Source organism: Nonomuraea sp. 10N515B (genome assembly GCF_052245915.1).
In the GTDB taxonomy this organism is placed as follows: domain Bacteria; phylum Actinomycetota; class Actinomycetes; order Streptosporangiales; family Streptosporangiaceae; genus Nonomuraea.
The window spans coordinates 53,975-99,903 of the sequence record NZ_JBQQBQ010000038.1; the positions used below are offsets into that span (position 1 = coordinate 53,975).

Consider the following 45,929-nt stretch of genomic DNA (forward strand, 5'->3'; position numbering starts at 1 on the left):
CCGCTCTGGGGCGAGAGTTCGGCGCCACCGACGTCGTCGCCGAGCGGGGCGAGGAGGGCGTCGACCGGGTACGTGAGCTGACCGGAGGCGACGGCACCCACGCGGTGCTGGAGTGTGTCGGCACCAAAGAGGCGATCGTGACGGCTTTCGCCGTGGCCCGCGACGGCGGAGCGGTGAGCCGGGTCGGTGTGCCGCAGTATGAGCAGGTGCCGATGGGATTTGCCGAGTTCCTGCGCAACCTCACCCTGACCGGCGGGGTGGCGCCGGCTCGCGCGTACATCGAGGAGTTGCTTCCCGAGGTGCTCGACGGGACGATCGAGCCCGGCCGTGTCTTCGACCGCACGGTCGGCCTGGAGGACGTGCCGGACGGTTATCGGGCGATGGCCGCCCGCGAGGCGCTGAAGGTCCTCATCCGTCCCTGAGGACCTTGGGGGTGGCGAACGGTGAGACGCCACCCCCGGCGTCCTCGACCAGGGGCCGAGGGGAGGGTGTCAGACGGCGGGGCGGCCCAGGTCACGCAGCTCCTCGGGGGTCAGCGCGGAGACGTTCTCGTCGACCGGGACGTCGGTGTACTGGTGGATGGTCCACGACTTCCAGTCGGCGGGCGGGGTGAGCGCGCCCTTGGGCTTGCTGTAGTGGGCGACCCACAGCGGATACTCGGCCAGGCCCTTGCCGTAGGTGTCGGCGAAGTTCCAGCCGCTGTAGAACATCGGGGTGACCCCGGTCTTGGCCTTGACGTGCGACAACCACGCCTTCGCCCAGGCGTTGACCTCGCCGGCGGACTCGCCGTCGGTGGTCTCCAGGTCCAGGACCAGCAGGTCGCCCTGCTTGGCGGGCTGAGAGTTCACCACGGACAGGAAGTGCTCCGCCTCGGCGATGGGGTCGTTGCCGGGGTGGCCGTAGTGGTAGGCCCCGCGCACGATCTGCTTCTTGTCGAGCTCGCGCCAGTGCCTGGCGAACGAGGCGTCACGGAAGCTCGTGCCCTCGGTGGCCTTGATGATGCCGAACTGGGCCGAGCTCGCGCTCCAGTCGTACAGCGGCTCGTGGTTGGAGATGTCCAGGCCGAAGGCCAGGGATCGGGACGCGGGCTGAGCCTCGTGCACCGGACTGTGCTCAGGGGATGAGGCGATGGCTGTGCCGACCACACCGGTGAGGGCGGCGGTTGCGGCCAGGATCGCGCCACCGACGGCGAGGCTGAGCGTCTTGGTGGGAAGGTCGAGACGGTTCTTGAGGGACTTGAGGGAATGGACGACTGCGGCAAGCCGGGGCTTGGGCATGGGGTATTGACTCCTTGCTTCCATACCGCCTACCGGGCTAGCTGACGGGTTCGGGCGTGGAAGTGCCCTACGCGCGCAGAAAGATAGGGATCCCCGGCTCCGCGAGGCGCGGATTCGGCGGCCGAACGCCATCCCAGGGATCCCCTCGGGACGCGCGGTCCGGTCAACAAAACGGCAACGACGGTGACGACAGCTCGCCACAACGTATACCGCGATTACGCAAAAGGTATATATCTATCCACAGATAGCGCAAGCGGGGCCCAACGCATTCCCGTGAGGCCATGACCAGGCACGAAGCGCTCGCTATGACGGTTCATGGCCGGGCAGAGGTCGCCGTTGCCGGGCGCCTTCGGCAAACCCCGTCAACGGCCCGGAGTAGGTAAAGAATTTCGCCCCGATCGCCTATCTCGTAGGGCATTCTGTTGCCTGCTCCCTATCCTGGTTTGCATCTCTCTATGCCGTTCGCTTACCTTTAGGAATCAGGGCGTACGCCTGGCAGTGCCGCGTAACGTCCTCCGTATTGCCGAGACCGCGTCTCATCGGCATGGGCATTCGAGTCCGTGACCATGACGCGGCCGCCGAATTCGCGATCTGCGGAACCGGGGACCCACTTTGTCTGGGGTGAATCGGCGCGCTCGACACGAGCGCCCCGTAGGGCACTTCCACGCCCGAACCCGTCAGCTAACCCGGTAGGCGGCATGGAAGCTAGGAGCATTTTTCACCCATGGCCAAGAACGTCTTCGCTCGTGCCCTGACGTCCGCAAGCCTCTCCCTGGTCGCCGCCGGGATGACCGCGACGGTCGTCGCCGGATCCCCGGCCTTCGCCGCCGACCAGCAGTCCACGCAACCCGCGCGGTCCAACCTTCCCGCCTCCCAGGCCATCCCGCAGAAGGGTGCCGGCCAGGTGAGCGCGGACACCGTACTGAAGATCGCCGAGTCGCAGATCGGCGTGACGGAGAACGCCGCCGGCGGCGGCACCCCGTTCCACAGCTGGTACATGTCCTCCCCGCGGGCAGCCGAGACCGTCGCCCGCGACGGCGGCAGCCTGCAGGCCTACGCCAACGCCCCCTGGTGCGCCATGTTCATCTCCTGGGTCGGCGAGCAGGCCGGCGCCCGCCCCACGATGGGCTGGGACGCCTACACCGTCAGCTACGCCAAGTGGTTCCAGGCCAACAAGCACTGGGGCACCGAGGCCAAGCCCGGCGCCGTGGTCTTCTACGACTGGAACGGCCAGGGCACCGACGGCATCGACCACGTCGGCATGGTGAAGAAGGACAACGGCGACGGCACGATCACCGCGATCGAGGGCAACACCGGCAACGGCAAGGTCGAGCAGCGCATCCGGCCCAAGGCCCACGTCGTGGGCTACGGCTACCCCGAGTACAAGGCCTGACCCCAAGGCAGGTCGCCAGAAAGTAACGGGTGGTGCAGGAAAGACTCCTGCACCACCCGTTTTTTGCGCCCTTAACCACTCACCAGCCCAGTTCGTCGCATCCTTGATGATCGGTCGGCTCGACCTGCAGGGTGGCGTGGGCGATGTGATGGCGGCGCAGCAGCACGTCGCGGGCCCGGTCCAGGACGGCATGGTTGTCGTTCGGGTCGCTGGTGACCAGGTGGGCGGTGGCGACGTTCATGCCGGAGGTGAGCGTCCACAGGTGGAGGTCGTGGACGTCGCATACGCCGTCGATGGCGGACAGGTCGGTCGCGACCGCGGTGGCGTCGACGCCCTCCGGCACGTGCTGACCCAGCACGGCGAAGACCTGGCGGCCGAGGGAGACGGCGCGGACGGCGACGAACGCGCCGATGGCCAGGGCGACGAGGGTGTCCCAGACAGGCTGGCCGGTGGTGGCGACGAGCCAGCCGGCGACGATGACGCCGACCGAGCCGGCGGTGTCGGCCACGACCTCCAGGTAGGCGCCCTTCACGTTGAGGCTCTCGGCGGCGCCCGACCGCAGGAGGAGCAGGGCCACGACGTTGACGATCAGGCCGATCGCGCCGACGACGAGCATCGGCCCGGAGGACACCTCGGCCGTGCGGCCGATGCGGCTGATGGCCTCGATGACGACGTAGACGGCGACGCCGAGCATCATGGCCACGGCCAGCAACGAGGCGAACACCTCCGCCCGGTAGGAGCCGTAGCTGCGCCGGCCGGTGGTGTCGGGCCGGGTGGCGATGCGGGTGGCGACCAACGCGGCGCCGAGGGTGACCACGTCGGCCGCCATGTGCCCGGCGTCCGACAGCAGGGACAGCGATCCCGACAGCAGCCCGAAGGCGAGCTCGACGATGAAGAACAGGCCGATGAGCACGAAGGAGACGGCGAGCCGCCAGCGGTGGCGGCCGCCGGCGTGGCCATGTCCATGTCCGTGTCCGTGCCCGGCGCTCATCCGGTGACCTCGCCGTCTCGAGAGCCTGGATGCATGCGAACGCTGCCGGACAGGTCGAGCCGCACGTCGTCGGGCCGGTGGCGGGCGGGCCGGCCTGCGCTCTCAACTCCTGAATGGCTGTTCACATATGAACGATAGCGACATCTGTCACGGGCCTGTCAACACGACGGGCTGTCGGCCGCCGCCGAGCCGCATGCGAGCTCAGCCCTGCTTGCGCCCGTCGCGTTCAGGATGGATGGCCTGCGTGTGCTCGGTGTGCGCCACCGCCAGATCCAGCAGCATCCGGACATGCGCGTCGTCGAGCCGGTAGTAGGCCATCCGGCCGGCCCTCCGCACCGACACCACGCGATGTGCCCGAAGCAGTCGCAGCGCGTGTGAGGTGGCCGATTCGCTCAGCCCGCTCACCACGGCGAGATCGCAGACGCACAGCTCGCCCTCCAGCAGCGCCAGCAAGAGCCGCAACCGGCCGGGATCGGACAGCAGGCCGAACACATCCGCGGTGTCCGCCAGATCACCGTCCCCGGGCATGCGCGAGCGCACCACCGCGACCCGCTCGGCGTCCACCACCCGGGTGCTGCAGCTCTCAAGATCTGACACCTGGTTATTTGAAGAAGCCTTCATACGTCAACCTTAGGCCACGCCGGAGAAGATGCCGAGGCCCCGGATGCCGGCCTTCCCTCGGTGCTACGGCTGATGCAAGGTGGGGAGGAACCTCAAAGTTGTCCTTGTCCAGCTGAGAGGAGCCATCATGCAGGCGAACGTCGGTGACATTCTGCTCGTGCACGGCCACGTCGTCGGTCAGAAAGACAGGAAGGGCCAGATCATCGAGGTCCGCGGCGCCGGCGGCTCGCCGCCTTTCGTCGTCCGCTACGACGACGGGCACGAGCAGCTCGTCTTTCCGGGCCCGGACGCGGTGGTGATGCCGCCAGGCGACGCGTCCTGACGCCGCGGCAAGCCGCTCCCGCTCGGCGCTCACGTGCCTGGGTGATGGCCGCGGCTGCGTCCGTACCACTCCTGAGGGGCCTGCGGTTCTCCCGGAGGTTGGAGTTCCATTTCCGTGACGGTTTGACTACCGGTGAGGAAATATGGTCGTCTCGTGACCATTGTTTCTGATGGGATGAATTAGACCGGTCCGGGGGAGAAAGCTTCATGCCGCACGCCCTTCTGCGCGTGCTCGCTTCGACGTCCATCGCCGCCGCCGTCCTGGTGGCCGTGCCGCCCGCCGCCCAGGCCGAGGTGCGCACATCAGCGGGGACGGCCGTCACGGTCCGGCCGGTGCCCGCCGTCGAGGAGCCGCCGGCCGCCACGGTGACCGTTCCCACGCGGCCGTCGCTCGCGGTCCGGCCGGCGGTGAACGCGCAGGTGGGCCCCGCCGAACCCGAGGTGACCACGGCCGCGGGACCCGGGCTGATCAACCAGGTCACCGCCGCCGCCGCCGCCGTCCTGGAGGAGGAGGGCGTGGGCGGGCAGGTGCCGGACGTGCGGAAGATCCTTCCGGACACCGCGCAGGCCGAGACGCTGTCGCTGATCAAGCCGCTGGCCGCGGTGGTCAAGGTGTTCGACGGGCTCGGCAAGGCCGTGCCGGGGCTGACGTACCGGCTCTGCGTCCAGAGCGCCGAGGTGCCGGTGTCCTGCTCGATCCAGCAGCCCGTCGGCGTGCCCGCGGCCGCCGACGTCACCGGCGACGGCCTGCCCGACCTGGCCGCCGACCTGGTCCCGGCGGCCATGCCCGCAGAGGGCGCGGTCGGGCTGGGCTTCGCGGTCAAGCGGCTGACGCGGGAGAACCTCAAGGCGCAGGTCTGGGCGGAGTACGACGGCAAGGTTTCGGTCGGGTTCGACGGGCTGCGGCGCGGCTCGTCGCTGTCGGACTACGACTGGGGCACGTTCACCGTGGACCTGGCGGGTAAGCGGGTCAAGGCCTCGGTCCGGCGTAAGGATCCGGGCGCGTCCGCGGCCGTGATCGCGGGGCTGACCGGCCGCAGCGCGGTGAGCCTGCGTCAAACGCCGGCCACCGACAAGCTCACCGTGAGCGCCGCGCTCGACCCGCCCACACTCGACGTCACCGCCTCCGCGCCCGCCAAGCTGGAGGCGCTGGCCGTGACCGGACGCCAGTTCACCCAGGCCGTGCTCGACCGGATGCCCACCCGTGCCGAAGTGCGGCTGGCGGGCGGCGAGATCCGCTTCGCCGGCCCGTCGCCCGTCGCCCGCGCCCGGGTGCACCACTACACCTACCGCGACGGACGGCTGGCCAGGGCGGTGAGCGCCGAGCTCCGGAAGGTCCCGCCCACCCTCACCGCCAAGTACGCCGCCGGGAACGGCCGTCAGACCCTGTCGGTCGACTCGGGCCGCCCTCGCGCCGGCGCCGCGGAGTTGCTCTTCTTCGACAGGAACGCCGACAAGACCGTCCTGCGCGCCGAGCTGAGCGACCTGCCCGCCAAGGTGCGCCTGGTCAACAACCTGGCCGAGCATCGCGTCACGCACTCGACCAGCTCGCCCATCGGCAGGTTCGCGGTGGTGCTGCAGCGTAACGAGGGCGCGATCTCCAGCCCGCGTGGCGGCCATGTCACCATGATCAAGAACGGTGCCGCGGTCGGGGTGTCGGGGCTGCTGACGGGGCTGTCCGGATTCGAGGTCACGTACGGGGCCGCGCCGCACGTCCACCTGGAGGTGGACTCCAGCGGCCGGTCGTTCGTGGGCGCGGCCAGCATCGACGGCGCCCATCTGGCCCGGCTGGAGATCTCCAACACGCCCGCCACCGTGGATGTCACGCTCGACCCGGCGGGCAGGAAAGCCGAATACCAGGCCAGCGGTCTGATCGACAGCCTGCGGGCCGCGTACGCGAACGTCAAGTCGGGACCCACGATCGACGGCACCGTGCTCGGCGTGCGCGACGACGTGAAGGCGTCGTGGCAGCTGGGTGAACGCACGACGGTCAAGATCGACGCGTCCTCGAAGATCCGCCAAATCCAGATTTATGCCAATAAAGCGCACGTGACCTCCACCGGTGGCACCGGCGACGACCTGCGGACCACCGTCGAAGGCGTGCGCAAGCACGTCGAGCTGGTCGCCGACACCAAGGCGCAGACGCTCACCTGGAACGCGGACACGCCGGTCGCCAAGGTGTCGGCCCTTGCCAGAGCCAAGCTCGGCGACCGCTACGCCAGGGCCGCCGCCGAGGTGACCGGCGTGCCCGCCCGCTTCGACGCCTCGTGGAACGCCGCGTCGTACCGCTTCCGCGGCCTGTCGGGCCCGGTCGGCTCGGCGGCGCTGGCCTTCACCAACCACGACGACGCCACGTCGCCCACGGGACCTCACCTGGCGGCGCACTACGACCAGGCGTCCGGAGACCTGGACGCCAGCGTGCTGGTCAAGGGGCTGTCGCAGGTGGAGTTCAGCCCGGCCGCGCAGGGGTTCACCGCCGACTTCCGCTCGGCCAGGCAGACCCTCGCCGTGGACGCCGACGTCACGCAGGGCGACGTGCGTTTCGGCCTGGCCGGCAGTCTCGGGCCCGTGCCCGGCCGCCTGGCGGTCTCGGTCGCCGACGGCAAGCTCACGTACTCCGGCTCCCGCCTCGACGTGCGCGCCCGGGCCTGGCTCGGGAAGACGGGGGCGCTGCAGAAGATGCGCGCCGCACCGGCCCTGCCGGGCGGGGTGTCGCTGGTGGACGGCGGCTGCGCGCCCGGCTCGTCCGGCTGTGCCCCAGGGCCCTTCTGCACGCCCGACCGCGGCTGCTTCGGGCTGCAGGGCTACCTGGACGTCACCGGGCTGCCCGATCAGGTGTCGGTGGACCTGGCGAACAAGACGTTCGCGTTCTCGGGCTTCAGCCCCCGTCGCCGGAGCCTGGGGGTGTATCTGGCCAGCAGCGTCCTGACGCCCGTGCCGATCAAGGCCAAGGCCACGCTGACCGGTCTGCCTTCCAAGATCACCAGCATGTCGCTGGGGCCGTTCGGCGTCGGGCAGGGCAACACGGTCCAGGCCTCGTACCGCATCGAGCCCGCCGCCACGCTCGGCGCGCTCGCCGTGACGGCCGAGGCCGGGGACCTGCGCGGCCACGTGGCCATCGACCCGGTGCCCGCCGCCGTGTCCGTCCAGGGCACGTACGGCGCGCAGACCCGCATCCGCGTACGCAACTCCGCCGCCGTCAAGCGCCTCGTCGCCAAGGTGACGCTGGCCGGCAAGGGCACCGGCGAGCTGCGGCTCGGTGACGTGCCCGGCACGTTCGGAGTGGACGCCGACGCCTCGGCGGCCGCGCTCGGCGTGCCGGCCGTCACGTACAAGGCGGAGGGCGGCGTCAGCACCCTTGACGGGTACCTCGGCGTGGAGGGCGGCCTCGTCGATCCCTCAGGGCGGTACGGGGACGTGTCGCTCTCCGTGCAGGATCTGGCCGCCGACACCACGATCAGGCTCAATCCCGACCAGACCCTCGACCTCGTCTCCAGGCCGGTGCCCACGGGCCGCATCGCGGTGCGCGGCGGGCTCAAGCTGGACCCCGTCGCCCGGCAGAGCATCACGATGAGCCAGGAGATCCCGTACACGACCGGGTTCCTGACGTACCACCTCGGCGGGAGCTTCGGGCTGGGGGCCAGCTCGGTCGAGGACCTGAGGCTGTCGGCCCGGCGGGTGTCGTGGCTGCGCGTCCGGCCAGGGAAGATCCCCTTCGGGCTGAAGGCGCCACCGGCGCTCGGGTACCTCGCTCCCGGCTTCGAGGGGAACTACGAGCGGCTCGACATCTCCGCCAAGGGCGTGGACCTGCGGCCCGACGTCGCCATGGAGGTCAAGCTGAGCAGGGAGCTCGGCAACGACGTCTTCCGCGACTCCATGCGGCTCGGGCCTACGACGTCGCTCGCGCTGCGCCGCTACGACCAGCGGATGCGGCGGATCGGGGCCAAGCAGGAGATCGAGGCGGCCGGGATCAGCCTGGCCTGCGTGACCGTCGACGCCAAGCCGGGCTTCGCGGCCGGGGGCACCGGCAACTCGATCACGTTGCGCGGCGCCGACGGGCCCCAGATGGTGTCCCTGCTCGATCCCGGGGGTCAGGCGCCGGACTACGCGGTGGACCTGCTGACGCACTTCATGAGCCCGTTCCCGGGGGCGGAGTGGAAGGTCGCCTCCACCAAGGCCGGCTCCTGCACGGCCCGTCCGTCCCCCCACCCGCAGGCCCAATCCTGAACCGGCACGCGCCCCGTCCGGGGCCGCGCCCCGCGCAGGACCGCCTCACCGGCCCGGTCGCTCACACGGCCCGGCGTGGCCAGGCCTAGGCGAGGGAGCGGCCCAGGCGGAGCCGGATGTGGTCGCCGTGGCGGGCGGCCTCGCGTACGGTCCACACGCGTTCGTCGACGACCGTGCCCTGGGCCGTCATATAGCCGCCCATCCTGAGCACAGGCCGCCCCGTGTCGTCCCTCAGCAACTGCGCCCGCGACTCGGAGTCGTCGCCGAAGTGCACCAGGAAGTCGTGGGCGCCCGCGGGAGCGTCCAGGATCAGGCCGGGATGGAGGTGGGAGTAGGGGATCTGGACGACGTGTCTGCTCACGTGATCGCCTCTACCCGGGAGCGTCGCTTTCACCGGCAGCCGCGGGAGCTGGAAGGGTGGGATAGCGCTTTCCGCCATGATGGGATGAAATATCACCATCCTTCGATGGAATTGGAGAACCCGTGCCACTGTTCGACTTGCCGCTCGAGGAGCTTCGCGCCTACCTCCCCGACCGCGACGAGCCCGCCGACTTCGACGACTTCTGGTCCCGCACCCTGGCCGAGGCCGGGCAGTACGACCTGGCCGCCGAGTACGTCCCGTACGACCTGCCCTTCGCCGCCGTGGACGTGTACGAGGTGTCGTTCGCCGGCTGGGGCGGGCACCGGATCAACGGCTGGTTCCTGCTGCCGCGCGGCGCCGAGGGTCCGGTGCCGTGCGTGATGCACTACATCGGCTACAGCGGCGGGCGCGGGTTCCCCAAGGACCACCTGTTCTGGCCCGCCGCCGGGTACGCGGTGTTCGTGATGGAGACCCGCGGCCACGGCGGCGGCAACGTGGGCAGCCCGGGCACCACCGGCGACCCGCACGGCAGCGCCAACCCGCAGGCTCCGGGCATGATGACCCGCGGCATCCTCGACCCGGAGGACTACTACTACCGGCGGGTCTTCACCGACGCCGTCCGGGCCGTGGACGCGGCGCTCGCGCACCCGGCGGTCGACGCGAGCCGCATCGTGGTCTCCGGCGGCAGCCAGGGCGGCGGCATCGCCCAGGCCACGGCCGCGCTGCACCCGGCGGTCAAGGCGGCCCTCATCGACGTGCCGTTCCTGACCCACTTCCGGAGGGCGGTCGAGATCACCGGGCGTGACCCGTACCAGGAGCTGGTCAGGTTCCTGGCGACCCGCAGGGACAGCGCCGAGCAGGTGTTCCGCACGCTGTCATACTTCGACGGCCTGAATTTCGCCGCCCGCGGCCGGGTGCCCGCGCTGTACTCGGTCGCGCTGATGGACGACGTGTGCCCACCGTCGACGGTGTTCGCCGGATACAACCACTGGCAGGGCCCCAAGGAGATCACCGTCTGGCCCTGGAACAACCACGAGGGCGGCGGCGGCTTCCAGTCCGAGGAGCAACTGCGTTACCTGCACAAGCTGCTGTCCGGCGGCTGAGCGACCGCCCCCGCCGCGACCTGGCAGGCCGCGGCGGGGGCGCGCCCGGGTGGAGTCAGGCCGTCTGATCGGTGACCAGGAACGACACGCTTCCCTGGTCATCGGCTCCGGCGTCGAGAGACTTGTCCTCCAGTACGGTGGCGGCGACGGGATCCAGGTAGACGCGCGCCCCCTCGGCTTCCACGATCGCATCGGCCGGCTCCGGTGCGGTGGCCAGCGAAAGGGTGAGCGAGCTCGCGCCCTCACCCTGAGACGAGATGCGGATCCCGCTCTGGGCCGTTTCGGGCGCGGACGCGGTCAAATCGCGAATCGCCTGGGCTGCGTTGGCTGTCAGGGTGAGCACTACGGCTCCTCCTCACGGTCGACGGTCAGGAGTTGGCTGCCCTTCCCCCTCAATCGGCTCCCAACCCTTCCTGACTCGTTCTTTACCAACAATTCTCTGTGCTGCAGGCGCGACAATGGGGGCATGGACGTCGCGACGCAGAGGGAAGCCATGGTGGCGCTGCTGCGGGAGCGCCAGGACGTCAGCGAGCCCGTGGCCGCGGCCATGCGGGCCGTGCCGCGCCATCTCTTCGTGCCCGGCGTCGCCCCCGAGGACGCCTACCGCGACGAGCCCATCGTGACCAAACGCGACGACGAGGGCCGGCCGATCAGCTCCTCGTCGCAGCCGGCCATCATGGCCACCATGCTCGACCAGCTTGCCGTGGCCCTCGGGCACCGGGTGCTGGAGATCGGCGCGGGCACCGGCTACAACGCGGCGTTGCTCGCCCGCCTCGTCGGTCCCGAGGGGCGTGTCGTGAGCCTCGACCTCGACGAGGACGTGGTCGCCGGGGCCAGGGAGCACCTGGCGGCCGCGGGGGAGTCCCGGGTGGAGGTGGTGCACGGGGACGGCGCCGCGGGCCACCCCGAGCTGGCCCCGTACGACCGCCTGATCGCCACCGTCGGCGTGTGGGACCTGGCGCCCGCCTGGCTGGCGCAACTGCGCCCGGACGGGCGGCTGGTGGTGCCGCTGGACCTGCGCGGCGTGCAGGTGTCCGTGGCCATGGAGCGCGAGAATGGGCACTGGGTGAGCCGGTCGGTGGCGCCGTGCGGGTTCATGCGGATGCGGGGGCCGTTCGCCGGTCCCGAGGTGATCATCGTGTTGCGGCGGGATCCCGAGCTGATCATGGCGCTCCCCGGGCCGCGCAAGCTCGGTGACGTGGCCGCCGCGCTCGACGCGGTGCCCACCGAGATCACCACCAAGGTCGAGGAGCCCGCACCCATGCCCGTGATCGGCATGGGCATGTCGTTGTGGCTGGCCCTGCACGAGCCGCGCTGGTGCGCGCTCAGCGGTCAGACGGCCACGGGGCCGACGTTCAGCGCGGGCATCGTGGAGGGTGACAGCATCGCCGTGCTGGCGGCCGAGGGGTTCCTGGTCGCCCGCGGCCACGGCGGCGCCGGCGCCAGGCTGGCGGCCGAGCTGGCCGCGCACGTCGCGGCCTGGGACGAGGCGGGCCGCCCGCAGGCGGGAGACCTGCGGGTGACGGCCTACCCGGGGCAGGCGGCCGCCGAGGGGATCGTCATCCGCAAGCAGCACACCACCCTGGAGCTGAGCTTCCGCTGACCGTCCTGCCCCGTGCCGTCGGCCTCCCGCCACGCCTGCACGCTCTCCCGTGAACCCGGCCCATGGCCACCCAGGCGGCCACACGACATGGTCACGGTGCCGTTCGACGAGATCGCCTCCCTCATCGGGCGATCCCTGGCGGCGGGGAAGCGGCCGGCCGGGCGCAGGGCACGCCCGGGCCACAGGAATGCCGGGGTCGTCCACGAGTTGCGGTTACTGTGCGTAGTGGAAAAGTGTCGCCATGTCATAGGACCGCCCATGCGTACACGCCTGACCCTGTTGCTGGCCGCCGCCGCGTTGGCCGGATGCGCCGAGGCGCCGACCAACACCGCGGCCCTGGCGCCGAAGACCGACACGCCGCCGTCCGAACAGGACAGGGCCTGGATGCGGACCATCCACCAGGGCAATGTCGCAGAGATCCAGACGGGGCGGCTGGCGCAGGGCAAGGGCTCCACGAAGCGGATCAAGGCGATCGGCAAAACGCTCGTCCAGGACCACACCGCCTTCGACATCAAGGTCGCCCAGCTCGCCACGCGGCTGGGCGTCCAGCTGCCCAAGTCGATCTCCGCCCCTCAGCGGGAGGAGATCCTCCAGTTGCGGGCCGCCGTCGGTAAGGACTTCGACCAGGAGTTCCTCGCGACCATGACCAACGAGCACATGGCCGCGATCGCGGCCACCAAGATGGAGATCTCCCGCGGATCGTCCCCGGCGGTCGTCGCCCTGGCCAAGGAGGCGGCCCCGACGCTCGAGCGGCACCTGTCCGCGCTGCGCGGCGCCCATGGCGAGTGAGTGTGCAAAAATGTCGGCCAGGTCTACCTCAACGAGCGCACCGGCGAGCCCGAGTGGGTGACCGTGCGCACGGGGTTCCTCGGGAGGAGGCAGACCTTCGTGCCGCTGGCCGGCAGTCACCGCGCGGGCCACGAGATCCAGATTCCCTTCGACCGGGAAGCGGTTCACGCGGCGCCGCACATCGATGTCGACGGGCACTTGAGCGTGTAGCCCGGTCCGCGCCGGGCGATCGATTGCAACGAATCCGGTCTAGTGACGAATCACTATCGATCAGGTAAGAGCCCGGACTTGGGGGAGTGCCGCGGTAGCGGGCGGTAGCCGCCTCCTGCCAGCGCCTCGCCGGTCGCCGAGGGGCCCGTACGAAGGCCGGCGACCTGGTCGCGACCACTGTTCCAGGCACCGGCGCGGACCGCTCCCGGCCGGTCCCTCACGCGTGCCGGAACCGTCCGGACTCTGGATCGGCCACGGCCCGTAACGCCGGATTCACCTGCGGGAAGTCACCCGTTCACGCCGCCACCTGGCCTCGCGGCGAGGGATCCATACCGTATCTGTTAAGTGCCAGTTGACAGAAAACCGCCCGCTGCTCACGATCAGAGCGGCAACATTAAGTGTGAATTTACAGAGATCGAATATGGCCCTCGGGTCAGGAGGTGGCCTCAGATGAGCATCGAGCCAAGGGCGAAGGTGGCCCCCGAGCGAGTGCCGCCTGTCTTAGAAGGCCCGGCACCGGCGGCTCCGGAGCATACGAGCGTGGTCCGGCGCATCTGCGCCAGGGTCGCGCCCGACGGCATGGACATCGGCGTCGGCGAGCTGCCCCCGGGCGGCCTGCAGGTGTGGATCGACACCCCCGCGCCGCCCGCCCCGCCGGAGGCCTGGGTGCTCTACCACCGCATGGCCCGCGAGGTGTCCCTGGTCGGCTGGCACTGCGAGGCCGACCAGAACCGGCTGCTGGTGCTCGGCTGGAGCGCCGCCTGCCTGCACAACCGCGTACGCCTGCTGCAGAGCGGCCTGCGCCGCCTGTCCGACTTCGAGCACACCGCCCAGCGGGCCGTGCAGCTCGAGGGACACAACCCGGACGACCAGCCCGCCGCGCAGGTCGTGGCCGCCACGTGCGCCTCGATCCAGCGCCGGCTGCGCTGGCCCGAGCGGCTGGCCGAGCTCGCCGGGTTCGAGCGCAGCTCAGGACTGCCCCACCTGCAGCTGCTCCTGGCCCAGGTCATCGGCCTTGAGTCGAAACTGGCGACGGCCTGCGACGAGCACCTCGTCATGGCACGGGTGCTCGCGGGCGCCGTCTGCGAGCAGTACGCGCGGCACTCCGACCTGCGCCGCGCACAACGGGACGTGCTGGCCGAGTCACGCCGATGGGTGCACGCCAGCTCCATGATCCGTGGCTCGGCCGCCCGGCCGAGCTCCACCGGCGGCGGCCGCCCCCACATGGGGCTGGCGGAACGCCGGATCGCCGCGAGCGTCATCAACCACGGCGTGCCGGTCGCGCGGGCCACCCCCGCGGCGGTCATCCCACGGGCCGGACATCCCGGCCACGAGGAGGGCCGAGCTCCGGCGCGCTGACACTGACGCCGCTCAACGGAGAGCGGCCGCCCGGAAAACCCCATTCACATCCGGTAGGAGAGCTCCCGTCATGCGAACCCCCCCGCACCTGCCCGGCCGCGCCAGGCACGAGTCCCACGACACCGACACCGTCCGCCCGCGGCGTCACCCCTACGCGCTGCACGAGGTTCCCGCGCAGTCCCCGCCGCGCGCGAGCTCCGCGGGCTCCGGGCCGCTCGACATCCCCGACGCCCTCCCCGACGCCGACATCTTCGTCGAGCAGCGGCTGCTCGGCATCAGGGAGATGTCCAACCAGGCCATCGGCTCCATCGACGACCTGCTCCAGCACACCGCCTAGCCCGTAGAAAGCCTGAGGAGAGACATGCAGGAGCTCACGCGAGTGGAGCTGATGCCTCGTGACGTCGGGGGTCACCAGCCTCGCTCCATTGCGGGCACCGAGGCGCCGCGCACCCTCGACGAGGTCCGCGCCCTGGTACGGAGCGCCACGACGGCCAGGCGCCGCCTCTACCCGATCAGCACCGGCAGGAACTGGGGAATGGGCTCGTCCATGCCGGTCACCGATGACAACGTCGTCGTCGACCTCGGCGGCATGAACCGCATCCGCAGCCTCGACCTGGAGGCCGGGTTCGCCGTCATCGAGCCCGGGGTCACGCAGGCGCAGCTCGCCTCGGTGCTGCGCGACACCCCGTGGATGCTGAACGTCACCAACTCCTGTGCCGACACCTCCGTCGTCGGCAACGCCCTCGACCGCGGCGACGGCACCTTCCGCTCCCGCGTCCACGACGTGGCCGGGCTGGAGGCCGTGCTGGCCGACGGCAGCGTGGTCACCACCGGCGGCCTCGACCCGTCCGGCCGCTACCACGGCCGGGTCGCCGGACCCGACCTGACGTCCGCGTTCGTCCAGCACAACCTGGGCATCGTCACCGCCATGGCGGTCGCGCTGGTGCCGCGTCCCCAGACCGTCGGCCTCGTGCACGGCCGCATCCCGCGCGACCAGGCCGGCGTCGCGCTCGACGCGATGGCCGGCTTCCTGCGCCGCGGCAACCCCGCCGACGGGATGCTGCGCGTGCGCGAGCTGGCGCTCGTCCCGAGCCACGGCGACTGGCTGCTGCCCAAGGGCGCCGACCCCGGCCTGTTCACCATCATGGGGCCGCTGTTCGGCAGCGACGCCGCGGTCGAGCTGGCCGAGGAACTGCTGCGCAAGGCGCTGGTCGAGGTCGAGGGCGCCAAGGCCCTGCGCGTTCTCGACGCCGCCGAGGTGCGGCCCGGCGACCCGCTGTACGCCAGGTCGCTCATGGCGCAGGGCATCCCCACGTGCCTGGGCGTACGCAACGCGCTCGGCGTGAGCTCCTGCGACCAGATCGACGAAGGCCGGATGGGCTTCCTGGCGCTGATGCCGCTGATGCCGACGAACGCGCGCAAGACCGAGCAGATCGTGGCCGCCCTGCAGACGGCCGTGGACGCGCACACCACCGCCCTCATGGTCGAGTGGAATCTCGTCAGCACGCACCTGGCCAACGGCGTCATCCAGATCTTCTTCGAACGCGGCGCGCCGGAGGCTCCCTACCGGGCGCACCAGCTCCGCAACGACGGCAACTGCCTGCTGCGTGGCCACGGCTGCGCGATCTACCGCTCCGACATCGACCACGCCGCGGCCGACGTCTGGTCCGAGACCAGCACCGCCAGCCTCGGCATGCTCCACCGGCTCAAGACCGCGCTCGACCCGGACGGCCTGCTCTCACCTGGCCGGTACGGCGCCTGACTTATTTCGCCATCAACGACATGTCCATCCTCGCCGGTCGCACAGCCGGAGTGTGCCGGCCGGCGGAGACCACGCATAGCTTGGAGGTGACCACGTGCGTTCGTCACCGGCACGGGGGACGAGCACGGCCGGCGTCAGCCGCCGCCACGCGGTGATGCTGCGGCTGGTCGGTGCGGGTGTCATGTTCACGGTGATGGCCGACACCACGGCCACCACCCTGGCGGTCGGGGTGTTGCGTTACACGCCGGCAGGCGCCGGCATGCCCCTCGGCGACCTGGTCTGGCTGACCAGCTCGGCGTTCATCCCGATCGCGGCGCTGCTGGCCACGGCGGGCCGCTGGGCCGACCTGTTCGGCCGCCGCAGGGTGCTGGCGGTCGGGCTGGTGGTGTTCGTGCTGGGCGGCATCGCCACCGTCGCCGTGGAGTCCTGGTCGCTCGTGCTGGCCGCGCGGGCCGTCCAGGGCGCGGGCGCCGCGGCGATGATCCCGGCCAGCCTCGGGCTGCTGCTCGGGGAGCTGCCGGAGTCGCAGCGGCGCGGCGCGATCGCGCTATGGAGCTCCGCCTCGGGACTCGGCTGCCTGCTCATGCAGGCGGGAGGCGGCTGGCTGGCCGCTGCCGTCGGCTGGCGGTCCCTGTTCATCCCGGACGTCGTGATCGGCGTCGCGCTCCTGATCGCCTGCTTCGGGCTGCCCTCGGGCAGGCGCGCCGGCGCCAAGGGCCTGCCGGACGTGCTCGGCGCGTGGCTGCTCGCCGCCGGGATCGCGGTCGTCGTGCTGGCCATCTCCAAGGCCATGGCCTGGGGCATGGACGTGGTGTGGCTGGCGCTCGCCGCCCTCCTCCTGCTGGGCGGGGCGCTCGCGCAGGCCAAGCACCACCGCCTGCCGGCCATCGACCTGGCGCTGTGGCGGCGGCCCAAGTTCGTCTGGGGCTGGCTGGCCACCTGGGGGTTCGGCGCGCTGTCGTACGGGCTGCTGACCGTCCAGCCGCTGTACCTGCTCCACCTCGGCTACCCGATGCTCGAGGTGGCCATGTGGCTGACGCCCACGTCGGTGGCCGTCGTCGTGACGAGCTTCCTGGCCGGAAAGATCGTCAAACGGATCGGCGCGTACGGCCTGATCTACGCGGGCTCCCTGCTCTGCGGCGGCGCCTGCGTGCTCGTGCTCACCCAGGTCGGGCCCACCGTCTGGGGACTGGTCGCGAGCGTCGTGCTCGGGATGGGCGTCGGCGCGCTGGCGCCGGGCACTTCCGTGGCCACCACCCTGGCCGCCCGCCCGCAGCAGTACGCCTCCGCCGTCGGCGCGGCCACCATGGCCCGCATGGTCGGCGGGGCCGTCGGCATCGCCGTCGTATCAGTCGTCATCGACCACCCGTTCGTGGCCGGGCCCTTCGCGGGCCCCTTCGCCGGCCTGGCCGGCGCGCTGGCGATCTGCGTGGCGATCTCGGTCCTCATGGGCGCGCTGGCCCTCACGAAGATCACCCGGCTGCGGCCCGACCCCGGCGACGTCATGATCAAGGTGCCGCGCCGGATGTTGCTGGAGTTGCGGATGACCCTCGCCACCGTCGCGGCGGAGGCGGACGCGTTGCTGCCTGTCGAGACCCGCACACCCCCCATGGACCACATCCCGCGGCCGCGGGCGGCCGAGGCCGGACCGCTCGCCGGGACCCGCGGGAATACGCACTAGTTCGAACCACCGAAAGGGCTCTCGTCATGGCAACCACATCGTGCGACGTAGCCATCGTCGGCGCCGGGCTCGGCGGCTGCTTCCTGGCCTTACTCCTGGGCCGGCGCGGCCGGCGCGTCGTCGTCATCGAGCAGGGACCCTCCATCCCCAGCGCCGGCGCCGACTTCCTCAAACCCCCGGGCCTGCGGGTGCTCGCCCGCCACGGGCTGGCGAACCTCGTCGAACGCCATGGCCTGCGGCGCGACATCATCCGCTACTACCACGACGGCGACCCGATCAGGGAATGCCGCTTCCCCGACGGCGGCTTCCTCATCCGCCCCTACAAGGAGCTCGTCGAGCTCATCTACACGTGCTGCGCGATGGAAGGCGTCGACTTCTGGTTCGACGCCGACATCGCCGACATCGCGGTCGGCGACGACCGGGTCGAGGAGCTCATCCTCTCCGACGGGCGGCGGCTGCGGGCCGACGTCGTCATCGGCGCCGACGGCACCAAGTCCGCCGTACGCCAGGCGCTCGGCATCGAGCAGGTCACGATGCCGTACGAGCGGCTGCTGATGCGGGTGGCCACCGTGCCGCTGACGGCCAGCGTCGCCCGGCTCAACCGGCTGTACTTCAGCTCCGACGGCTGGCTGACCTACCTCTACCCGCTCAACAGGGACCAGGCCAGGGTGTTCGTCGGCCTGCCCCCCGACGACGACAAGGAGATCTTCCAGGACGGCATCCCCGCCCTGATCGACGAGCTCAAGAAGTTCGTCACCGACAGCTCCGACGCCTTCAACGCGCTCCAGCCCGCCAAGTGGCAGCTGATCAAGGTCTCGTCGCTGCGGGTGTCGGCGTACCACAAGGGCAACGCCGCCCTGCTCGGCTCGGCCGCGTTCGCCTGCCACCCGATGACGGGCATGGGCATGAGCTACACGCTGCACGACGCGGAGATCCTCGCCGACGTCATCAGCGCGGCAGGAGGCGACGCGGAACTGCTGGACCGGCTGCTGTACGCCCGGTACGAGCCGCGCAGGCACGCGCACCGGGAGCTGATCGACTACGGCGACTCCCTGGCCGCGACCTTCCGCGACCGGGACGCGTACCTGGCCGCCTTCCGCCCGGACCTGCACATCTACGGCGAAGCGGCCGCGCCGGCCGAGATGCCGGCCTTGCAGCTCACCTGAGCAGGCGCCCCCGCCGCCCGCCATCCCGAACCGGTGAGGTCGTCCAGTGCCCCGCTGAGTGCGGTTGGGCAGCCCGATCCCACAGGCGGCGGGGGCGCCCTTTCACGCCATCGGCTCGCCCAGACAGGTTCCGCCTGTAGCGTCTAGGCCGGCGGCATGTGCAGGAGGAACAGGGTGTACGCGGCCAGGGTGGAGTCGTCAGTGACGAGCCCGTCGCGGATCATGCCTTCGAGCTCGGCCCGCGAGAACCACCGGCGGCGCAGGTCCTGCTCCTCGACCTCCGGCTCGGCCGCACCGTGGGACAGCTCCGAGGCCACGAACACATCGAACCCCTGCGACGACATGCCCGTCGCACAGTTGAGCCGTCCCAGGCGGCGCATCACCCGTGCCGTGATGCCGGTCTCTTCCAGCAGCTCCTGCCGGGCCAGCGACTCGGGGTCGCCCACGGCCAGCCCGGGCAGCGACCCTTGCACGAACTCCCACGACCGCGAGCGCACCGGATATCGGTATTGCTCCACCAGATGGAAGCCGCCGTCCTCAACGGCGATGACCAGCGCGAAGTCGGGCTTGTCCACGTAGGTGTAGATGCCCTCGGAGCCGTCCAGGCGGACGATCCTGTCCTCGCGCAGCCGCATGTACGGCGACGTGTAGGCGACTCTCGTGGAGATCTGGCGGATGGCGTGCTCGAATTCCGGCCTCATGTTCACCTTTCCTCTGGACTGCCGGATTAGTATAGCTGTATAGACAGCTAGCGCTATAGTCGAGGGATGAACGCGACAGGCAAGCGGCCCGAGGACTTCGCACCCCGCTACTTCGTCATCGAACAGGCGCTGCGCGAGCGCGTGGCCGCCGCTCGGCCGGGCGACGCGCTGCCCTCGGAGAGCGAGCTGAGCGAGGAGTTCGCCGTCAGCAGGATGACCGCCCGCGCGGCCGTGCAACGCCTGGTCGCCGACGGCCTGGTGGTCCGTCGTCCCGGCCGGGGCACGTTCGTGGCCCTGCCGCCGAGCAGCCGCCGCGCCGAGAGCCTGGTGCGCTTCAGCGAGGAGATCCGCCGCCGGGGGCAGCGGCCCTCCTCCCGGCTGCTGTCGGCCACCACCCGCGCCGCCACCCCGCAGGAGGCCGACCGGTTGCGGCTGGGCAGACATGGACGGGTCATCGCGGTGGAGCGCGTCCGGCTCGCCGACGACCTGCCGGTCGCTCTCGAAAGGGCGGTGTTCCCGGGCAGCCTGCGCGCGCTGCTCGAGGCTGATCTCGAGCAGGGCTCCCTTCACGCTGCTCTGAACGCGCTCGGCCGCACCCCGGCCCGCGGCCATGCCCGCATCGGCGCCGCCATAGCGGGCGAGCGCGAGGCCGGCCTGCTCGCCCTCGACGCCGGCGCGCCGCTTCTGGTGGAGCACCGCCTGATCCTCGACCAGAACGACGAGCCGCTGGAGCTCACCGACTCCCTGTACGCCGCCGCCCGATACGGCCTCGACGTCGCCTTCACCGTCGAGTCCCCGGGCATGGACGCCGTCCACCCGTGACCCCCTTTCCCCTGCCGGGCCTCCCTTGCGAAGGAGCCATCCTCATGACCTCCATCACCGTCGCCGATGTCGCCAAGATGATCGACCACTCCCTGTTGCGCCCGGAATTGACCGACGACGACGTGCGCGCGGGATGCGCCCTGGCCGTCCGTTACGCCGTCGCCTCGGTCTGCGTGAAACCGTGTGACGTGGCGCTCGCCGCCACGCGACTCGACGGGACGGGCGTGTCGACCGGCACGGTGATCGGCTTCCCACACGGCTCTTCGTCCTCCCGCACCAAGGCCGCCGAGGCCCGTGCCGCCGTGTCCGAGGGCGCCCGCGAGCTGGACATGGTGCTCAACATCGGGCGCCTGCGCGGTGGTGACGACGTGGCCGTGCTCGCCGACATCCGGGCGGTCGTGGAAGCGGCTCCAGGCGCCGTGGTGAAGGTCATCTTCGAGAACGCCTACCTGACCGACGCCGAGAAGATCCGCGCGTGCCACCTGAGCGAGCAGGCCGGCGCCGCCTACGTCAAGACCTCCACCGGTTTCGCCCCCGGCGGCGCCACCCTGGCTGACATCCGCCTCATGCGCGCCAACGTCGCCAAGCGCGTCAAGGTCAAAGCCGCCGGCGGCGTACGCACTCTTGACGTACTGCTGGCGATGACCGCGGCGGGCGCCGTCCGGTTCGGCGCCACCGCTACTGCGGCGATCCTCGACGATCTGACCGGGCGACTCGCGCGCACGGGGACAACGATCCTGCGCGGCGACCTCAATACCGACCGGGAGGCCGACGTGCCGCGATCGCAGGAAGTGGACGAGTAGCCGGCCGTATCCGTGGAAAGACTGATACAGCTGCACGCGATCCCACCACCGGACCGGCTTCCACCGCGTCGCGGCCACCCCCGTCCTCCCTGGGAGACTACGCAAACGGTCCGCCACGGCCACGCCCGCCCGATTTGCCCAAAATACTCAGGTAAATACAGAGAACCGCAGACGCTGCCCGCGGCGTGCCGTCAGTGTGGTAGGGCCAGCACTACCACAGGGACGGGTGACCGCCGGGGTTCGCATAGACTCCAGCCCAGCGATGCTGATGGGTATTCGCATACGACTCACCAGCATCGGAGATCAATGTGACTGTAGTGGACACCTCCCGCGCCAGGCCATCGGGGGAGCGGGGGAGCGACTTCGCGAGGCTGGCGCGTCGCATCTCCGAGGCGAGGCTGCTGGACAAGCGTCCCGGCTACTACACGGCCAGGATCGGCCTCGTGGCGGGCCTGTTCGCCGGGGGCTGGGCGTTGTTCGCCGCAGTGGGGGACTCCTGGTGGCAGGTGCCGGTCGCGCTGCTGCTCGCCGTCGCGTTCGCCCAGGTGACGCTGCTGGCCCACGACCTGGCGCACGGGCAGATCTCCCGGTCGCGGCGCACGTCCAGGATGGCCGGGCTCCTGGTGGGCAATCTGGCCATCGGGCTCAGCTACGGCTGGTGGATGGACAAGCACACGCGGCACCACGCCAACCCCAACCACGAGGACCACGACCCTGACGTCTCGCCCGAAGTGCTGGTCTGGTCGGAGAACCAGGCTGCCGGCGCCAGCAGGCTTGCCAGGATCATCGGCCGCTGGCAGGCGTTCCTGTTCTTTCCCCTGATCACGCTGGAAGCGCTGAACCTGAAGGTCGCCAGCTTCCGCGCGCTGCGCCGCGAGTCGCTCAAGAACCGGAAGGTCGAAGGGCTGCTGCTGGTCGCGCACAACCTGGCCTACCTCGGCGCGGTCTTCCTGGTGCTCTCTCCCGGCAAGGCGCTGGTGTTCCTCGCCGTGCATATGGGGTGCTACGGCGTCTACCTGGGGTGCACATTCGCGCCCAACCACAAGGGGATGCCCGTGCTCACCGCCGAGGACGAGCTGGACTTCCTTCGCCGCCAGGTCCTGACCTCCAGGAACGTGCGCGGCGGCCGGCTGGTCACCACCGCGCTCGGCGGGCTGAACTACCAGATCGAGCACCACCTGTTCCCCAGCATGCCCACGGCGAACCTGCGCAAGGCCCGGCCGATCGTCCGCGACTACTGCCGGTCGATCGGCGTGGACTACGCCGAGTGCGGCCTGTTCGCGTCGTGGGGGCAGGCTATGCGCCACCTCCACGAGGTGGGCCGGCCGCTGCGCCGTGCGGAAAGTCGCTGATCGCTCTCTTGGTAGGGTTATCCGGAAACGGGCTGAAACGCGACACGGGTGGGTCAGGTGGAGGTTGAGCAGACAGCACTGCCGGGCATCGGGCTGCGTCATGACTTCACCACCCGGGCGGGCCGGCGCGTAGGCGTCGTGTCGCACCGCACCGGCCGCCGCGACCTGGTGATCTACGACGAGGACGATCCCGATCGCGCCTGTCAGACGGTCAAGCTGAACGACGAGGAAGCCGACGCCCTGGCCGAACTGCTCGGCGCGCCGCGCATCGTGCAGCGGCTCAACCAGCTGCACCAGCAGGTCGAGGGCCTGGTCAGCGTGCAGCTGCCGATCCCCGCAGGCTCCCCCTACGCCGGCCGCCCCATGGGAGAGGCCCGCGTGCGCACCCGCACCGGAGCCTCCATCGTCGCGGTCGTCCGCGGTGGCCGGGTGGTCGCCAGCCCGGGGCCCGATTTCATGTTCCAGGTCGGCGACGTCGTGGTCGTCGTGGGCAGCGAGGACAGCACCGCAGAGGTGGCCGGCATCCTGGCGCGAGGGTAGGGCCGCGGGTTGCACGAAACCGCGGTCATCTTCCTCGAGTTCGGTGCTGTCCTTCTCGGCCTGGGTGTGCTCGGCGCGCTGGCCCTGCGCATCGGCATCTCTCCCATCCCGCTCTATCTGATCGCCGGCCTGGCGTTCGGGACCGGCGGCGTGCTGCCGCTGGCGACCAGTGAGGAGTTCATCTCCGTCGGCGCCGAGCTCGGCGTGGTGTTGCTGCTGCTGACGCTGGGCCTGGAGTACAACGCCGACGAGCTGGTGACGAGCCTGACCGGCAACGCCCGCGCGGGCCTCGTCGACCTGGTACTCAATTCCGCGCCCGGCGCGATCTGCGCGCTGCTGCTGGGCTGGGGGCCGGTCGCGGCCGTGGCCATGGCGGGCGTCACCTACGCCACCTCCTCCGGCATCGCCGCCAAAGTGCTGTCCGATCTGGGATGGATCGGCAACAGGGAGACGCCGACGGTGCTGTCGCTGCTGGTGTTCGAGGACCTGACGATGGCGGTCTACCTGCCGGTGCTGACGACCATGCTGGCCGGGCTGAGCCTGGCGAGCGGGGCGATCTCGGTCGGCATCGCGCTGGCCACCGTGACCGTGGTGCTGGTCGTGGCGCTGCGGTTCGGGCGATTCATCGAGGCGTTCGTGTCCAGCCCGAACTCCGAGGTGCTGCTGCTCAAGGTGGTCGGGCTCGCCCTGCTGGTGGCCGGGCTGGCGCAACAGCTGCAGGTGTCGGCGGCGGTGGGCGCGTTCCTGGTGGGGATCGCGCTGTCCGGCGAGCTGGCCGAGGGCGCGCAGGCGCTGCTGGCGCCGCTGCGGGACCTGTTCGCGGCGGTGTTCTTCGTGTTCTTCGGCTTCCAGACCGATCCGGCGAAGATCCTGCCGGTGGCGGGCCTGGCCGCGCTGCTGGCGCTGGCGAGCATGGTGACGAAGCTCCTCACCGGCGTGTACGCGGCCCGCCGGGCCGGCATCGGCAAGGCCGGGCAGGCGCGGGCGGGCATCGCGCTCATCCCGCACGGCGAGTTCAACATCGTGATCGCCGGGCTGGCGGTCGGCGCGGGCGTGCACCCCGACCTGGGGGCGCTGGCGGCGGCGTACGTGCTCATCCTGGCGGCGTTCGGCCCGCTCGCCGCCAAGCTCGTGCAACCTTTCATCACGGCCATCGCCAAGCGGGCCTGATCCGTTAGTTTGTTCGCATGGCCAACAGGAGACCGGCGTTCCCCATCGAGAAGACGATCGGCGCCGCCGACTGGGACGATCCCCTGGAGCTCACCGGCGAGAGCTACCGGCGAATCCTGTTCCAGGACGTGGACCTGACCGAGCTGCTCGACCGAGGCTGTTCGTTCGAGGAGTGCACGTTCGGCAACGTGCGGTTCAACGTGTCGGAGCACGACGACGCGCAGTTCCTCAACTGCACGTTCATCGGCTGCTCCTTCTTCGACGCGACGTTCAGGGGGTGCAAGCTCACCGGGAGCGTGTTCGAGGGGTGCACGTACGGGCTGCTGAAGGTTGAGGGCGGCGACTGGTCGTACGTCGTCATGTCCGGCGCGGACCTGCGCGGCAGCTCTATCGACGGCGCCCGGCTGCGCGAGGCCGACCTGAGCGGGGTCCGGCTCGAGGGGGCCGAGCTGCGGCGGGCCGACCTGTCGGGTGCGTCGCTGCGCGGAGCCGACCTCACCAAGTGCGACCTGCGCGGCAGCGACCTCAGCACGCTGGACCTGGAGCAGGTCACGTTCAAGGACGCGATCATCGATCCGTTCCAGGCGACGGTCGTGGCCACGGCGCTGGGCCTCATCGTCCGCGAATAGCATCGCCCGAAGCCCGGGGCGCGCCGGTTGCGGCGGCGAGGCGGGCGGCGGGCGATCAGCGCGCTGAGGCAGCGCCGAGGCTGGGCCGAGGCTGGGCCGGTTACGCCGTGACGACGCGCAGGGCGCCCGGGTGGCGGCCGGTGAGGCGGTCGAGGGCGGCCGACGTGGCCGCGTCGGCCGGCAGGTAGACGAGCAGCCGCAGCTCGCCGCCGTCGAGGTCGAGCACCTCGCGGGCCAGGCGCAGCTGGCCGGCCTGCGGGTGCGCGAGCCGCTCCACGGCGGCTAGGCGCGGCGGCTCGGGCGGCCGCGACAGCCGCTCGGTGAAGGGCTCGCCCGCGGCGAACGACAGCTCGGAGACGAGCTCGGCGGCGTACTCGTCGCCCTGGCCGACCTCCAGGCGCAGGGCGGCGGCGTACTCGTCGGCCACCCGATCCCAGTCCGGGAAGGCGACCCTGGCGCGCACGTCGGCGAAAACGTACTTGATCATGTTGGGCGGGTCGCCGTCCAGCAGCCCGACAGGGCCGAAGAGCCGCTCGTGGCCGGTGGTGCGGGCCACCACCTCGCTCAGCCGGTTGACCACGGCGGCGGGCGCGGGCTCCAGCCGGTCGAGCACCGCGCGCACGGTGGCCCGCACCGTGCGGGCCGGCCCATGACCGGCCCCGGGGCACAGCCCGATGGCGCCGCTGGCGATCTTGTTGAGGGAGCGGAGGTGGATCCGCTCCTCCGGCGTCATGCGCAGGGCGTCGGCGAGCGCGGTGAGCACCTGCATGGACGGGTTGCGATCGCGGCCCTGCTCCAGCCTGGTCAGGTATTCGACGCTCAGCCCGGCCACCGTGGCCAGCTCCGACCTGCGCAGCCCAGGCGTGCGCCGCCGTGGCCCGTCCGGGAGCCCGACGTCGGCGGGCTTGAGTGCCTCACGGCGGGCCCGCAGGAACGCCCCCAGCTCGTTGTCACTCACGCCCCGAGTGTACGGCGGCCGCCCCGGCCCTATCGTGGCCCTGCCAGGGCCAGTCTCCGCCCGGCCTTCCTCGGCGGCGCGAACCGCAGCAGGTTGGACGCATGACGAACATGAAACTCGCGGTGATCACCGGCAGCGTTCGCGAAGGCCGTTTCGGCCCGACGATCACGAGGTGGTTCACCGAACACGCCCGACAGCACGGCCTGTTCGACATCGACGTCGTCGACCTGGCGGACACGCCGCTGCCGCTGGAACTGCCCGGCACAGCAGAGCGGCTCTACGACGTGGACGGCCGTCCCGAGGACCTCAGGCGGCTGGCCGCGCGGCTGGAACAGGCGGATGCGTACGTGGTGGTGACACCGGAGTACAACCACAGCTTCCCCGCCTCGCTCAAGCACCTCATCGACTGGCATCCCGTCCAGTGGCAGGCCAAGCCGGTCGCGCTGGTGTCCTACGGCGGCTACGGGGGCGGCGTGCGCGCGGCCGAGCACCTGCGGCAGGTCTTCTGCGAGATGCACGCCGTCACCATCCGCAACTGGATCAGTCTCGACCAGCACTGGACCCGGTTCGACGCCGAGGGGCGGCTGATGGATCCTGAGGGACCGGACGGCGCGGCCAAGGCCATGCTGGACCAGCTCGGCTGGTGGAGCAGGGTGCTGCGCGAGGCCCGCCTCGCCACGCCGTACCAGGCCTGACGTGCAGGGGAGGAGTTGACGTGATGCGTTACCGATTGCTCGGCCGTACCGGGCTGCGGGTCTCGGAGTTGTTCCTGGGCGCGATGACCTTCCGCTCGGCGTCGCCGGAGGTGCGGCGCATCGTCGACACGTACGCCGACGCGGGCGGCAACGTGATCGACACGGCGTCGATGTACGGCGACAGCGAGAGCGTCGTCGGCGAGCTGCTGCAGGGGCGGCGTGATCGTTTCGTGCTGGCCAGCAAGTACACCGGCACCCGTGACCGCACCGATCTCAACGCGGCAGGCAACCACCGCAAGAACCTGGTGCTGACGCTGGAGCAGAGCCTGCGGCGGCTGCGCACCGACTACATCGACCTCTACTGGGTGCACGTGTGGGACCGGCACACCCCGGTCGAAGAGACGATGCGGGCGCTGGACGACGTGGTGCGCTCCGGGAAAGTGCTCTATGTCGGCATATCGGATGCTCCGGCGTGGCTGGTCAGCCGGGCCAACACCGTCGCCGAGTTCCGGGGGTGGACGCCCTTCGCCGGGCTGCAGGTCCCGTACAGCCTGCTGCGGCGGGACGTGGAGCGGGAGCTGCTGCCGATGGCGGAGGCGTACGGGATGAGCGTGGCGGCGTGGGGGACGCTCGAGCGGGGCGTGCTGTCCGGCCGGTACAACGACCCCGGGGCGCCGGCCTCGCGGGTGTCGCCTGACTCGCTCGGTGACCGCGACCTGGCCGCGGCGCGGGCGGTGGTGGAGGTCGCCGGGGAACTGGGCGCCACGGCGTCGCAGGTGGCGCTGGCCTGGGTGCTGGGGCGGGGCGTGCATCCGATCGTGGGGGCCTCCAGCGCCGAGCAGCTCAAGGACAACCTGGGCGCGGCGGGGCTCGCGCTACCCGAGCAGGCGGTGCGGCGGCTGGAGTCGGCCGTGGAGTTCGAGCTGGGCTTCCCCCGTGACTTCATCGAGGCCTGCGACCGCAGCCCGGACCTGTACGGCGACGCCATCCACCGCCTCGACGGCCGCTGACCCTTCAGCAGAGGGAGGAGGCGGTTTCCCATAGGCCGGGGAGGGCGGACAGGACGCGGTCGCCCCGGCGGCGGCGGTCGGCGGCCGTCGCCGCGCCCAGGTCGCCCAGCAGTTCCATGAACCCGTCCTCATACCCCGGCTGTCCGGCCGCCGCCCGCTTGGCCAGGCACCGCGCGTACGTCGCCACCACCCAGAAGACGGCCTCCCGGTGCAGCCCGCGCCGGATGAGCTCCCGGCTCCCGTCGATGGCCGGCGGCCGGCCCGCCTCGCTGATGTCCGAGGCGAACCGGTAGGAGGGCGCATGCACGGCCACGGCCGCGTCGAACGCCCTCTCCAGCGCCACCAAGTGCCGCTGCACGCGCTCCGGGCTCAGCTCCGCGCATCCGAGCAGGTCCAGCAGCACCTCGTGGTAGTCGAGCCGCCCGTGCTCGGCCAGCAGGTTCCGCACGGCCGCGTACCGCTTGCGCACCGTTGGGTTCCGCAGACCCGCCACCAGCAGCACGTGCGTGGTCACCCCGGTGCCGAACAGCCACGAGGCAACCTGGTCGTGCAGCGGCGCGGAGGCGTCCATGCCGGTGATCCACGCGCGTACCCGGTCCATGGCGTTGCGGCATCTGGCCAGGATCCAGGGCCGGGCGGCGAAGTCGCGGGCAACGACCCGCTGCACTTCGGTGAGCTGCCCCGTGGGGTCCGCGAGCACGCACGGGAGGTGGAAGCTGCCGGCCAGGTGGTAGTCGCCGAGCACGTCGTGCGCGGACCCGAGCCCGGGAAGGCACGAGACCTCCAGCAGCACGCCTTCGTACCGGAACTTCCCGATCCGGGCGGTGGAAGGGTCGGTGAGCACCATGACATCCACGTCGGAGGTCGGAGGCAGCTCCTCGTCCCCGTCCGCCCACAGCGCGGAGCCGGTCAGGAACGCGCCGCCGAACCCGGGCAGGGCGACGCCCTCCTCCGCGACCCAGCGCCGCGCGAGGTGTCTGGCCTGGTCAATCCGCATTCGCGTCCTCCCGCTCGGGCCCGCGGCGCACGCCCCTGAGCCCGATGAACGCTCCCAGCGCGACGAGTGCCGCCAGTGCGGCCCAGATCCAGCCGGGGACGCCGGCCGACGAGGCGGCGGACGTGTCGGCAACGGCCGACGGCTCCACCACCTGGGCGGACGACGGAGAGGATGTGCTCTCGCCGGTCGGCGTGGGAGAGGGTGATCCCTTCACGCGGAAGGGGATCTCGCCCTCGATGGGGTGGCCGTCCGACGAGACGACCCGCCACGCGATCACGTACGCGCTGGCCGTGAGCGGGCCGTCGACGTCGGCGACCACCTTCGGCCCGGCGAGTCGTGGCTTGCCGAGCGGCACCTGCGCGCCCTTGGCGTCGCGCAGCACGACGAACGGGAACTTGACGCTCGCGGTGTACTCCAGCTCGATCTCCTCCAGCGAACTCGCGGAGACCTGCGTGTTCTTCGCGGGCGAACTGCTCTTGAGCGCGTCGTGGGCGAACGCCGGCGACGGGGTCGCGGTCAGGAAGGCGGCACAGGCCAGCACGACTGCGGCCGCCGTGCGGATGTGACGGGGCAGGGAATAGGTCATGGTCCTGCTGACCGCGCGGGACACGGTCCTGCCCGCGCGCATGGGGACCTTTGGAGTGCTCACCGGCCACCCCACCGGCACGGCGCACGCGGCCGGGACGGTGACGAGCGGGCGGATGAGCGGGAGCGGCGTGCCGTACAGGCGGATCATGAGCCACAGGGCGCGCTCGCCCCGATGCAGCCACCACGCCGTCAACGCCGCCACGGTGAGGTGGACCAGCATCATGCCGGGCGCCGGATGCCCGTGCCCGGCCTCCCCGCCCGCGACCGGGGCGAGCCGCTCGAACAGCTGGTGCAGCACCGTCTGCGCGCCCGTGGTCGCGGCGAGCACGGCGACCGGCCCGCGCTCGCGGCCGTCGATCAGGTACGTCGACGCGAGCACCGCCAGCACGCCGGCCAGATAGACCTCGAACGGCACCAGCCCGCCGCCCGCCAGCGCGTGACCGCCGGCCGACACGGCGCCGCAGACCGTCGCGAACACGACGGCCCTCGACAGCCGCAGCGCTGATGACGCGGAGGACACGATCCCCATCCTCCCACGGTGACGCGTCCTCACCCCGAACATCGCTGGGGGAGGGAGCACGGGCCGTCAGGGGGAGCCGGGGATGAGGGAGAGGGCCTGGCGGGCGATCTCCCATTCCTCGTCGGTCGGGATGACCAGCACGGGCACCTCCGCCCCCGCCGGCGAGACGGCCCGCTCGCCGCTCGCGCCGGCCTGGTTGAGCGCCGGGTCAACGGTGATGCCGAGCCGGTCGAGCCCGGTCAGGGACGCGGCGCGGGTGGCCGCGTCGTGCTCGCCCACCCCGCCGGTGAACACGATCGCGTCCACCCCGCCGAGCAGCGCGTAATAGGCCCCGACGTACTTGCGGATCCGCCGGGTGTAGATCTCCAGCGCGAGCCTGGCCGCCTCGTCGTCCCGGCCGCGTACCTCACGCATGTCGCCGGTCCCGGTCAGCGCGAGCAGGCCGCCGCGGCGGCTGAGCGCCTGCTCGATCTGCTGGGCGTCGAGCCTGTCCACCCGGGCGAGGTAGCCGGCGAGGGCCGGGTCGACGTCGCCCGAGCGGGTGCCCATGACCAGGCCCTCCAGCGGCGTCATGCCCATAGAGGTGTCGACGCTGCGACCGCCGGCGATCGCGGTGGCGCTCGCGCCGTTGCCCAGGTGCAGCACGATCAGGTCGAGGTCCGCCAGGTCACGGCCGAGGAACGCGGCGGCGCGGCGGGACACGTAGGCACAGGAGGTGCCGTGGAAGCCGAAGCGCCGCACCCCCCACTCGCGCGGCACGGCGTACGTGTACGCCTCCGGCGGCAGCGTGCGGTGGAACGCCGTATCGAACACGGCCACCTGCGGCACCCCGGGAAACGCCTTGCGCGCGACCCTGATCCCGGTGAGGTTGACCGGATTGTGCAGGGGCGCGAGCGGTGCCAGCTCCTCGATGGCGGCGATCACCGCGTCGTCGATCAGCACGGCCTCGGTGAAGCGGGTGCCGCCGTGCACGACGCGGTGCCCGACCGCGACAGGCACGAGGTCGGGTCCCGCCGCGGCGAACGCCTCCATCATCGCCTCCAGCCCCTCGCCGTGCCCGGGGAACGGCCGCTCGCGCACGTACGGCGGATCGTCGCCGGCCCGGTGTGTGAGCCGGCCCGGGCCGGCCTCGCCGATGCGTTCCACCAGCCCCCTGGCGGGCCGGTCCCGGGTGCGGACGTCGACCAGTTCGTACTTGATCGACGAGGAGCCGGTGTTCAGGACGAGGATGCGGCCGGCCATGTCCACGAGCTGATCTCCATGGGGTCCTCGCCGTACTCACGGGTGTGCGCGCGGGCGCGCAGCCGGGCGTCGCTCATCCGCTGCCGCAGGTGCGCCGCCTTGGAGCCGAGGCCGGGGACGCGGTCGATGACGTCCATGACCAGGTGGTACCGGTCGATGTCGTTGAGCATGGCCATGTCGAACGGCGTCGTCGTGGTGCCCTCCTCCTTGTAACCGCGCACGTGCAGGTTGCCGTGCCCATGCCGGCGGTAGGTGAGCTGGTGGATGAGCGACGGATAGCCGTGGAAGTTGAAGATGACCGGCTTGTCCGTCGTGAACAGCGTGTCGAACTCGGCGTCCGTCATGCCGTGCGGATGCTCCGACCGCGGCTGCAGCCGCATCAGGTCGACCACGTTGACCACCCGGACCCTCAGCTCGGGCAGGTGCTCGCGGATGAGCGCGGCGGCGGCCAGCGTCTCCATGGTCGGCACGTCGCCCGCGCAGGCCAGCACCACGTCCGGCTCCACGCCCTGGTCGGTGGAGGCCCACGGCAGGATGCCGAGGCCGCGCGTGTTGTGCGCGACGGCCTCCTCCATCGTGAACAGGTCCAGCACCTGCTGCTTGCCGGCCACGATCACGTTGACGTAGTCGCGGGAGCGCAGGCAGTGGTCGCCCACCGACAGCAGCGTGTTGGCGTCCGGCGGCAGATAGACCCGGACCACGGACGCCTTCTTGTTCACGACCACGTCAAGAAAGCCCGGGTCCTGGTGGCTGAAGCCGTTGTGGTCCTGCCGCCACACGTGCGACGACAGCAGGTACGTCAGCGACGCCACCGGCCGCCGCCACGAGATCTTCTGCGAGGATTCCAGCCACTTGGCGTGCTGGTTGAACATGGCGTCCACGATGTGGATGAACGCCTCGTAGCAGTTGAACAGCCCGTGCCTGCCGGTCAGCAGGTAGCCCTCCAGCCAGCCCTGGCACAGGTGCTCCGACAGCACCTCCATCACGCGGCCGCCCGCGCCCAAGTGCTCGTCGGTCGGCAGCAGCTCGGCGTCCCACGCCCGGTCCGTCGCCTCGAACACGGCCTGCAGCCGGTTGGATTCCGTCTCGTCGGGGCCCATCAGCCGGAACGTGCGCGGGTTGGCCGCGATCACGTCGCGCAGGAACTCTCCGAGCACGCGGGTCGGCTCGCTCGTCTGCGTGGCGGGCGACTTGACCTCGATCGCGTACCTGTGGAAGTCAGGCAGCCGCAGCGGCTCCAGCAGCTCGCCGCCGTTGGCGTGCGGGTTCGCGCTCATCCGGCGCGCGCCTCGCGGCACTGTGCCGAGGATGTCCTGGTTCGGCCGGCCGCCGCTGTCGAACAGCTCCTCGGGGCGGTACGAGCGCATCCACTCCTCGAGCATGGCCAGGTGCGTCGGATTCTCGCGGACCTTGGCCAGCGGCACCTGGTGCGCGCGCCACGTTCCCTCGACGGGTTTGCCGTCCACCTCGCGCGGCCCGGTCCAGCCCTTCGGCGTGCGCAGGATGATCATCGGCAGCCGGTCGTCGTCGCCGCGCTTGTAGGCGGCCATCTGGTCGAACGCGGCGTCCAGGGCGCCGGCCATCTCCTGGTGGTCGGGGCCGACCAGGTGGGGGCGGTGGCCGTACCCCTCCATGAGCTTGAGCAGGTCCTGCTCGGGGATGCGGGCGAGCACCGTCGGGTTGGCGATCTTGTAGCCGTTGAGGTGCAGGATCGGCAGCACGACGCCGTCGCGGCGGCGGTCCATGAACTTGTTGGAATGCCAGCTCGCGGCCAGCGGGCCGGTCTCGGCCTCGCCGTCCCCGATGACGCACGCCACCACCAGGTCCGGGTTGTCGAACGCGGCGCCGTAGGCGTGGGCGAGCGCGTACCCCAGCTCGCCGCCCTCGTGGATCGAGCCCGGCGTCTCCGGCGCGACGTGGCTCGGCACCCCGCCGGGGAAGGAGAACTGCCGGAACAACCGCCGCATCCCCTCGACATCCTGTGAGACGTCCGGATAACGCTCGGAGTACGACCCTTCCAGCCATGCGTGCGCCACGGCCGCGGGACCGCCGTGCCCGGGACCGCAGATGTAGATCATGTCCTGGTCCCGCTCCTTGATCACCCGGTTGAGATGGGCGAAGCAGAAGTTCAGCCCCGGCGTGGTGCCCCAGTGGCCGAGCAGGCGCGGCTTGACGTGCTCCGGACGCAGCGGCTCGGCGAGCATCGGATTGTCCAGCAGGTAGATCTGCCCGACGGACAGGTAGTTGGCCGCCCGCCAGTACGCGTCTATATGGTCCATGCCCCTGCTGCTTCCTCCACAGAACATGCTGAATCCCCCAAAACGCCTATAAGGCGCCGAATATGGATTTGTGGAGTTCGCGGTGATATTCGGGAAGCGATCGGAACTCCGACATCCATCGGCCATGGATGCGGCGCGGGCGGCCGCTGGTGGAACCCCTCGCCGGGGCCGAGATCTGGGACGAGAGCGTCATCCGGTGCCGCGGCGACCCGGGCCTGTTCGACGCCGGCATCGCCGTCCTGCGCGGCAACCTCGCGCCCGGCGGCGCCGTCATCTAGCTCGCCGCCGCCTCGCCCGAGCTGCTGCGGCACCGCGGCGGCCGGGCCGTCGTCTTCGACTGCGTCGAGGACGTCTATGCCCGCCTTGACTCGCCCGACCTGGACGTGGACGAGACGCCAGTGCTGGTGCTGCGCGGCTGCGGGCCCAAGGGCCACACCGGCATGCCGGAGGTCGGCAACTTGCCGGTGCCGGTCAAGCTGCTCGCCAAGGGAGTGCGCGACATGGTGCGCATCAGCGACGCCCGCATGAGCGGCACCGCGTACGGCATCTGGCAGGAGTCGCACGCGCGGCTCTGGGCGCCGACCACCGCCTCTCTGGCGTCTCACGGCTTCGCGGCGGCAGTAAGAAAGGCGTGTACTGCCTCACCCTTGACCAGGCGGGGCATGCATCGTGAGTAACCACGTGCTTACCGTATGGCTATTTCGTCTGCTGGCTCGCTGACGGGATGATGTGTTCGAGTCCTGGGGCCAGAGTGGCTGGTGGGGGAGGTGTTGCGCTGGTGTTGGCAGGTCGGAGGTACCGCTTGGAGTTCGATTTCGGTCAGCGGCTGTTCGCTGAGCGGTTGGGCGGGATCTGCCGCAGTGTGTGGAACACCGGTTTGGTGCAGCGTCGCGCCTATCGGCGCCGGGGTGCGTTTCATCGGCTATGAGGCGCAGTGCCGCCAGCTCGCCGAGGCGAAGAGCGACCCGGATTGTGCCTGGTTGTCGGAGGCTCCCGCGCAGGTCGTCCAGCAGACGCTGAAGGATCTGGATCTCGCCTGCCGCCAGCACGGCACATGGAAGGTGCGGTGGAAGAGCAAGGCAAGGTGGAGGCCGTCTTTTCGGTTCCCAACGGCCAAACACATCCCGGTCGAGCGGATCAGTCGTAAGTGGGGGCGGGTGTTCCTGCCGAAGTTCGGGTGGGTGAGGTTCCGCCTGTCCCGCTCCTTGGGAGGGAGCGTGAAGTCGGCGACCGTGGCCCGCGATGGCAAGCATTGGTTCATCAGCTTCCTCGTCGACGATGGCCTCGGCGAGGACGGCGTTTCGTCGACAGCGCCGCCGGTTGAGGGCGGCGACGGCCCGGGCGAGACGGGGTTCGTGTCGGCGGGTGAGGCCATCCGGTACTGGCGGCTGGAGCGCAAGCTGGCTCGGTCGAAGAAGGGCTCGAACCGGCGTCGGCGGGTGGTGCGGGCGATGGGCGATCTGATGCGGCGGGCGCGGTGGCGGCGCGCGGACTTCAATGCCCAGACCGCGCATCGGCTCACCCGCGACAACGCGATCGTCACGCTGGAGAAGCTGAACGTCCGGGCGATGACCGCGTCGGTCGCGCCGAAGCCCGATCCCGGAAAGCCGGGAGGGTACCTGCCCAACGGGCGCGCGGCGAAAGCCGGATTGAACAAGTCGATTCTGGATAAGGGGTGGTACGGGCTGGAGACCGCGTTGCGGTCCAAGGCCCGCTACACCGGGACCTCGATTCGGGTCGTGGATCCTGCGTACACGTCACAGACGTGCTCGAACCCGCTCTGCGGGACGGTGGACGCGAAGAGCCGCGAGAGTCAAGCGGACTTTCGATGCACCTCCTGCGGGCATGTCGAGCACGCTGATGTGAACGCGGCGAAGAACATCAAAGCCAGAGGATACGCGGCCGGGCTGGTCGTGTCAGGGCGTGGAGACCCTCCCGGGTCGGTGAAGCGTCAAGCACCCCGTACCATAGCTCGCGGCGTGGGTGACGCGCCGCGAGCTGCCGCGTAAGCGGCACGGGAATCCCTGGTCGTCAGTCCGGGGAGCAAGTCAAGGGACGATGGATCGGTCGGTTTGGCAACCCGAGGAGGAAGCGTGAACGGCGACATCACCCAGAGCCAGGAGTGGGCGGCTCTGTCCAAGCACCAGGAGGAGCTGGCGGGCACGACCCTGCGTGAGCTGTTCGCGGAGGACCCCGGCCGCGCCGAGCGCATGACGGTGACCGCCGGCGATCTCTACCTCGACTACGCCAAGCACCGTGCCACCCAGGAGACCGTGGACCTGCTCGTGGCCCTGGCCGAGCGGGCGGGGCTGCGTGACCGGATCACCGCCATGTTCTCCGGCGAGCACATCAACGTCAGCGAGGACCGCGCCGTGCTGCACGTCGCGCTGCGCGCCCCGCGGGAGGCCGAGCTGGTCGTGGACGGGCAGGACGTCGTGGCCGACGTGCACGCCGTGCTCGACAAGATGAGCGCCTTCGCCGACCGCGTCAGGTCCGAGGAGTGGAAGGGCGCCACCGGCAAGGCGATCGAGACCGTCGTCAACATCGGCATCGGCGGCTCCGACCTCGGCCCCGCGATGGCCTACGAGGCGCTGCGCGACTACGCCGACGCCGGCATCGCGGCCCGGTTCGTCTCCAACATCGACCCGGCCGACATCACCGGCAACCTTCGCGACCTCGATCCTGAGACGACGCTGTTCGTGGTCAGCTCCAAGACCTTCACCACGCTGGAGACCCTCACCAACGCCAGGGTCGCGCGCCGCTGGCTGGTCGAGGCCCTCGGCGGGGAGGCGGTGTCCAAGCATTTCGTGGCCGTCTCCACCAACGCCGAGAAGGTCGCCGAGTTCGGCATCGACACCGACAACATGTTCGGCTTCTGGGACTGGGTCGGCGGCCGCTACTCCTACGACGGCGCCATCGGGCTGTCGCTGATGATCGCCATCGGGCCCGAGCGTTTCCGTGAGATGCTCGCCGGCTTCCACACCATCGACGAGCACTTCCGCACCGCGCCGTTCCACGCCAACATGCCGGTGCTGATGGGCCTGCTCGGGGTCTGGTATGACGACTTCTTCGGCGCCGAGACCCGCGCCGTCCTGCCCTACAGCCAGCGGCTGCACCGCTTCCCCGCCTACCTGCAGCAGCTCACGATGGAGTCCAACGGCAAGTCCGTGCGCGCCGACGGCGCCCCGGTCACCACCAACACCGGCGAGATCTTCTGGGGCGAGCCGGGCACCAACGGCCAGCACGCCTTCTACCAGCTCCTCCACCAGGGCACTCGCCTCATCCCGGCCGACTTCATCGGCTTCGCCGAGCCGCATGACGACCGCGAGGGCATGCACGACCAGCTGACCGCCAACCTCCTCGCCCAGACGTCGGCGCTGGCGTTCGGCAAGACGGCCGAGGAGATCGCCGCCGAGGGCACCGCGACCGCCATCGTTCCCCACAAGGTGATGCCCGGCAACCGCCCCACCTCCACGATCCTCGCCCCGAAACTGACCCCCTCCACGCTCGGCCAGCTCGTGGCGCTCTACGAGCACATCGTGTTCGTCGAGGGCACCATCTGGGGCGTCGACTCCTTCGACCAGTGGGGGGTGGAGCTGGGCAAGAAGATGGCCCTCGACCTGGCCCCGGCCCTCACCTCGGAAGAGCCCCCCACGACCCTCCCGGACCCGTCCACGGAACGGCTGGTGCGCAAATACCGCGAGCTCCGCGGCCGTCGCGTCTGATCGCACAACGGACACACCCGCCACGCGGGTGGTGCATCGGCCGATCGGGGACGACGATGGGTCAATGGACATCATGGAACTGGTGGAGCGGTCGAAGGACGCCGCGACCGTCAAGCGAGTCTTCGGTGAGCCGATCCAGCACGGCGACGTCGTCGTCATCCCCGTCGCCAGGGTCGCCCACGGAGGCGGCGGCGGTCAGGGCGAGGGTAAGGGGGAGAAGGGCGAGGAGAGCGGGGGCAGCGGCGGCGGATTCGGCTTCGGGGCTACGCCGGCGGGCATGTTCGTGCTGAAGGACGGCGATGTCCTGTGGCGGCCCGCTGTGGACGTCAACCGCATCGTGCTGGGTGGCCAGGCCGTCGCGATCGTGTTACTGCTGACCCTGCGCGCCATCTTCAAGAGGCGGCGCCGTAAGCGCTGATGGTCAAGGCGTCTGGCTCATAGAGTGAACGTCGTGAGCTCTGTGACGCAGTTCGTGGCTTTCGGTGGTGTCGTGTTGCTCGGGGCCATGTCGCCCGGTCCGGACTTCGCGGTGGTCGTACGACGTTCCGCCGTCTCCGGGCGCGGCTACGGCATGGCCGCCGCGCTCGGAATCTCCGTGGGCGTCTTCGCCTGGGTGGTGGCCGCGGCCACCGGTGTGGCGGCGCTGCTGGCCGCCTCGGCGGCGGCGTTCACCGTGGTCAAGGTGGTCGGCGCGGCCTACCTGCTGTATCTCGGGGTCAAGGCGCTGCGCTCGGCCCTGCGCAGGGGCGGGGAGCCGGCGCTGGACGTGGCGGCCGATCCCGGGCGGCGCAGCCCGTGGGCGGCCTTCGCCGAGGGGCTGCTCACCAATGCGCTCAACCCCAAGGCGGCGCTGTTCTTCGTCGCCCTCGTGCCGCAGTTCGTCGGCGGCGGCGCCTCCCTGGCTGACACGCTCGTGCTCTCGCTGATCGCGCTGGCAGGGACGGTCCTGTGGTTCCTGGTGGTGGCCACCATCGTGGGTACGCTGCGCAAGGTGTTCGCCAGGCCCGCCGTGCGCCGGGCCGTGGACGGGTTGACCGGGGTCGCGCTCATCGGCCTTGGCGCCAAGCTCGCTGCCGCCGGCCGTCCGTAGGCCGGGTCCGCCGTCCCCGGGCGGCCGCGCTGTCAGCTTGCGACGCCAGCCTCCTGCAGGCGCTAGGACACCGTGACGCCGAGCAGGTGGCCCAGGCCGAAGGTCACCGTCGCGGCGCCCACGCCGAGCGCCAGTTGCCGCAGGCCGCCCAGCCACCACGGCCGCGCCGTCATCGCCGCCACCGCCGCGCCGAACCCGAACAACCCCAGCACGCTCAGCACCACGGCCAGCACCAGGCCGGACGCGCCGAACAGGAACGGCGCCAGGGGCACCAGCGCCCCGAGCGCGAACGCGCCGAACGACGAGGCGGCGGCCACGTACGGCGAGGGCAGATCGTCCGGGTCCACGCCCAGTTCCTCGCGAACATGCACCCGGAGCGCCTGCTCGGGATCGGCCGACAACCCCGCGGCGACCCGCCGCGCCAGGTCGGCGTCCAGGCCGCGGGCCCGGTAGAGCGCGGCCAGCTCCGCCTGCTCGCCCTCCGGGTTGCGGGCCAGCTCGCGCCGCTCCACGGCGATCTCCGCCCGCATCAGCTCGGTCTGGGACTTCACCGACGTGTACTCGCCGGCCGCCATGGAGAACGCCCCGGCGGCCAGCCCGGCGAACCCGGCCAGCACCGCGGCCCGCCCGGCGCCCGCCGCCCCCACCACGCCGGCGATCAGCGCGAAGTTCGACACGAGCCCGTCCATGGCGCCGAACACCGCCGGGCGCAGCCAGCCACCGGTGACGTCGCGGTGGTGGTGGTGCTGCTCAGGAGAGTACGGCCGGGTGAGCTCGATGGTCATGTAACTCCTCCGCTTTCGGGTGTCTTGTCGCAAATTTAGGCATACGCCGACAAGATCCGCAACGAAGGAGAGGCTTTCCTGAGCTGGGAAAAGGCCGTCTCGATGAGCGTTTCGTTACGCTACGTGCGCGGGCATGTGCGCACAAGCAGCCTGGGTTAGCACGTCCGCACGACGTCCACCGGGACGCATGTGCACACGAGAACCCCCGCGGGCGATGCCGCGGGGGAGATCGGTGTGCCGGTGCCGGTCAGGCGTGGGCCGGGGCTGGAGCGGGGGGGACCGTCTCCACCTCGGGGACCTCGGTCCCGGAGCCGCGGATCAAGGCGTCGCAGTCCACGATCGCCTCCTCCAGCAGCCGCCGCAGCAGCGCGTCCGGGTCCGGGATGCAGGCCTGGACGATGCCCACCACCGACAGTTGCACCGCGTTCGGCGCGGCGTACCTGCGGAACCCCTTCTGCGTGATCCGGGCCGCCCGGCTGAAGCGCCTGGCCTGCTCGGTCGCGTGCGGTACCTCCTCCATCGCCCGGCGGCTCTCGGCGCTCAGCCGCCCGGGCGGGGCGCCGTCGAGCCTGGCCAGCATCTCCTCCGCCGCGAGCACCGAGACGGCCAGCGCGAGCTGGCGCTCGGCCGCGGCCACCGGCAGCGCCGTCGTCGCGCAGCGCAGCGCGATCCGCGCGTCCACACGCAGGTCGTCGCTGGCCAGCCCGATGATCGACGGCACGAGTCCGACCAGCTTGGCGCGGCTGTCGTCGCTGACGTTGTCGTTGACCAGACGGGCGAGTGCGGCCAGCAACGGATGCGTGCAGGCCGGATGGTCGCTCCACCGCTCGCCGGCCAGGTAGGAGGCCAGCTCCATGAAACAGGCACCGCGTTTCGGGTTGCGATGTCTGCCGCGGGACAGGACCGGCAGGTGATCAAGGTGATTGTCCACGGATGCTCCACTGCTCCACGCGATCGCCGTCTATCCAGTCTGCGCCGTCGTGCGCGACAACGCCAGAGACGGACCGTCTTCGTCATGAACGTTCCCTCCGCCTGCCCCGGATCGGTGTCCAGAAACGTCTCCTGGCCGGGCGACGCTCGCTGTGCCCGGCATCGCGGTGACCGCGTCGTCCTGCTCACCTCGGCCGCGCTCATCGCCATCTCGGCCGCGCACAAGCTGAAGATAACCTCACTGTGATGGAGAAATTACTTTACGTCACAAGGCGGCGCGCGGGATCCTGATCGACGTGGACGGATTCCTCGATGAGACCTGCGACGGGGTGACCGAGCTGCGCGTGCACGGCGTCGCCGGCACCCCGCCGGAGGGCACGCTCAACCACCCTCACCCCCGGCGGGTCGCGGGCGACGGCGTCACCGGATTCCACCGCCGCTGGTGGCCGGGCGGGCGGCCGTCGGGCGACGACGCGGACGTGCCGGAACAGCGCCGCCGCGAGGCGTACGCGTGGGGTGGCCTCACCTCCGGCGGCTGGAGTGTGGCGCTGTGGCTGCCTCTGCTGCCGTTCTCGCTGGCGAACCTGTCCTACTTCATGCTGCCCAGACCGGCGCGCGGCGCCCGGCTGCGGCACGTCACGGAGGCGGCCCAGCGGCTGTTCGCGCTGCTGCTCACCGGCACGCTCGTCGGCGCCGTCACCCGGGCCGCGGTCGACCTCGTCGGCTGGCAGTGCACGGCCGCGGGAGGGGCCTGCACCCGCGACGCGGCTCCCGGTTGGCTGAGCTGGCTGGGCGCGCTGTGGGGGAGCGAGCCGTCCAAGCGGCTGGCGGTCACCGCCCTGGCACCCCTGCTGGTCGTCGTGGTGCTGTGGTGGCCGGCCCGGCGCACCTGGAAGCGTGACGAACGGACCGCCATCCCGCCCGGCGGCGTGCTGCGGGCCGGCGTGCCTCGGGCCAGCGTGTCGCGGGCCGGCGTGCCATGGGCCGGTCTGCCGCTGGCGCGGCCGCGGCTGTGGCACGGCGGCGCGCCGGTGTGGCGGCTGCGGGTCGTGCACGTCGCCTTCGCGTTCGCCTCGATCGGGCTGGCCGTGTCCGCGCCGTTCGCGGGCACCCCGCGAGGGCTGGCGCTGACCGTGGCCAACGCCGCCGTCCAGGCCGCGGCCGTGGTGCTGGTACTGCTGCCGTGGATCGCCAGACGGCTGGATCCGGGGGAGGGGGTTCCGCGGTGGCTCACGTACGCGTGCCGTGGACTGAGGGTGGCCGCGCCGCTGGTCCTGGCCGCCACGATCGTGCTGGCGCTGGCCGGTCTGGGCGCCGGCGCGCCCGGGCGGCGGCTGCCCGATGCCGAGATTGGAGCGCTCCATGTGGCCCTGATGGCCGGGGCCGGGGGATTCATCCTGCTCGCCACCTGGGTGCTCGCCCGGATGGACCGCCCGGCCGTGCCGCCGGCGCTGGGCGGCCTGGCCGGCTGGTTCACGCTGATGATCGCCGCGGGCGCCGCGCACGTCCTGGGGCTCGGCCTGCTGTTCTGGACCGCCACCTCCCTCGGCGGGCCGGACCGCGGGATCGTCCTCGGCGGCCCCGTCTGGTGGACGGCGGCCCTGGTGCCCCTCCTGCTGCTAGGAGTGCTCGCCGTCGCGCTCGCCCTCCGGCTGATCCACAAGGCCGAGACGGCCCGGCTGGCGCCGCGGCTGGCGCATCACTACGGCCAGCGCCACGGCGGCGCGGTCGCGGGCACGTGGGCGCTGGCCGCGCTCACCGACCGCGCCGGGCTGGTGCTGGCCGTGCTCACCGGCGCCGGCGTGGCCGGGCTCGCCGCGGTCACCGTGATCCACCGATTCCACCTGTTCGCCCCGGCCGGCGGGGTCGCCGGGCTGCCGGCCGCGACGGGGAGCTGGGCCATGGCCGCGGTTGTGGCCGGCCTGGTGCTGCTCGGCCGCCGTACCTACACCGACCTCCGCCTGCGCAGGACGATCGGCATCCTCTGGGACGTGTGCACGTTCTGGCCCCGCGCCGTCCATCCCCTCGCCCCGCCCTGCTACACCGAGCGCGTCATCCCCGAGCTGATCGCCCGTGTCGGCAGGCTGGCCAGGACCGACCGGGACCAGGTGATCCTGTCCGGGCACAGCCAGGGCAGCGTCATCGCCGCCGCCCTCGTGCTGCAGCTCGAGCCCGAGCTGCGGCGGCGCATCGGCCTGCTCACCCACGGATCGCCGCTGCGCCGCCTGTACACCGCCTTCTTCCCGGCCTACTTCGGCGCGCCGGCGCTCGCCGCGGTACGCGACGCGGTGCCCTGGCACAACCTCTACCGGCTGAGCGACCCCATCGGCGGGCCCGTGTTCCGGCGGGTGGACCCGCTCGGCGAAGGGCCCGGCGGCGGCGACGGCGTCGACCGGTTCTGCTGGGACCCGCCGCGGCCCCGGCCGGGACAGCCGCTGCCCGAGGCGCGCGGGCACGGCGACTACTGGCTCGACCCGCTCTACGGCGAGGCGCTCGACCGGCTGACCAGGGTCAAGCGCTGAAATTATCTTTTAGTTCACCCCGAAGTCTTGAAAGTTATATCCACGAACGATTGAGTTCGGTCGTGCAGACCCTCCGATTGCTGGCCGCCACCGCGCTGCTGTTAGGCCCTCTGGCCGTGACCGTGGCGCCCGCGCAGGCCGACCCCGTACCCCCCGCAGAGGACGCGCTCGAGGCGTCGTCCTATCCACCGCCGTCCACGTTGCTGGCCCGGGCCGCGGCCGGGCAGCCGCGGCTGGAGACGGCCAAGAGGACCCGGCCGGTCGCGCCGGGGATCTCGCTGACCTCGTTCGACACCTATGACGCGCTCGGCTGGCTGCGTGCGGACGCGATCACCGCCGACCTCGGCGGCGCGACGGCCGACTACGTGTTCTCCGGCGAGGTGTCCAAGACCGAGCCGCTGTCCGGGCCCGCCAAACGCTCCCGCGCCGTCGCGGCCGTCAACGGCGACTTCTTCGACATCAACAACTCGGGCGCCGCCCAGGGCATCGGCGTGCAGAACGGCAACCTCATCCAGTCGCCCGTCGCCGGCCACGACAACGCGGTCGCGGTCACCGGGGACGGCGTCGGCCGGGTGCTGAAGATGTACTTCGAGGGCACCGCCACGCCGGCCGGCGGATCGCCGATCAAGCTCACCCAGTTCAACCAGATCGTGCAGGGCGGCGGCGTAGGGCTGTTCACGTCCCTGTGGGGCTCCTACACTCGGGCCCGCGCCGTCGCGGGCGCGGCGTCCGTCGCCGAGGTCGCCCTCGTCAACGGGGTCGTCTCGGAGATACGCACCTCCGCGGGCTCAGGGCCGATCCCGGCCGGGACCACGATCCTGCTGGGCCGCGACGCGGGGGCGACGGGTCTGTCCGCGTTGAAGGTCGGCGACCGAGTTGACGTGAAATATCAGCCGAAGTCGTCCGATAGCAGCACGGTCAAGGCGGCCGTCGGCGGCAACTGGGTGCTGGTCAAGGACGGCGTCGCGCAGAATTCCACCGATCAGGCCGCGCACCCCCGTACCGCCGTCGGGTTCTCCGCCGACGGCAGGAAGATGTACCTGCTGACCGTGGACGGCCGCCAGGCCGACAGCCGCGGCGTCACGCTCAACGAGCTGGCCGCGCTGATGGTCGACCTCGGCGCCGCGAACGCGCTCAACCTCGACGGCGGCGGCTCCTCCACCATGCTGGCCCGCGAGCCCGGCTCCGCCGACGTGCAGGTCGAGAACAGCCCGTCCGACGGCGGCGAGCGCCACGTCCCCAACGGCCTGGCCCTCTACACGCCTCAGGGCAGCGGCAAGCTCAAGGGCTTCTGGCTGGAGACCGCGAACGACCCCGCCAGGGCGCCCGGCGCCGCCCCCGTCGCCGGCGGCCGTCCCGACCGGGTCTTCCCCGGCCTCACCAGGCGGCTGACCGCCGCCGGCTACGACGAGACGTACGGGCCCGCCGCCGGGACCCCGTCATGGCGTGCCAACCCGGCCGTCCACGGCGTGGTCCGAGACGGTAGATTTCACGCTTTGGTGCCCGGCCAGACCACCGTCACCGCCTCGCGCGGCGGCGCCCAGGGCACCATCGACCTGACCGTGCTCCAGCCGCTGCAGCGGCTCGGCACGACCGCCGACCGGCTCGGCATGCCCGGCCAGGACCGCACCGCCACGTTCGGCGTGGTCGGCTACGACCGCAACGGCAACTCCGCGCCCATCGAGCCGGCCGACCTCACGCTCGACTACGACAAGAACCTGTTCGAGGTCACCGCGGCCGAGCACGGCTCCTTCACCGTCAAGGCGAAGCAGGCCACCGGGTCCGGGCTCATCACCGCGCGCGTCGGCAAGCTCAGCACCGCCGTGCCGGTGACCGTCGGCTTCGAGGACAAGCCGGTCGCCGACTTCGAGGACGCCGCCACGTGGACGTTCGCCGCGGCCCGAGCCACCGGCTCGCTGTCGGCGGCGCCCGGGCAGAGCGGGGGCGGGCTCAAGCTGTCGTACGACTTCACCACCTCGACCGCCACCCGGGCCGCGTACGCCAGCCCGCCGCAGCAGATCGTGGTGGACGGGCAGCCGCAGGCGTTCGGGCTGTGGATCCACTCCACCGGCAAGGGGGAGTGGCCCAGCCTAGAGTTCTACGACGCGCTCGGGCAGTCGCAGATCCTGCGCGGGCCGTACATGACGTGGACCGGGTGGAGGTTCGTCGAGTTCGCCGTGCCCGCGGGCGTCAACTACCCGCTCAAGCTGCGGCGCTTCTACGTGGCCGAGACCAAGGCCGACGCCAAGTACACCAACGAGATCCTCATCGACGGGCTGGTCGCCAAGGTGCCGCCGGCGGTCTCCGCGCCCGCGGCGGCCAAGGTCGCCGACCCCGTGGTCAAGCCGTCGGTGGCGGAGATGCCGTGGCGGTTCGCGGTCATGTCGGACGCGCAGTTCGTGGCCAGAGCCCCCGACAGCGACATCGTCAAGAACGCCCGCAGGACGCTGCGTGAGATCAAGGCGGCCGAGCCGGACTTCCTGCTCGTCAACGGTGACCTGGTGGACGAGGCGTCGCCCGAGGACTTCGCGCTGGCGAAGCGGATCCTCGATGAGGAGCTGGGCGGTGCGCTGAAATATCACTACATTCCCGGCAACCATGAGGTGATGGGCGGCAAGATCGACAACTTCAAGGCCGTCTTCGGGGACACGTACCGGACCTTCGACCACAAGGGCACCCGCTTCATCACCCTGGACACCTCCCGGCTGAACCTCAGGGGCGGCGGCTACGACCAGGTCGCCATGCTCAGGTCCGAGCTGGACAAGGCCGCGAAGGATGCCTCGATCGGGTCCGTCGCGGTGCTGTTCCACGTGCCGCCGCGGGACCCGACGCCCGGCAAGGGCAGCCAGCTCGGCGACCGCAAGGAGGCCGCGCTGGTGGAGGGCTGGCTGGCCGCCTTCCAGCGGGACACCGGCAAGGGGGCCGCCTTCATCGGGGCGCACGTGGGGACGTTCCACGCGGCGCGGGTGGACGCGGTGCCGTACTTCATCAACGGCAACTCCGGCAAGAACCCCGCCACCTCACCCGGCGACGGCGGCTTCACCGGCTGGTCGCTGTGGGGCGTGGACCCGGTGACGCGGACCGAGGCCGAGCACGTCAAACGCAACTGGTTCGTCGACGCGCCGGCCTGGATCGGCACGCAGGTCCGGCCGCACGTGGACGACCTCGTGCTCACCGCGCCCGCCACGGTCGCCATCGGCATGCCCGGGTCGGTGACGGCGGCGGTCAAACAGGGGTCGCGGACGGTTCCCGCCGTCCACCCGGTCTCGGCCGCCTGGTCCGGCTCGCCGAACCTGCACGTCGGCGCCCGGCAGACGGCCAAGCCGTGGCACGTCGCCGTCCTCGACCCGGCTACGGGCACGCTGACGGCGTTGCGCGAGGGGCAGGTGACGGTCGCCGTCACGGTCAGCGGCGTGATCCGCCAGGCGACCGTGGCCCTCACGGCCAAGGCCGCCGCCCCACGGCCGAGCCACGGCGGAGCGCTCGTCCCGCAGCAAACGAGCGCTGCACGCGCCACGCTGCACGCGCCACGCTGCGCCGCCACGCTGCGCCGCCACGCTGCGCCGCCACGCTGCGCCGCGACGCTGCGCCGCGACGCTGCACGCGCGACGCTGCACGCGCGACGCTGCACGCGCGACGCTGCACGCGCGACGCTGCACGCGCGACGCTGCACGCGCGACGCTGCACGCGCGACGCTGCACGCGCGA

General features: G+C 71.3%; 43 protein-coding genes, 1 pseudogene and 2 riboswitches (1 of these 46 cut by a window edge). Of the genes and pseudogenes, 31 read left to right on the plus strand and 13 right to left on the minus strand.

All coding sequences use genetic code 11. From position 1 onward, the window contains the following. Positions 1–422: the 3' portion of a zinc-binding dehydrogenase gene (locus tag ACTWQA_RS39575; RefSeq protein WP_443164060.1), read on the plus strand. The gene continues 613 nt to the left of window position 1, outside the view; the window shows 422 of its 1,035 coding nt (coding positions 614–1,035); its start codon lies beyond the left edge, outside the window; the stop codon is at positions 420–422. Positions 423–491: 69 nt separating this feature from the next. On the opposite strand, the gene ACTWQA_RS39580 is transcribed toward ACTWQA_RS39575, so the two are convergent. Next, positions 492–1,277, minus strand: a complete 786-nt coding sequence (locus tag ACTWQA_RS39580) for a glycoside hydrolase family 25 protein (protein WP_443164061.1) — start codon at positions 1,275–1,277, stop codon at positions 492–494. Between the two features lie 11 nt (positions 1,278–1,288). Next, a riboswitch (cyclic di-AMP (ydaO/yuaA leader) is annotated at positions 1,289–1,407 on the minus strand. 436 nt (positions 1,408–1,843) lie between these two features. Then, a riboswitch (cyclic di-AMP (ydaO/yuaA leader) is annotated at positions 1,844–1,988 on the plus strand. A gap of 13 nt (positions 1,989–2,001) precedes the next feature. On the opposite strand from ACTWQA_RS39580, the gene ACTWQA_RS39585 reads away from it, so the two are divergent. Beyond that, complete coding sequence (locus ACTWQA_RS39585) at positions 2,002–2,670, plus strand: CHAP domain-containing protein (protein ID WP_443164062.1); 669 nt, start codon at positions 2,002–2,004, stop codon at positions 2,668–2,670. Between the two features lie 79 nt (positions 2,671–2,749). On the opposite strand, the gene ACTWQA_RS39590 is transcribed toward ACTWQA_RS39585, so the two are convergent. Next, complete coding sequence (locus ACTWQA_RS39590; protein ID WP_443164063.1) at positions 2,750–3,661, minus strand: cation diffusion facilitator family transporter; 912 nt, start codon at positions 3,659–3,661, stop codon at positions 2,750–2,752. Between the two features lie 201 nt (positions 3,662–3,862). Beyond that, positions 3,863–4,258, minus strand: coding sequence for an ArsR/SmtB family transcription factor (locus tag ACTWQA_RS39595; RefSeq protein ID WP_327582418.1), 396 nt, complete (start codon positions 4,256–4,258; stop codon positions 3,863–3,865). 151 nt (positions 4,259–4,409) lie between these two features. On the opposite strand from ACTWQA_RS39595, the gene ACTWQA_RS39600 reads away from it, so the two are divergent. Then, positions 4,410–4,604, plus strand: coding sequence for a DUF1918 domain-containing protein (locus ACTWQA_RS39600; RefSeq protein ID WP_305920503.1), 195 nt, complete (start codon positions 4,410–4,412; stop codon positions 4,602–4,604). Positions 4,605–4,810: 206 nt separating this feature from the next. Next, entirely contained in the window at positions 4,811–8,830 is a 4,020-nt protein-coding gene (locus ACTWQA_RS39605; protein ID WP_443164064.1) for a hypothetical protein, read from the plus strand. An 85-nt stretch (positions 8,831–8,915) separates the two neighbouring features. Here ACTWQA_RS39605 and ACTWQA_RS39610 read toward each other — a convergent pair whose 3' ends face one another. After that, positions 8,916–9,191, minus strand: coding sequence for a hypothetical protein (locus ACTWQA_RS39610; RefSeq protein WP_327582415.1), 276 nt, complete (start codon positions 9,189–9,191; stop codon positions 8,916–8,918). Positions 9,192–9,313: 122 nt separating this feature from the next. On the opposite strand from ACTWQA_RS39610, the gene ACTWQA_RS39615 reads away from it, so the two are divergent. Next, a complete protein-coding gene (locus ACTWQA_RS39615) occupies positions 9,314–10,294 on the plus strand; it encodes an acetylxylan esterase (protein WP_443164065.1) in 981 nt (326 codons plus the stop codon). 55 nt (positions 10,295–10,349) lie between these two features. Here ACTWQA_RS39615 and ACTWQA_RS39620 read toward each other — a convergent pair whose 3' ends face one another. Then, positions 10,350–10,637 carry a Fe-S cluster assembly protein HesB gene (locus ACTWQA_RS39620; protein WP_305920507.1) on the minus strand — a complete coding sequence of 96 codons (288 nt, stop codon included), beginning with the start codon at positions 10,635–10,637 and terminating at the stop codon, positions 10,350–10,352. Between the two features lie 123 nt (positions 10,638–10,760). Between ACTWQA_RS39620 and fxlM the strand changes: the two genes are divergently transcribed. The 8 genes from fxlM to ACTWQA_RS39660 all read left to right on the plus strand — a co-directional run bounded on the left by fxlM (position 10,761) and on the right by ACTWQA_RS39660 (position 18,864). Next, positions 10,761–11,897 carry a methyltransferase, FxLD system gene (gene fxlM, locus ACTWQA_RS39625; protein ID WP_443164066.1) on the plus strand — a complete coding sequence of 379 codons (1,137 nt, stop codon included), beginning with the start codon at positions 10,761–10,763 and terminating at the stop codon, positions 11,895–11,897. 258 nt (positions 11,898–12,155) lie between these two features. Beyond that, positions 12,156–12,686: a DUF4142 domain-containing protein gene (locus ACTWQA_RS39630; protein WP_443164067.1), complete on the plus strand. Its 531-nt coding sequence runs from the start codon at positions 12,156–12,158 to the stop codon at positions 12,684–12,686. Further along, positions 12,687–12,896 (plus strand): hypothetical protein, encoded by a 210-nt coding sequence (locus ACTWQA_RS39635; protein ID WP_443164068.1) that lies wholly within the window; start codon positions 12,687–12,689, stop codon positions 12,894–12,896. It abuts the gene before it with no gap. 540 nt (positions 12,897–13,436) lie between these two features. Next, positions 13,437–14,255 carry a hypothetical protein gene (locus tag ACTWQA_RS39640; RefSeq protein WP_443164069.1) on the plus strand — a complete coding sequence of 273 codons (819 nt, stop codon included), beginning with the start codon at positions 13,437–13,439 and terminating at the stop codon, positions 14,253–14,255. Positions 14,256–14,325: 70 nt separating this feature from the next. Beyond that, positions 14,326–14,592, plus strand: a complete 267-nt coding sequence (locus tag ACTWQA_RS39645; protein WP_443164070.1) for a hypothetical protein — start codon at positions 14,326–14,328, stop codon at positions 14,590–14,592. Between the two features lie 24 nt (positions 14,593–14,616). Beyond that, the gene (locus ACTWQA_RS39650) at positions 14,617–16,017 is read left to right on the plus strand and encodes an FAD-binding oxidoreductase (protein WP_443164071.1); all 1,401 of its coding nucleotides are present in this window, start codon (positions 14,617–14,619) and stop codon (positions 16,015–16,017) included. 94 nt (positions 16,018–16,111) lie between these two features. After that, positions 16,112–17,698, plus strand: a complete 1,587-nt coding sequence (locus ACTWQA_RS39655) for an MFS transporter (RefSeq protein ID WP_443164072.1) — start codon at positions 16,112–16,114, stop codon at positions 17,696–17,698. Positions 17,699–17,724: 26 nt separating this feature from the next. Beyond that, entirely contained in the window at positions 17,725–18,864 is a 1,140-nt protein-coding gene (locus ACTWQA_RS39660; RefSeq protein ID WP_443164073.1) for an FAD-dependent monooxygenase, read from the plus strand. 143 nt (positions 18,865–19,007) lie between these two features. Here the strand turns inward: ACTWQA_RS39660 and ACTWQA_RS39665 are convergent, their stop codons facing one another. After that, the gene (locus ACTWQA_RS39665) at positions 19,008–19,565 is read right to left on the minus strand and encodes an NUDIX domain-containing protein (RefSeq protein ID WP_305920516.1); all 558 of its coding nucleotides are present in this window, start codon (positions 19,563–19,565) and stop codon (positions 19,008–19,010) included. Between the two features lie 66 nt (positions 19,566–19,631). On the opposite strand from ACTWQA_RS39665, the gene ACTWQA_RS39670 reads away from it, so the two are divergent. The 6 genes from ACTWQA_RS39670 (at position 19,632) to ACTWQA_RS39695 (ending at position 24,881) form a co-directional block, all read left to right on the plus strand. Continuing rightward, positions 19,632–20,387: a GntR family transcriptional regulator gene (locus tag ACTWQA_RS39670; RefSeq protein WP_443164074.1), complete on the plus strand. Its 756-nt coding sequence runs from the start codon at positions 19,632–19,634 to the stop codon at positions 20,385–20,387. 44 nt (positions 20,388–20,431) lie between these two features. Next, positions 20,432–21,190 carry a deoxyribose-phosphate aldolase gene (deoC, locus tag ACTWQA_RS39675; RefSeq protein WP_443164075.1) on the plus strand — a complete coding sequence of 253 codons (759 nt, stop codon included), beginning with the start codon at positions 20,432–20,434 and terminating at the stop codon, positions 21,188–21,190. Positions 21,191–21,498: 308 nt separating this feature from the next. Then, positions 21,499–22,542, plus strand: coding sequence for a fatty acid desaturase family protein (locus ACTWQA_RS39680; RefSeq protein ID WP_443164076.1), 1,044 nt, complete (start codon positions 21,499–21,501; stop codon positions 22,540–22,542). Between the two features lie 57 nt (positions 22,543–22,599). Then, entirely contained in the window at positions 22,600–23,082 is a 483-nt protein-coding gene (locus ACTWQA_RS39685) for a cation:proton antiporter regulatory subunit (RefSeq protein ID WP_305920527.1), read from the plus strand. 9 nt (positions 23,083–23,091) lie between these two features. Beyond that, positions 23,092–24,252, plus strand: a complete 1,161-nt coding sequence (locus tag ACTWQA_RS39690; protein ID WP_443164077.1) for a cation:proton antiporter — start codon at positions 23,092–23,094, stop codon at positions 24,250–24,252. 17 nt (positions 24,253–24,269) lie between these two features. Then, the gene (locus ACTWQA_RS39695; RefSeq protein WP_443164078.1) at positions 24,270–24,881 is read left to right on the plus strand and encodes a pentapeptide repeat-containing protein; all 612 of its coding nucleotides are present in this window, start codon (positions 24,270–24,272) and stop codon (positions 24,879–24,881) included. A gap of 100 nt (positions 24,882–24,981) precedes the next feature. On the opposite strand, the gene ACTWQA_RS39700 is transcribed toward ACTWQA_RS39695, so the two are convergent. Further along, positions 24,982–25,839: a helix-turn-helix domain-containing protein gene (locus ACTWQA_RS39700; RefSeq protein ID WP_443164079.1), complete on the minus strand. Its 858-nt coding sequence runs from the start codon at positions 25,837–25,839 to the stop codon at positions 24,982–24,984. A gap of 101 nt (positions 25,840–25,940) precedes the next feature. On the opposite strand from ACTWQA_RS39700, the gene ACTWQA_RS39705 reads away from it, so the two are divergent. After that, complete coding sequence (locus tag ACTWQA_RS39705) at positions 25,941–26,534, plus strand: NADPH-dependent FMN reductase (protein WP_327582397.1); 594 nt, start codon at positions 25,941–25,943, stop codon at positions 26,532–26,534. Positions 26,535–26,557: 23 nt separating this feature from the next. Beyond that, positions 26,558–27,544: an aldo/keto reductase gene (locus tag ACTWQA_RS39710; protein ID WP_443164080.1), complete on the plus strand. Its 987-nt coding sequence runs from the start codon at positions 26,558–26,560 to the stop codon at positions 27,542–27,544. Between the two features lie 4 nt (positions 27,545–27,548). Here ACTWQA_RS39710 and ACTWQA_RS39715 read toward each other — a convergent pair whose 3' ends face one another. The 4 genes from ACTWQA_RS39715 to ACTWQA_RS39730 are packed head-to-tail and all read right to left on the minus strand — an operon-like array spanning position 27,549 to position 33,170. After that, the gene (locus ACTWQA_RS39715) at positions 27,549–28,541 is read right to left on the minus strand and encodes a hypothetical protein (RefSeq protein ID WP_443164081.1); all 993 of its coding nucleotides are present in this window, start codon (positions 28,539–28,541) and stop codon (positions 27,549–27,551) included. After that, on the minus strand, positions 28,531–29,658 hold the full coding sequence (locus ACTWQA_RS39720; protein WP_443164082.1) for a copper resistance CopC family protein: 1,128 nt from the start codon (positions 29,656–29,658) through the stop codon (positions 28,531–28,533). The genes ACTWQA_RS39715 and ACTWQA_RS39720 overlap by 11 nt, the downstream gene beginning before the upstream one ends. A gap of 57 nt (positions 29,659–29,715) precedes the next feature. Next, the gene (locus ACTWQA_RS39725) at positions 29,716–30,891 is read right to left on the minus strand and encodes an acetate/propionate family kinase (RefSeq protein WP_443164094.1); all 1,176 of its coding nucleotides are present in this window, start codon (positions 30,889–30,891) and stop codon (positions 29,716–29,718) included. Next, on the minus strand, positions 30,867–33,170 hold the full coding sequence (locus ACTWQA_RS39730) for a phosphoketolase family protein (protein ID WP_443164083.1): 2,304 nt from the start codon (positions 33,168–33,170) through the stop codon (positions 30,867–30,869). The genes ACTWQA_RS39725 and ACTWQA_RS39730 overlap by 25 nt, the downstream gene beginning before the upstream one ends. A gap of 128 nt (positions 33,171–33,298) precedes the next feature. Here ACTWQA_RS39730 and ACTWQA_RS39735 point away from each other — a divergent pair, with 128 nt between their 5' ends. From ACTWQA_RS39735 to ACTWQA_RS39765, 7 genes and pseudogenes are all read left to right on the plus strand, one after another. Further along, positions 33,299–33,448, plus strand: a complete 150-nt coding sequence (locus ACTWQA_RS39735) for a hypothetical protein (protein ID WP_443164084.1) — start codon at positions 33,299–33,301, stop codon at positions 33,446–33,448. A 15-nt stretch (positions 33,449–33,463) separates the two neighbouring features. Further along, positions 33,464–33,847 (plus strand): annotated as a pseudogene (locus tag ACTWQA_RS39740) (hypothetical protein); the annotation flags it as partial. A gap of 50 nt (positions 33,848–33,897) precedes the next feature. Further along, on the plus strand, positions 33,898–34,098 hold the full coding sequence (locus tag ACTWQA_RS39745) for a helix-turn-helix domain-containing protein (RefSeq protein ID WP_443164095.1): 201 nt from the start codon (positions 33,898–33,900) through the stop codon (positions 34,096–34,098). Further along, on the plus strand, positions 34,079–35,179 hold the full coding sequence (locus tag ACTWQA_RS39750) for an RNA-guided endonuclease InsQ/TnpB family protein (RefSeq protein ID WP_443164085.1): 1,101 nt from the start codon (positions 34,079–34,081) through the stop codon (positions 35,177–35,179). The genes ACTWQA_RS39745 and ACTWQA_RS39750 overlap by 20 nt, the downstream gene beginning before the upstream one ends. An 84-nt stretch (positions 35,180–35,263) precedes the next feature. Further along, positions 35,264–36,895: a glucose-6-phosphate isomerase gene (gene pgi, locus ACTWQA_RS39755; protein WP_443164086.1), complete on the plus strand. Its 1,632-nt coding sequence runs from the start codon at positions 35,264–35,266 to the stop codon at positions 36,893–36,895. A gap of 64 nt (positions 36,896–36,959) precedes the next feature. Next, entirely contained in the window at positions 36,960–37,313 is a 354-nt protein-coding gene (locus tag ACTWQA_RS39760; RefSeq protein WP_443164087.1) for a spore germination protein GerW family protein, read from the plus strand. Positions 37,314–37,346: 33 nt separating this feature from the next. Further along, positions 37,347–37,985 (plus strand): LysE family translocator, encoded by a 639-nt coding sequence (locus tag ACTWQA_RS39765; RefSeq protein WP_443164088.1) that lies wholly within the window; start codon positions 37,347–37,349, stop codon positions 37,983–37,985. Positions 37,986–38,047: 62 nt separating this feature from the next. Here the strand turns inward: ACTWQA_RS39765 and ACTWQA_RS39770 are convergent, their stop codons facing one another. Both ACTWQA_RS39770 and ACTWQA_RS39775 read right to left on the minus strand, forming a co-directional pair. Beyond that, a complete protein-coding gene (locus ACTWQA_RS39770; protein ID WP_443164089.1) occupies positions 38,048–38,770 on the minus strand; it encodes a VIT1/CCC1 transporter family protein in 723 nt (240 codons plus the stop codon). A gap of 247 nt (positions 38,771–39,017) precedes the next feature. After that, a complete protein-coding gene (locus ACTWQA_RS39775; protein ID WP_443164090.1) occupies positions 39,018–39,701 on the minus strand; it encodes a hypothetical protein in 684 nt (227 codons plus the stop codon). Positions 39,702–39,785: 84 nt separating this feature from the next. Here ACTWQA_RS39775 and ACTWQA_RS39780 point away from each other — a divergent pair, with 84 nt between their 5' ends. From ACTWQA_RS39780 to ACTWQA_RS39790, 3 genes are all read left to right on the plus strand, one after another. Next, entirely contained in the window at positions 39,786–39,947 is a 162-nt protein-coding gene (locus ACTWQA_RS39780; protein ID WP_443164091.1) for a hypothetical protein, read from the plus strand. A gap of 49 nt (positions 39,948–39,996) precedes the next feature. Continuing rightward, positions 39,997–42,222: a hypothetical protein gene (locus ACTWQA_RS39785; protein ID WP_443164092.1), complete on the plus strand. Its 2,226-nt coding sequence runs from the start codon at positions 39,997–39,999 to the stop codon at positions 42,220–42,222. A 62-nt stretch (positions 42,223–42,284) separates the two neighbouring features. Beyond that, positions 42,285–45,929 (plus strand): phosphodiester glycosidase family protein (locus ACTWQA_RS39790; protein ID WP_443164093.1); only part of this gene is annotated, 3,645 nt, incomplete at its 3' end.

Bases quoted from the DNA above. Each gene is read 5' to 3' on its own strand.
- ACTWQA_RS39580 (WP_443164061.1), bottom strand. From the start codon at position 1,277: ATGCCCAAGCCCCGGCTTGCCGCAGTCGTCCATTCCCTCAAGTCCCTC.
- ACTWQA_RS39585 (WP_443164062.1), top strand. From the start codon at position 2,002: ATGGCCAAGAACGTCTTCGCTCGTGCCCTGACGTCCGCAAGCCTCTCC.
- ACTWQA_RS39590 (WP_443164063.1), bottom strand. From the start codon at position 3,661: ATGAGCGCCGGGCACGGACACGGACATGGACATGGCCACGCCGGCGGC.
- ACTWQA_RS39600 (WP_305920503.1), top strand. From the start codon at position 4,410: ATGCAGGCGAACGTCGGTGACATTCTGCTCGTGCACGGCCACGTCGTC.
- ACTWQA_RS39605 (WP_443164064.1), top strand. From the start codon at position 4,811: ATGCCGCACGCCCTTCTGCGCGTGCTCGCTTCGACGTCCATCGCCGCC.
- fxlM (WP_443164066.1), top strand. From the start codon at position 10,761: ATGGACGTCGCGACGCAGAGGGAAGCCATGGTGGCGCTGCTGCGGGAG.
- ACTWQA_RS39630 (WP_443164067.1), top strand. From the start codon at position 12,156: ATGCGTACACGCCTGACCCTGTTGCTGGCCGCCGCCGCGTTGGCCGGA.
- ACTWQA_RS39645 (WP_443164070.1), top strand. From the start codon at position 14,326: ATGCGAACCCCCCCGCACCTGCCCGGCCGCGCCAGGCACGAGTCCCAC.
- ACTWQA_RS39650 (WP_443164071.1), top strand. From the start codon at position 14,617: ATGCAGGAGCTCACGCGAGTGGAGCTGATGCCTCGTGACGTCGGGGGT.
- ACTWQA_RS39660 (WP_443164073.1), top strand. From the start codon at position 17,725: ATGGCAACCACATCGTGCGACGTAGCCATCGTCGGCGCCGGGCTCGGC.
- ACTWQA_RS39665 (WP_305920516.1), bottom strand. From the start codon at position 19,565: ATGAGGCCGGAATTCGAGCACGCCATCCGCCAGATCTCCACGAGAGTC.
- ACTWQA_RS39670 (WP_443164074.1), top strand. From the start codon at position 19,632: ATGAACGCGACAGGCAAGCGGCCCGAGGACTTCGCACCCCGCTACTTC.
- deoC (WP_443164075.1), top strand. From the start codon at position 20,432: ATGACCTCCATCACCGTCGCCGATGTCGCCAAGATGATCGACCACTCC.
- ACTWQA_RS39695 (WP_443164078.1), top strand. From the start codon at position 24,270: ATGGCCAACAGGAGACCGGCGTTCCCCATCGAGAAGACGATCGGCGCC.
- ACTWQA_RS39705 (WP_327582397.1), top strand. From the start codon at position 25,941: ATGACGAACATGAAACTCGCGGTGATCACCGGCAGCGTTCGCGAAGGC.
- ACTWQA_RS39710 (WP_443164080.1), top strand. From the start codon at position 26,558: ATGCGTTACCGATTGCTCGGCCGTACCGGGCTGCGGGTCTCGGAGTTG.
- ACTWQA_RS39715 (WP_443164081.1), bottom strand. From the start codon at position 28,541: ATGCGGATTGACCAGGCCAGACACCTCGCGCGGCGCTGGGTCGCGGAG.
- ACTWQA_RS39720 (WP_443164082.1), bottom strand. From the start codon at position 29,658: ATGGGGATCGTGTCCTCCGCGTCATCAGCGCTGCGGCTGTCGAGGGCC.
- ACTWQA_RS39725 (WP_443164094.1), bottom strand. From the start codon at position 30,891: ATGGCCGGCCGCATCCTCGTCCTGAACACCGGCTCCTCGTCGATCAAG.
- ACTWQA_RS39730 (WP_443164083.1), bottom strand. From the start codon at position 33,170: ATGGACCATATAGACGCGTACTGGCGGGCGGCCAACTACCTGTCCGTC.
- ACTWQA_RS39735 (WP_443164084.1), top strand. From the start codon at position 33,299: ATGCGGCGCGGGCGGCCGCTGGTGGAACCCCTCGCCGGGGCCGAGATC.
- ACTWQA_RS39745 (WP_443164095.1), top strand. From the start codon at position 33,898: ATGTGTTCGAGTCCTGGGGCCAGAGTGGCTGGTGGGGGAGGTGTTGCG.
- ACTWQA_RS39760 (WP_443164087.1), top strand. From the start codon at position 36,960: ATGGACATCATGGAACTGGTGGAGCGGTCGAAGGACGCCGCGACCGTC.
- ACTWQA_RS39770 (WP_443164089.1), bottom strand. From the start codon at position 38,770: ATGACCATCGAGCTCACCCGGCCGTACTCTCCTGAGCAGCACCACCAC.
- ACTWQA_RS39780 (WP_443164091.1), top strand. From the start codon at position 39,786: ATGAACGTTCCCTCCGCCTGCCCCGGATCGGTGTCCAGAAACGTCTCC.